Origin of the sequence: Streptomyces sp. NPDC048612 (genome assembly GCF_043199295.1) — a bacterium.
Taxonomy (GTDB): Bacteria; Actinomycetota; Actinomycetes; order Streptomycetales; family Streptomycetaceae; genus Streptomyces.
In genome coordinates, this window is record NZ_JBICVV010000026.1 from 60,100 (window position 1) to 113,064 (window position 52,965).

47 protein-coding genes and 1 pseudogene are annotated in these 52,965 nt (G+C 72.2%); 26 read left to right on the top strand and 22 right to left on the bottom strand.

Translation table 11 applies throughout. From position 1 onward, the window contains the following. Positions 1–211: 211 nt before the first annotated feature. From ACGFN2_RS30435 to ACGFN2_RS30445, 3 genes are all read left to right on the top strand, one after another. Complete coding sequence (locus ACGFN2_RS30435) at positions 212–3,499, top strand: sacsin N-terminal ATP-binding-like domain-containing protein (RefSeq protein WP_393365774.1); 3,288 nt, start codon at positions 212–214, stop codon at positions 3,497–3,499. A 192-nt stretch (positions 3,500–3,691) separates the two neighbouring features. Next, positions 3,692–4,039: a PadR family transcriptional regulator gene (locus ACGFN2_RS30440; protein ID WP_362609461.1), complete on the top strand. Its 348-nt coding sequence runs from the start codon at positions 3,692–3,694 to the stop codon at positions 4,037–4,039. After that, positions 4,036–4,740 carry a hypothetical protein gene (locus ACGFN2_RS30445; protein WP_393365777.1) on the top strand — a complete coding sequence of 235 codons (705 nt, stop codon included), beginning with the start codon at positions 4,036–4,038 and terminating at the stop codon, positions 4,738–4,740. The genes ACGFN2_RS30440 and ACGFN2_RS30445 overlap by 4 nt, the downstream gene beginning before the upstream one ends. Before the next feature lie 160 nt (positions 4,741–4,900). Here the strand turns inward: ACGFN2_RS30445 and ACGFN2_RS30450 are convergent, their stop codons facing one another. From ACGFN2_RS30450 to ACGFN2_RS30470, 5 genes are all read right to left on the bottom strand, one after another. Further along, positions 4,901–5,569 (bottom strand): YdcF family protein, encoded by a 669-nt coding sequence (locus ACGFN2_RS30450; protein ID WP_362609466.1) that lies wholly within the window; start codon positions 5,567–5,569, stop codon positions 4,901–4,903. A 15-nt stretch (positions 5,570–5,584) separates the two neighbouring features. Next, positions 5,585–6,685, bottom strand: coding sequence for a hypothetical protein (locus ACGFN2_RS30455; protein WP_362609469.1), 1,101 nt, complete (start codon positions 6,683–6,685; stop codon positions 5,585–5,587). Positions 6,686–7,210: 525 nt separating this feature from the next. Continuing rightward, entirely contained in the window at positions 7,211–7,396 is a 186-nt protein-coding gene (locus ACGFN2_RS30460) for a hypothetical protein (RefSeq protein ID WP_362609472.1), read from the bottom strand. Between the two features lie 89 nt (positions 7,397–7,485). After that, complete coding sequence (locus ACGFN2_RS30465; RefSeq protein WP_393365780.1) at positions 7,486–9,900, bottom strand: HAD-IC family P-type ATPase; 2,415 nt, start codon at positions 9,898–9,900, stop codon at positions 7,486–7,488. Between the two features lie 77 nt (positions 9,901–9,977). Beyond that, positions 9,978–10,235 carry a DUF2530 domain-containing protein gene (locus ACGFN2_RS30470; RefSeq protein WP_362609477.1) on the bottom strand — a complete coding sequence of 86 codons (258 nt, stop codon included), beginning with the start codon at positions 10,233–10,235 and terminating at the stop codon, positions 9,978–9,980. 305 nt (positions 10,236–10,540) lie between these two features. On the opposite strand from ACGFN2_RS30470, the gene ACGFN2_RS30475 reads away from it, so the two are divergent. Further along, positions 10,541–12,013, top strand: coding sequence for an NCS2 family permease (locus ACGFN2_RS30475; protein WP_393365782.1), 1,473 nt, complete (start codon positions 10,541–10,543; stop codon positions 12,011–12,013). Here the strand turns inward: ACGFN2_RS30475 and ACGFN2_RS30480 are convergent. Further along, positions 12,006–12,197 carry a hypothetical protein gene (locus ACGFN2_RS30480; RefSeq protein ID WP_362609481.1) on the bottom strand — a complete coding sequence of 64 codons (192 nt, stop codon included), beginning with the start codon at positions 12,195–12,197 and terminating at the stop codon, positions 12,006–12,008. The two genes, ACGFN2_RS30475 and ACGFN2_RS30480, sit on opposite strands and share 8 nt — an antisense overlap. A gap of 130 nt (positions 12,198–12,327) precedes the next feature. On the opposite strand from ACGFN2_RS30480, the gene ACGFN2_RS30485 reads away from it, so the two are divergent. The 3 genes from ACGFN2_RS30485 to thpR all read left to right on the top strand — a co-directional run bounded on the left by ACGFN2_RS30485 (position 12,328) and on the right by thpR (position 14,892). After that, on the top strand, positions 12,328–12,792 hold the full coding sequence (locus ACGFN2_RS30485; protein ID WP_393365785.1) for a MarR family winged helix-turn-helix transcriptional regulator: 465 nt from the start codon (positions 12,328–12,330) through the stop codon (positions 12,790–12,792). 28 nt (positions 12,793–12,820) lie between these two features. Then, positions 12,821–14,245: an MFS transporter gene (locus tag ACGFN2_RS30490; protein ID WP_393365787.1), complete on the top strand. Its 1,425-nt coding sequence runs from the start codon at positions 12,821–12,823 to the stop codon at positions 14,243–14,245. 77 nt (positions 14,246–14,322) lie between these two features. After that, complete coding sequence (gene thpR / locus ACGFN2_RS30495; protein ID WP_393365789.1) at positions 14,323–14,892, top strand: RNA 2',3'-cyclic phosphodiesterase; 570 nt, start codon at positions 14,323–14,325, stop codon at positions 14,890–14,892. A gap of 214 nt (positions 14,893–15,106) precedes the next feature. On the opposite strand, the gene ACGFN2_RS30500 is transcribed toward thpR, so the two are convergent. After that, on the bottom strand, positions 15,107–16,105 hold the full coding sequence (locus ACGFN2_RS30500) for an aldo/keto reductase (protein WP_393365791.1): 999 nt from the start codon (positions 16,103–16,105) through the stop codon (positions 15,107–15,109). 73 nt (positions 16,106–16,178) lie between these two features. Continuing rightward, on the bottom strand, positions 16,179–16,889 hold the full coding sequence (locus ACGFN2_RS30505; protein ID WP_393365793.1) for a GDSL-type esterase/lipase family protein: 711 nt from the start codon (positions 16,887–16,889) through the stop codon (positions 16,179–16,181). Positions 16,890–17,012: 123 nt separating this feature from the next. Between ACGFN2_RS30505 and ACGFN2_RS30510 the strand changes: the two genes are divergently transcribed. Further along, the gene (locus ACGFN2_RS30510) at positions 17,013–18,011 is read left to right on the top strand and encodes a hypothetical protein (RefSeq protein ID WP_362609498.1); all 999 of its coding nucleotides are present in this window, start codon (positions 17,013–17,015) and stop codon (positions 18,009–18,011) included. A gap of 40 nt (positions 18,012–18,051) precedes the next feature. Here the strand turns inward: ACGFN2_RS30510 and ACGFN2_RS30515 are convergent, their stop codons facing one another. From ACGFN2_RS30515 to ACGFN2_RS30525, 3 genes are all read right to left on the bottom strand, one after another. After that, complete coding sequence (locus tag ACGFN2_RS30515) at positions 18,052–18,456, bottom strand: PPOX class F420-dependent oxidoreductase (protein WP_362609501.1); 405 nt, start codon at positions 18,454–18,456, stop codon at positions 18,052–18,054. A gap of 235 nt (positions 18,457–18,691) precedes the next feature. After that, complete coding sequence (serC, locus tag ACGFN2_RS30520) at positions 18,692–19,810, bottom strand: phosphoserine transaminase (protein WP_393365796.1); 1,119 nt, start codon at positions 19,808–19,810, stop codon at positions 18,692–18,694. 93 nt (positions 19,811–19,903) lie between these two features. Beyond that, positions 19,904–20,929 carry a helix-turn-helix transcriptional regulator gene (locus ACGFN2_RS30525; protein WP_393365798.1) on the bottom strand — a complete coding sequence of 342 codons (1,026 nt, stop codon included), beginning with the start codon at positions 20,927–20,929 and terminating at the stop codon, positions 19,904–19,906. A gap of 54 nt (positions 20,930–20,983) precedes the next feature. Between ACGFN2_RS30525 and ACGFN2_RS30530 the strand changes: the two genes are divergently transcribed. Next, positions 20,984–22,465, top strand: coding sequence for an FAD-binding oxidoreductase (locus ACGFN2_RS30530; RefSeq protein ID WP_393365800.1), 1,482 nt, complete (start codon positions 20,984–20,986; stop codon positions 22,463–22,465). A 71-nt stretch (positions 22,466–22,536) separates the two neighbouring features. Next, on the top strand, positions 22,537–25,548 hold the full coding sequence (locus ACGFN2_RS30535) for an FAD-binding and (Fe-S)-binding domain-containing protein (RefSeq protein ID WP_393365802.1): 3,012 nt from the start codon (positions 22,537–22,539) through the stop codon (positions 25,546–25,548). 520 nt (positions 25,549–26,068) lie between these two features. Here ACGFN2_RS30535 and ACGFN2_RS30540 read toward each other — a convergent pair. From ACGFN2_RS30540 to ACGFN2_RS30555, 4 genes and pseudogenes are all read right to left on the bottom strand, one after another. Continuing rightward, positions 26,069–26,689 (bottom strand): annotated as a pseudogene (locus tag ACGFN2_RS30540) (DUF5753 domain-containing protein); the annotation flags it as partial. Positions 26,690–26,757: 68 nt separating this feature from the next. Beyond that, positions 26,758–27,297 carry a DUF6879 family protein gene (locus ACGFN2_RS30545; RefSeq protein WP_393365804.1) on the bottom strand — a complete coding sequence of 180 codons (540 nt, stop codon included), beginning with the start codon at positions 27,295–27,297 and terminating at the stop codon, positions 26,758–26,760. Positions 27,298–27,353: 56 nt separating this feature from the next. Further along, a complete protein-coding gene (locus ACGFN2_RS30550) occupies positions 27,354–28,205 on the bottom strand; it encodes a helix-turn-helix domain-containing protein (protein WP_393365806.1) in 852 nt (283 codons plus the stop codon). A gap of 10 nt (positions 28,206–28,215) precedes the next feature. After that, entirely contained in the window at positions 28,216–28,977 is a 762-nt protein-coding gene (locus tag ACGFN2_RS30555; protein WP_393365848.1) for a DUF6879 family protein, read from the bottom strand. Positions 28,978–29,144: 167 nt separating this feature from the next. Here ACGFN2_RS30555 and ACGFN2_RS30560 point away from each other — a divergent pair, with 167 nt between their 5' ends. Together ACGFN2_RS30560 and ACGFN2_RS30565 are read left to right on the top strand one after the other, a co-directional pair. Next, the gene (locus ACGFN2_RS30560; RefSeq protein ID WP_393365808.1) at positions 29,145–29,294 is read left to right on the top strand and encodes a hypothetical protein; all 150 of its coding nucleotides are present in this window, start codon (positions 29,145–29,147) and stop codon (positions 29,292–29,294) included. Positions 29,295–29,659: 365 nt separating this feature from the next. After that, complete coding sequence (locus tag ACGFN2_RS30565) at positions 29,660–30,067, top strand: hypothetical protein (protein WP_393365810.1); 408 nt, start codon at positions 29,660–29,662, stop codon at positions 30,065–30,067. A 208-nt stretch (positions 30,068–30,275) separates the two neighbouring features. Here ACGFN2_RS30565 and ACGFN2_RS30570 read toward each other — a convergent pair whose 3' ends face one another. Together ACGFN2_RS30570 and ACGFN2_RS30575 are read right to left on the bottom strand one after the other, a co-directional pair. Continuing rightward, positions 30,276–31,502: an FAD-dependent monooxygenase gene (locus ACGFN2_RS30570; RefSeq protein WP_393365812.1), complete on the bottom strand. Its 1,227-nt coding sequence runs from the start codon at positions 31,500–31,502 to the stop codon at positions 30,276–30,278. Then, positions 31,499–32,911 (bottom strand): MFS transporter, encoded by a 1,413-nt coding sequence (locus ACGFN2_RS30575; protein ID WP_393365814.1) that lies wholly within the window; start codon positions 32,909–32,911, stop codon positions 31,499–31,501. The genes ACGFN2_RS30570 and ACGFN2_RS30575 overlap by 4 nt, the downstream gene beginning before the upstream one ends. Before the next feature lie 315 nt (positions 32,912–33,226). Here ACGFN2_RS30575 and ACGFN2_RS30580 point away from each other — a divergent pair, with 315 nt between their 5' ends. Then, a complete protein-coding gene (locus ACGFN2_RS30580) occupies positions 33,227–33,859 on the top strand; it encodes a TetR/AcrR family transcriptional regulator (RefSeq protein ID WP_362609527.1) in 633 nt (210 codons plus the stop codon). Positions 33,860–33,880: 21 nt separating this feature from the next. Here ACGFN2_RS30580 and ACGFN2_RS30585 read toward each other — a convergent pair whose 3' ends face one another. Both ACGFN2_RS30585 and ACGFN2_RS30590 read right to left on the bottom strand, forming a co-directional pair. Then, positions 33,881–34,588, bottom strand: coding sequence for a hypothetical protein (locus ACGFN2_RS30585; RefSeq protein WP_393365817.1), 708 nt, complete (start codon positions 34,586–34,588; stop codon positions 33,881–33,883). A 172-nt stretch (positions 34,589–34,760) separates the two neighbouring features. After that, entirely contained in the window at positions 34,761–35,420 is a 660-nt protein-coding gene (locus tag ACGFN2_RS30590) for a helix-turn-helix domain-containing protein (protein ID WP_362609532.1), read from the bottom strand. 178 nt (positions 35,421–35,598) lie between these two features. Between ACGFN2_RS30590 and ACGFN2_RS30595 the strand changes: the two genes are divergently transcribed. From ACGFN2_RS30595 to ACGFN2_RS30605, 3 genes are read left to right on the top strand one after another with little or no spacing between them, the layout of a single operon-like run. Beyond that, complete coding sequence (locus ACGFN2_RS30595; protein ID WP_393365819.1) at positions 35,599–35,922, top strand: ferredoxin; 324 nt, start codon at positions 35,599–35,601, stop codon at positions 35,920–35,922. Beyond that, entirely contained in the window at positions 35,919–37,292 is a 1,374-nt protein-coding gene (locus tag ACGFN2_RS30600) for an NAD(P)/FAD-dependent oxidoreductase (protein ID WP_393365821.1), read from the top strand. The genes ACGFN2_RS30595 and ACGFN2_RS30600 overlap by 4 nt, the downstream gene beginning before the upstream one ends. A 13-nt stretch (positions 37,293–37,305) precedes the next feature. Beyond that, the gene (locus ACGFN2_RS30605; protein ID WP_393365823.1) at positions 37,306–38,535 is read left to right on the top strand and encodes a cytochrome P450; all 1,230 of its coding nucleotides are present in this window, start codon (positions 37,306–37,308) and stop codon (positions 38,533–38,535) included. On the opposite strand, the gene ACGFN2_RS30610 is transcribed toward ACGFN2_RS30605, so the two are convergent. Further along, a complete protein-coding gene (locus ACGFN2_RS30610; RefSeq protein WP_393365825.1) occupies positions 38,522–39,028 on the bottom strand; it encodes a nuclear transport factor 2 family protein in 507 nt (168 codons plus the stop codon). The two genes, ACGFN2_RS30605 and ACGFN2_RS30610, sit on opposite strands and share 14 nt — an antisense overlap. 168 nt (positions 39,029–39,196) lie before the next feature. Between ACGFN2_RS30610 and ACGFN2_RS30615 the strand changes: the two genes are divergently transcribed. Beyond that, positions 39,197–39,580: a VOC family protein gene (locus tag ACGFN2_RS30615; RefSeq protein WP_362609541.1), complete on the top strand. Its 384-nt coding sequence runs from the start codon at positions 39,197–39,199 to the stop codon at positions 39,578–39,580. 54 nt (positions 39,581–39,634) lie between these two features. Here ACGFN2_RS30615 and ACGFN2_RS30620 read toward each other — a convergent pair whose 3' ends face one another. Beyond that, complete coding sequence (locus ACGFN2_RS30620; RefSeq protein WP_362609543.1) at positions 39,635–40,489, bottom strand: LysR family transcriptional regulator; 855 nt, start codon at positions 40,487–40,489, stop codon at positions 39,635–39,637. A 180-nt stretch (positions 40,490–40,669) separates the two neighbouring features. Between ACGFN2_RS30620 and ACGFN2_RS30625 the strand changes: the two genes are divergently transcribed. Continuing rightward, positions 40,670–41,554: a DMT family transporter gene (locus ACGFN2_RS30625; protein WP_393365850.1), complete on the top strand. Its 885-nt coding sequence runs from the start codon at positions 40,670–40,672 to the stop codon at positions 41,552–41,554. A gap of 25 nt (positions 41,555–41,579) precedes the next feature. Here the strand turns inward: ACGFN2_RS30625 and ACGFN2_RS30630 are convergent, their stop codons facing one another. Further along, positions 41,580–41,948, bottom strand: coding sequence for an SH3 domain-containing protein (locus ACGFN2_RS30630; RefSeq protein ID WP_362609546.1), 369 nt, complete (start codon positions 41,946–41,948; stop codon positions 41,580–41,582). Positions 41,949–42,280: 332 nt separating this feature from the next. Between ACGFN2_RS30630 and ACGFN2_RS30635 the strand changes: the two genes are divergently transcribed. From ACGFN2_RS30635 to ACGFN2_RS30670, 8 genes are all read left to right on the top strand, one after another. Continuing rightward, entirely contained in the window at positions 42,281–43,084 is an 804-nt protein-coding gene (locus tag ACGFN2_RS30635) for a TIGR03084 family metal-binding protein (RefSeq protein WP_393365828.1), read from the top strand. Next, positions 43,081–44,832 carry an acyclic terpene utilization AtuA family protein gene (locus ACGFN2_RS30640; protein WP_393365830.1) on the top strand — a complete coding sequence of 584 codons (1,752 nt, stop codon included), beginning with the start codon at positions 43,081–43,083 and terminating at the stop codon, positions 44,830–44,832. The genes ACGFN2_RS30635 and ACGFN2_RS30640 overlap by 4 nt, the downstream gene beginning before the upstream one ends. Continuing rightward, complete coding sequence (locus ACGFN2_RS30645) at positions 44,829–46,427, top strand: acyl-CoA carboxylase subunit beta (RefSeq protein WP_393365832.1); 1,599 nt, start codon at positions 44,829–44,831, stop codon at positions 46,425–46,427. The genes ACGFN2_RS30640 and ACGFN2_RS30645 overlap by 4 nt, the downstream gene beginning before the upstream one ends. 7 nt (positions 46,428–46,434) lie before the next feature. After that, positions 46,435–48,351, top strand: coding sequence for an acetyl/propionyl/methylcrotonyl-CoA carboxylase subunit alpha (locus tag ACGFN2_RS30650; RefSeq protein ID WP_393365834.1), 1,917 nt, complete (start codon positions 46,435–46,437; stop codon positions 48,349–48,351). A gap of 170 nt (positions 48,352–48,521) precedes the next feature. Next, the gene (locus ACGFN2_RS30655) at positions 48,522–49,685 is read left to right on the top strand and encodes an acyl-CoA dehydrogenase family protein (protein ID WP_393365836.1); all 1,164 of its coding nucleotides are present in this window, start codon (positions 48,522–48,524) and stop codon (positions 49,683–49,685) included. A 103-nt stretch (positions 49,686–49,788) separates the two neighbouring features. Continuing rightward, positions 49,789–51,378, top strand: a complete 1,590-nt coding sequence (locus ACGFN2_RS30660) for a 4-coumarate--CoA ligase family protein (protein ID WP_393365838.1) — start codon at positions 49,789–49,791, stop codon at positions 51,376–51,378. After that, complete coding sequence (locus tag ACGFN2_RS30665) at positions 51,375–52,160, top strand: enoyl-CoA hydratase family protein (protein ID WP_393365840.1); 786 nt, start codon at positions 51,375–51,377, stop codon at positions 52,158–52,160. The genes ACGFN2_RS30660 and ACGFN2_RS30665 overlap by 4 nt, the downstream gene beginning before the upstream one ends. Continuing rightward, on the top strand, positions 52,148–52,780 hold the full coding sequence (locus tag ACGFN2_RS30670; RefSeq protein ID WP_393365842.1) for a TetR/AcrR family transcriptional regulator: 633 nt from the start codon (positions 52,148–52,150) through the stop codon (positions 52,778–52,780). The genes ACGFN2_RS30665 and ACGFN2_RS30670 overlap by 13 nt, the downstream gene beginning before the upstream one ends. Positions 52,781–52,965 lie beyond the last annotated feature (185 nt).

Consider the following 52,965-nt stretch of genomic DNA (forward strand, 5'->3'; position numbering starts at 1 on the left):
GTGGGTGTTCGGACGTAAAGCGAAGCAGTCCGAACACCCACCCCGGAGCCCCCGCCACCGGCACCCACCACAAACCGGGGGCCCCACCCCAAACACCCCACCCCCTCCCGCCGCCAGGCGGGAAAACAATCCACAGGCCGGGACACGGCGCCGCACCCCACAACGTGGGGCGATACCGTCGGCCCACCGACATACGTGAGGGAGACCGACAGTGACAGCAACGTCGTGGGTGCGAGGCGCAGCCGGAGACCCGTTCGGGACGGCGCGGCTGCGGCGTGGGGTGCTGGATGCCTGGGCCGCCTCGCCGGCCCGGTTCCGGGAGGACGCGAACGCCGAGGAGGACCTCGCGCTCGGCGGCTACCGTGACCGGCTCGCGGTGGAGCTGGCGCAGAACGCGGCGGACGCGGCGGCCCGCGCCGGTGTCCCCGGCCGCCTCCGGCTGACCCTGCATGCGGCCGACGGCGACGCGCCCGCCGTACTTGTCGCGTCCAACACCGGTGCCCCGCTGGACGCCACCGGCGTGGAGTCGCTGTCCACGCTGCGGGCCTCCGCGAAGCGGGAGCCGAGTGTGGCGGCCGGTGCGGTCGGCCGGTTCGGGGTGGGCTTCGCCGCGGTGCTGTCGGTGAGTGACGAGCCGGCGCTGGTGGGCCGTACCGGCGGCGTCCGCTGGTCGCTGGCCGAGGCGCGGGCGATGGCCGGGGAGGTGGCGGCGCACAGCCCCGGCCTGGGCGGTGAGTTGCGCCGCCGGGACGGGCATGTCCCGCTGCTGCGGCTGCCGCTGCCCGCTGAGGGCGGGGCGCCCGAGGGGTATGACACCGCCGTCGTGCTGCCGCTGCGGGACGTCGCGGCGCAGGATCTCGCCGAGCGGCTGCTGACCGGGATCGACGCGGCGCTGCTGCTGACGCTGCCGGGGCTGGCCGAGGTCGTGGTCGAGACCCCGGAGGGCGTACGGGAGTTGCGGCGCAGCCAGGACGGGCCGTACGTCCTGATCGAGGACAGCGAGCGGGGCGCCACCCGGTGGCGGGTGGCGAGCGACGGCGGCCCGCTGGACCCGGCGCTGCTGGCGGACCGGCCGGTCGAGGAGCGGCTGCGCCCGGCGTGGTCGGTGACCTGGGCGGTGCCCGTCGACGGTGCGGGCGCGCCGGTGCGGCCGGGGACCGCGGCGGTGGTGCACGCTCCGACGCCGACGGACGAGCCGCTGGGGCTGCCCGCGCTGCTGATCGCGTCGTTCCCGCTGGAGCCGACCCGGCGGCATGTCGCGCCGGGCGCGCTGACGGACTTCCTGGTGGGCCGGGTGGCCGCGACGTACACGGCGCTGATGGGCGAGTGGCAGCCGGTGTCCGTCGGCACCCTCGACCTGGTGCCGGGCCCGCTGGGCAAGGGCGGGCTGGACGGTGAGCTGCGCCGGCAGGTGCTGGAACTGCTGCCGCGGGTGCGGTTCCTGCCGAGTGCGGCCGCCGGGCGGCAGGCCGAGCCCGAGGCGCCCGAGGTGGCGGCGGCGGACGAGTGGGACGCGGGCGACGGCGGGGTGGACCGTCATGTCCTGCGCCCGGTGGACGCCGAGTTGGTGGAGGGCGCGGGCGCCGCGGCCGTGGGCGTGCTGGCCGAGCTGTTCCCCAGCCTGCTGCCGGCCGGGCTCGAACGCCGCCCGGAGCTGCGGGCGTTGGGCGTGGCCCGGGTGCCGCTCGGCGAGATGATCGACCGGCTGGCGGGCGTCGAACGGTCCCCCGGCTGGTGGTGGCGGCTCTACGACGCGCTGGCCGGCACCGACCCGGACCGCCTCAGCGGGCTGCCGGTACCGCTGGCGGGCGCGGCCGGCCAGGGGCCCGGCGGGGCGGACGGCGGTGTACGGACCACGATCGGACCGCGCCAGGTGCTGCTGCCGCTGCCCGGCGGCGGCCCCGGGGAGGACGCCGCGGCACGGCACCGTACGCTCGCCCGCCTCGGCTTGAAGGTGGCGCACCCCGACGCGGTGCATCCGCTGCTGGAGAAGCTGGGCGCCACCCCCGCCGCCCCGCGCGCCGTGCTGACCACGCCTCAGGTGCGGGCGGCCGTGGCGAACTCCCTGGAGGCCGACGAGGACGCGTACGACGTCTTCGCCGACGAGCTGGGCGGCGGGCCGGGGGCGCCGCTGGGCACCGAGGAGCTGGCGGAGACGGTGCTCGGCCTGGTCCGGGACGCCAACCTCGCGCCGGGCGACGAGCCCTGGCTCGGGGCGCTCGCGCTGCCCGACGAGGACGGCGAGCTGGCGCCGGCGGGCGAGCTGGTGTTCCCCGGCAGCGCCTTCGAGCGCGTCATCCGGGAGGGCGAGATCGCCGCCTGTGACGCGGAGTGGGCCGAGCGGTGGGGCGAGCAGCCGCTGACGGCGGTGGGCGTGCTGGCGGCCTTCGCGCTGGTGCGGGCCACCGACGTGGTGCTCGACCCGGACGAGATGGAGCCGCGGGAGGGCGACTTCGCCGAGCCCGACGACGTGGGCCTGCTGGACGCGGTGGACGTCTGGTGCGAGGACATCCTCGACACCCTGCCGGAGACCCCGGTCCCCCCGGTGGTGACCGAGCTGGTCGCCGTCCGCGATCTCGACCTGGTCGACGACGACGCCTGGCCGCAGGTGCTGGCGATGCTGTCCCAGCCGCCGCTGCGCGACGCGCTGACCGCGCCCGTACGCGTCCTGCTCCCGGACGGCACCACCGAATCCGTCCGCCCCTACACCGCCTGGTGGCTGCGCGGGCACCCGGTGCTGGACGGCCGCCGGCCCGCCGGTCTGCGGTCGGCCGGCGGCGACCCGCTGCTGGCCGGGCTGTACGAGTCCGCCGACGCGGGCGACGTCGACGCCCAGGTGCTGCGGGCCCTCGGTGTCCGCACCTCCGTCGCCGCCCTCCTCGACGAGCCGGGCGGCGCCGCGGAACTGCTGGCCCGGCTCGCCGACCCGGACCTGACCGTCGGCGCCGCCCAACTGCACGCGGTCTACGGCCTGCTGGCGGATCTGGACCCCGACCAGGTGACCCTGCCGGACGAGCTGCGGACCGTGCGCGACCAGGAGGTGCGGGTGGTCGACGCGGCCGACGCCGTGGTCGCCGACGCCCCGGACCTGGTGCCGCTGGCTGCCGGCCACGCCCTCCTCCCGGTGCGCCCGGCCCGCGCCGCCGCACTCGCGGAGCTGCTCCAGGTGCGCCGCCTGAGCGAGGCGGTCAGCGCCGAGGTCCGCTCCGAGGGCGTCCGGCACGAGGTCCCCGAGGCCGTCCGCACCCTGCTCGGCCCCGCCACCCCCGACACCTACCTGGAGCACGAGGAACTCCTCGTCGGCGACGGCCCCGACGACACCGCCGAACTGGACTGGCGCCACACCCCCGACGGCACCCTCCACGCCGCCACCCTGGAGGGCGTCGCAGCGGGCCTGGCCTGGGCGGCCGGCCAGTGGCCCCGCCGCTTCGAGGTCGCGGCCCTCCTGGAGGACCCGGACCGGGGGGACGAGCTGGCGCGGGCGCGCTGGTTCGACTGAGGAGGGATCGCCGGGCGGCCCGGTAACGACGGGGCCGCCCGCCGACGGCTCAGGGGTCGGGGCGCGAAGGCGCGGCTGAGGGCCGCTCCCATGCCCTGGGCGCGCGGCCTTCCACTTTGCTACCTTGCACTGCACTAGCTTGCACTGCACTAGCTTGTGGTGCATGACTCATGCTGTGTAAGGTACTGGCTCATGGAAGAGGCTTCTACCCCCCGCGCTCAGTGGCTGCGAGGGGTGCTGGACATGTGTCTGCTGGCACTGATGGCGGAGTCCCCGGTCTACGGCTACGAGCTGACCGTCCGGCTGGCCAAGGCCGGGCTGGAGGTCGCGGACGGGTCGATCTACCCGGCGCTGGCGCGCCTGCGCAAGCGTGAGCTGGTCGAGGTGGAGCGCCGCAGCGGGGACGGCGGACCCACCCGTACCTACTACCGCCCCAGCGAAGCGGGCATGCAGACGCTCCGGTCGTGGAGCCGCGACTGGAACGAACTCGCTGCGAGCATCGGCTGCATCATCAACCAGAGCGCAAGGAAAGAACCATGACGCTGACCATCGAGAACGCGATCCAGCAGGCCGAACAGACCTGGCACCGCCTCGGCGTCGACAAGGCCGCGGCCGCCGAGATGGCGGAGGAGCTGAGCGCGGACCTGGTCGCCGCCGCCGACGACGGACGGTCGGTCACCGACTACATCGGCGGGGACATAGCGGCGCTGGCGACCTCCTGGGCGGTGGAACGCGACCTGCTGCCCGCACAGCACCAGCGCCTGAGGGAGACCGCCATCGCGGCGGCCAGTGGCGCCGCCCTGCCCGCCCTGTTCGCCGTGCTCCTGTGCTGGGTGTCCTGGTCCCACCTCCTGGACCCCTGTACCGGCTGGGGGACGGGGCCCGACGGAGAGGTGCTCGGCTGCCGCACCACCGTCGACGCCTGGTGGATGTGGGCGGGCTGGGTGCTGTGCGCTGCCGCGGCCTACGGGCTGGTCCTCCGCAGCGTGTCATGCGCTCTTGCCGACCACCAGGCGGCCGGGCGCGAGGCCACCCGGCGGCAGCTCATCAAGACGCTGCCGCTCATCGTGCCGGCAGCCGCACTGGTCGGTGGCGGCATAGGGCTGCTCGGCTCGATCGTCTTCGGGTATTTCGCCATCCTCGCCTTCCCCGTGGCACTCGTGGCCATGCCCGCCGCAGTCGCGGCCGGCGCCACCTGGGTCCGGCACCGCAGCTGCCCCCCGGTGGACACGACCAGCTGACCCCAGACCGCGGACGCCGGGCCCCGGCCGGCCTTTGGTTGTGTACGGCGCCGCGCCTCAGTTGCCGAACGCGCCGTCCTTGACGGCGTCGACGAAGGAGGCCCGTAGCTGCTGAGAGCGGGGGCGGCACCGTCACACCGGGGGCCGCCGCGCCGGCGGATCAGGGGGCGAGCAGCCGGCTGGTGAAGCCGTCGCGGACGAGTGAGGCGTAGGCGGACCGTACGTCCTCCGGCACCTGCTGCTCGATGGCGAAGCCGAGCCCCGGGTACTCGATCACCCGCTGGAGATCGCCGACGAGCTGGTCCGTGACGTGCCGCTCGTCGCCGATGTGCTTGAGGTAGTCGTCGAACTCCAGTGGCTCCGACGCACAGATCACCTCGACCTCGGGCCACAGCTTGCGGGCGGTCGCGAAGGCCCGTCGCTCCATGTAGGGCATGCACACCAGCAGCACCGTGGCAGGGGTGATGCCGGCGGCGGCCAGCACCTCCCGGGAGAAGGCGATGTTCTGGCCGGTGTTGCGCGCCGCGGGCTCCAGCAGAACGGCCTCGTCCGGCACCCCGAGTTCCAGCGCGTGCTCCCGGAAGTGGACTGCCTCGCCCCGCGGAAAGCGTTCCGGGGCGGTGGGGTTGGGACCGCCGGTGAAGACCAGGGTGGGGAAGAGCCCCGCGCGGTACAGCCGGGCGCAGAAGGCGGGCACCCCGAGATCGTGACTGCCCAGCCCGATCGCCGCATCGGCCGGCCGGACGTCATGGTGCATCCGGTGGTAGCCCCAGATCACCTCGGCCCACCGCCGCTGATCGTCGGTAAGGCCCCGCTGGTTGTCCGTCACGCTGGTTCTCCCTGGTCACCGTCGCCGGGGGCAGGAATGTCCCTCGGTCGCCTTGCGGATGCTCTCGATGCTGTGGAGCTGGTGGCTGAGGCCGAACCTGGCGGCCAGCCTCGCGGCGCCGTCGAGCGCACGCAGCCCATCATCCCGGGTGGACGGATCGGACAGCAGGATGTGACCGTGAGCGGTGTCGGACCGCACACGCTGCATCGGCGAGTTGCCCACACCGGCATTGCGGGCGATCTCCATGAAGTGCAGGGCGGAGCCGAGGTCGTTGGCGCCGCGATGGGCGAGGGCGACCTTTTGGTGTGCGACCGACCAGTCCTCGGGTTCGGACAGGTCCTCGAACTCGCGAGTCGTGGCCAGTATGACGCGGGCGGCATAGTCGTGATGGCCGTCCTTGCTCAGCGAGGTTCCCACCCACAACCTCGCACGGGCTCGGTCACGGCGGGAAAGGCGGTCGTCCACGGCGAGGGCCTCGTAGCGGCGGGCGGCAGTCTGCAGCCTGCCGGCCATCTCCGCGACCACTGCCAGGGACAGATCGATCTGGGCGATCCGTCGGGGGATGTCGAGCTGGGTGAAGACCGAGTGGGCATCGGCGTAGCAGTGCTCTGCCGACAGGGGCCCGATCACGGCGCCCTGATCGCGTCGCAGGTCGCCGAGCAGGGCGGTGGCCCGGGCGAACAAGTAAAGGCCCCTGTCGTCCAGGTCCGCCACCTCGCAGCGAGCCAGCCATCGATTCAGCAGGTCGTCGGCGAACACGAAGTTCTGCTGGGACAGGGCGACGAAGGCCCGTTCCAGATCGTCGGTCCACGATTCGTACTCACACGCCCGCGGGCCGGTGACCGCTGTCCGGCGGCTCATGCCGGATGCTGCGGGACGCCCGCCCGAGAGGTTCGCCTCGAAGCGCAGATGCGCCGCGGCGTCCGCGCGGGCCAGCGCAGTATCCAGAATGGCCTGGGTGTCAGGGCGCGGTTCGGTGCTTGCGAGCAGCTTCTCCCACTTTGAGACGGTGCGGATGCCGACGCCCAGATGTTCGGCGAATGCCCGGACGCTCATCCGCAGGGCGTGGCGAAGGGCTCGGGCCTCCCGGCCGGTCCAGCGGTGCACGGACGCCACGCATTGCTCCCTTCCGTTCGCCATGGAAGCACGAAGCGTGCGGCTCGGGGGACGGAAGTGCCACGGAAGGGCAACAGCGGTTCATTTCCCTACTGCTGATGTGGTGTCAGTCTCGAACGGTCACTTCCGGACAGCCTGCATCAACCATCGTCGGCTGCTCACATTCCATACCGCGAACCCTGGGAGTTGAGGTCATGAACGAAGCCGCCCCTCGTCTGCTGCCGTGGTCGAGTCCCAACGGCAGTCCTTGCTACTTGCTGGGAGACGGGACTGGGCCGGTCGCCCGCGTCGCCGATGACATCGAACGCTTGCAGATCGGTATGGCTGACGAATTGCTCGACCATGCGGACTACCTGCTGACCGGAGACCAGGCCAGCAGCCGGGAGCTGCGGTTTCTCGCCCGGGGGCTGACGTGCGCCCTGCGGGACGTGCGTCGCGTGGCGGAGAGCAGGGGAGCACGTCTCACCGGGGCGGGGCAGGAGCCCTGCGTGGACCGTGGAGGAGAGGAGCTACCCCACCCGCCCCTCAGTCCGAGCTGAACTTCCTCACCAGTGACCAGATGACCGCGACCACGCCGACGGTCAGGAGCAGCCACTCCCACCAGGCCATGACGCCGTTGCCGCCGTAGGAGCTGCCGCCGGAGTGGTAGTGGTGGGAGTGATGAGTGCGGGCCAGTACCTCGTAGGTGAGGCCGGCGGTGTGGGAGGTCATGAGGCGGAGAGTAGGCGGCGGGGCGGGGGGTGGCCATGGTGGCGCGGGTTCTGTGACCGGGCCGATACGGGGTGGGTGGCGGTTGCGGGTCAGGCCGGGAAGCGGCGGGACACCAGGCGCCAGGCGAGTTCCAGCAGCACGGCGGCCACCAGGGCGATGGCCACCGCCACCCAGGGCATCGTCGTGCCGACCAGGCGGAGGGCGAAGAAGGTCTGGAGTGCGGGGGTGACCAGGACGATGAGGAAGGCCAGGCCCATGGCCAGGACCAGGGCGATCCGCCACCAGGTGTAAGGGCGGGCGATGATCACCAGGACCCAGATCGCGGTGAGGAAGAGGGTCAGCGTCGCCGCGCTGGTCTCGGCGGGCAGGGCGTCCGGACCGGTGTAGTAGCCGCGGGCGAGCAGGTAGGTGGCGAAGGCGGCGGTGCCCGCGATGAGGCCGGAGGGGATGGCGTAGCGCATCACCCGGCGGACGAAGTGCGGGCGGGCGCGTTCCTTGTTGGGGGCCAGGGCGAGGAAGAACGCGGGGACGCCGATGGTGAGGGTGGAGAGCAGGGTCAGGTGCCGGGGGAGGTAGGGGTAGGGGATCTGCCAGCAGGCGACCAGGATCGCGAGGAGGACGGAGTAGACCGTCTTGGTGAGGAAGAGGGTGGCGACGCGGGTGATGTTGCCGATGACCCGGCGGCCCTCGGCGACGACGGACGGCAGCGTCGCGAAGCTGTTGTTGAGCAGGACGATCTGGGCGACGGCGCGGGTCGCCTCGGAGCCGGAGCCCATCGCGACGCCGATGTCGGCGTCCTTGAGGGCCAGTACGTCGTTGACGCCGTCGCCGGTCATCGCGACGTTGTGGCCGCGGGACTGGAGCGCGGCGACCATGTCCCGCTTCTGCTGCGGGGTGACCCGGCCGAACACCGCGCCCGCCTCGATCCCGTCCGCCATCGCGTCCCGGTCGCCGGGCAGGGCGCGCGCGTCCACCGGGGCGTCCGCGCCGGGCAGTCCCAGCGCGCCGGCCACCGCGCCCACCGACACCGCGTTGTCGCCGGAGAGCACCTTGGCCCGGACGCCCTGCTCCTCGAAGTAGCGCAGGGTGTCGGGAGCGTCCGGGCGCAGCCGCTGTTCCAGGACGACCAGCGCGGTGGGCCGGACGCCCCGGGTGACCTCGGGGTCGTCGAGGGCGCGTACGGCACGGGCCAGCAGCAGGACGCGGAGCCCGCGGGCGTTGAGGGTGTCGGTCTCGGTGAGCCGGTGGTCGCCGGGCGGCAGCAGGACGTCCGGGGCGCCGAGCAGCCAGGTGGTGTTCTCGCCGTCCGGGCCGTTGAAGGACGCACCGCTGTATTTGCGGGCGGAGGAGAACGGCAGTGACTGGACGCAGCGCCAGCCCCCGTCCGCCGGATAGGCCGCGATGACCGCCTGGAGGGAGGCGTTGGGCCGCGGGTCGGACTCGCCGAGCGCGCCCAGCACCTGCCGGACGTACGCCTCGTCGCCGTCGAGTGTCCGCAGCCCGTGCACGTCCATGCCGCCCTCGGTGAGGGTGCCGGTCTTGTCCAGGCAGACCACATCGACCCGGGCCAGCCCCTCGATCGCGGGCAGCTCCTGTACCAGGCACTTCTTGCGGCCGAGCCGGATGACGCCGATGGCGAAGGCGACGGAGGTGAGCAGCACCAGGCCCTCCGGGATCATCGGCACGATGCCTGCCACCATGCGGCGGATGGCGGCGTCGCCGGGCAGTCCGAGGGTGAGCAGATGGCTGAGGATCAGGCCGATCGCCGTCGGGATCATCATCCAGGTCACGTACTTGAGAATCTGGCTGATGCCGGTCCGCAGTTCGGAGTGGACCAGGGTGAACCGGCTGGCCTCCTCGGCGAGCTGGGCCGCGTACGCCTGCCGGCCGACCTTGGTCGCGGTGAAGGCGCCGCCGCCCGCCACGACGAAGCTGCCGGACATCACCTGGTCGCCGGGCTTCTTGAGCACCGGGTCGGCCTCGCCGGTCAGCAGCGACTCGTCGATCTCCAGGCTGTCGCTCTCCCGCACCTCGCCGTCGACGACGACCTTGTCGCCGGGCCCGAGTTCGATGACGTCGTCGAGCACCACCGCGGAGGTGGGGATCTCCGCGGTGACCCCGTCCCGGCGGACGGCGGGTCTGGCCTCGCCGATGACCGCCAGGTTGTCCAGGGTCTTCTTGGCGCGCAGCTCCTGGACGATGCCGATCCCGGTGTTGGCGACGATCACGAACCCGAACAGGCCGTCCTGGATCGGCCCCACGATCAGGATGATCACGAAGAGCACGCCGATGATGGCGTTGAAGCGGGTGAAGACATTGGCCCGGACGATCTCGGCGGCCGAGCGGGAGGACCGTACGGGGACGTCGTTGACCTCTCCCCGGGCGACCCGTTCCGCGACCTCGGCGGCGGTCAGTCCGGGGGTGACCGGTTCCCTGGCGGCCCGGCGGGCGGGCTCGCCGCCCGGCCCGGAGTGCTCGGCGTCGGTCCTCGCCCGCTCCGTCATGCCCTCGACGTTACGGGCGGAATGCGCACTTCACCCGCCGACGGGCGGGCGCCGGGGGTGGCCCCCAGGGGTGCGGCTCAGGAGCGGTCGGCCGCCGCGGCGCGCTTGAGGGCGGCGTCCCGTCCGCGGACGTACCAGATGCCCACCAGTCCCAGACCGGCGCCGGCCAGGCAGGTCCAGACCCACCAGGCGTGGCCGTTGTCGGCGAACCAGCCGTAGAAGGGGAGCTGGCCGAGGAAGAGCACGAACCAGATGATGGTGCCGCCGGTGACCGTGCCGACGACGGGGCCTTCGAGAGGCGCCGGGGCCTCGCGCAGTTCGGACTTCTTCCACATGGTGCTCAGCTTACGGGGGGCCGGTGACGGCGCCACGAGCGGCGCTGGGCAGCGGGCCGGCGGGGGGCCGGTGGTGGGGAAACGGTGGTGGGGGAGGGGCGGGGCGTCGCCCGGGTCCCCTGTGCCGCCACGGGTCTACGCGCGGAGATAGCGATCACCGAATTGTTTATTCATACTGAACCTTTCTGGATGCGGCTGGTTTCGATCGTTGGTTCCTCCAACCTGATCCAGTTGATCCTCTCCTGTTCTGTTCCGGGCCCTCGGGCCCCCGCGCCTGCCCAGGCCCGTCCGACTGAGGTCCCCGCATGCCCTCCTCGGCCATCCCGCCGGTCGATGCCCTTCTGCACCAGGGCCCGAAGCCTCCCAAGAACGGCTTCGACCGCTTCTTCAAGATCTCCGAACGGGGGTCGACGGTCGGCCGCGAACTGCGCGGCGGTCTGGCGACGTTCTTCGCGATGGCCTACATCATCGTGCTGAACCCGATCATTCTCGGCGCCGGAGTCGACAAGTACGGCCAGCACCTCGACAACGCCCAGCTGGTCACCGCCACCGCGCTGATGGCCGGGCTGACCACCGTCCTGATGGGCGTCATCGGCAACGTCCCGATCGCCATCGCCGCCGGGCTCGGCATCAACGCCGTGGTGGCGCTGCAGCTCGCCCCCAAGATGAGCTGGCCGGACGCGATGGGCATGGTCGTGCTCGCGGGTCTGATGCTGATGATCCTGGTCGCCTCGGGTCTGCGGCAGCGGGTGATGGACGCGATCCCCAACGGGCTGCGGCGGGCCATCGCCATCGGCATCGGCCTGTTCATCTCGCTGATCGGCCTGGTCGACGCGGGCTTCGTGACCCGTAACCCGGACGCCGCGCACACCACCGTCCCGATGGGCCTGGGGCAGGGCGGACAGCTCAAGGGCTGGCCGGTGCTGGTCTTCGTCATCGGTCTCGGGCTGATGTTCGTCCTGATCGTGCGCAAGGTCAGGGGCGCGATCCTGATCGGCATGGTCTCGATGGCCGTGCTCGCGATCGTCATCAACGCGCTCCTCGATATCCCGGACGCGGCCTGGGGCCTGGCGGTCCCCAACGTCCCGGAAAAGATCATCGACACCCCGGACTTCGGCCTGATCGGTCAGATCAGCCTCTTCGGCGGCTTCCAGGAAGTCGGGCTGCTGACCGGCTGCCTGTTCGTCTTCACCGTGCTGCTCTCCGGCTTCTTCGACGCGATGGGCACCATCATCGGCGTCGGCGAGGAGGCCGGGCTGCTGGACAACGAGACCGGGCAGCTGCCGAACATGGGCCGCATCCTGATGGTCGACGGCATCGCGGTCGCGGGCGGCGGCTTCGGCTCCGCCTCCGCCAACACCTGCTTCGTGGAGTCCACCGCCGGTGTCGGCGAGGGTGCCCGCACCGGTCTCGCCAACCTGATGACCGGCGGTCTCTTCCTGCTCGCGCTGGTCTTCACGCCGCTGGCGACGGTCGTCCCCGCGCAGGCCGCGACGCCCGCGCTGGTGGTCGTCGGCTTCCTGATCATGGCCTCGAACGTGCAGGCCATCGACTGGGGCGACTTCACCGTCGGCATCCCGGCGTTCCTGACGGTCGTCTCGATGCCGTTCACCTACAGCATCACCAACGGCATCGGCATCGGCGTGCTGGCCTTCATCCTGCTGCGCGCGACGACCGGCCGGGTCAAGGAGATCCCCTGGCTGCTGAACGCCGTGGGCGTCTGCTTCCTGGTCTACTTCCTGCTCGACCCGATCGAGCAGGCCCTCGGGGTCAAGTAGCCGGCCAGCGGACTCCCAGCTTCTCCGTCTCGTCGACGGAGGACTGGAACCGCTCGTCGAAGTCCTCACGAATGAGCGTCCGGACCACATAGTCCTGGACGCTCATTCCGCGTTTTGCGGCGTGCTGCCGGATGCGCTCCAGCAGTTCCCCGTCCACCCGCAGGCTGAGTACGTGCGATCCCATCCGCACACGGTCCCGTCCGTACGCGGTCAGGCGCGTCACTTTCGGCTGCGTCCTCACTCATATGGGTGACTCGGGGCGGAAGGCCACCCCTGGCTTTCCTTAGAGAGGGTAATGAGTTATGCTAAAGACCATGCCGGAACTGTCCCCCCTCCAGCCCGACGGGCCGGAGGTGCCTCCTGACGACGCGGCCGCGGTGAACGCGCTGCGGTCCGCCGTGATGCGTCTGTCGCGCCGCCTCAAGCACCAGCGGGTCGACGAGTCGCTGAGCCCCACCGAGATGTCGGTGCTCGGCACCCTCTTCCGCTGCGGCAGTGCCACCCCCGGCGAGCTGGCCCGCAAGGAGCATGTGCAGCCGCCGTCGATGACCCGCATCGTGGCCATGCTGGAGGCCAAGGGACTGGTCCGGCTCGAAGCCCACCCCGACGACCGCCGCCAGAAGGTCGTCACGCAGACCGAGCAGGCCGAGGCGATGCTGGAGGAGAGCCGCCGCAAGCGCAACGCCTGGCTCGCCGAGCTGGCCTCCGGGCTGGACGCGGACGAGTGGGCGAAGGTGCGGGCCGCCGCGCCCGTGCTGGAGAAGCTCGCACAGTTGTAGACCCCGAGGCCGAGGAGGCGAACCCACTTTGAGTACGGGACCCGGAGCACACTCCGCCCCCGCACCGAACTCCCACGACGACACGGTTTCCGACGACGCGACCGCGACCACTCCGGGCACCGCCCCGGACGTCGCCGCAGGCCCCGCCGCCACACCGCGCAAGGGCACGTTCAGTTCACTCCGTATCCGTAACTACCGCCTCTTCGCCACCGGCCAGATGGTGTCCAACACGGGCACCTGGATGCAGCGCATCGCCCAGGACTGGTTGGTGCTCAGCCTCACCGGCTCGTCCACCGCGGTCGGCATCACCACCGCGCTGCAGTTCCTGCCGATGCTGCTCTTCGGCCTCTACGGCGGCGTGATCGCCGACCGCTTCGCCAAGCGCCGGCTGCTGCTCGTCACCCAGTCCGCCATGGGCCTCACCGGCCTCGCCCTCGCCGCGCTGACGCTCAGCGGCCAGGTGCAGGTCTGGCACGTCTACCTCATCGCCTTCGCCCTCGGCCTGGTCACCGTCCTCGACAACCCCGCCCGGCAGGCCTTCGTCTCCGAGATGGTCGGCCAGGACGAGCTGCGCAACGCCGTCAGCCTCAACTCCGCCAACTTCCAGTCCGCGCGGCTCATCGGGCCCGCCGTCGCCGGTGTCCTGATCACCGCCTTCGGCAGCGGCTGGGCCTTCCTGCTCAACGGCCTCTCGTTCCTCGCCCCGCTCGCCGGCCTGCTGATGATGCGGACCGCCGAACTCCACAAGGTCGACCGGGTCCCGCGCAGCAAGGGCCAGCTGCGGGAGGGCCTGCGGTATGTGTCCGGCCGCCCCGAGCTGATCTGGCCGATCGTCCTGGTCGGCTTCATCGGCACCTTCGGCTTCAACTTCCCGATCTGGCTGACCGCGTTCGTCCACCACGTCTACCACCAGGGCGCGGGGACGTACTCCCTGTTCAACGGGCTGATGGCGGCCGGATCGCTGATCGGCGCGCTGCTCGCGGCCCGGCGGGCCAGCTCCCGGCTGCGGCTGCTGGTGGGCGCGGCGATGCTCTTCGGTGTCCTGGAGATCGCGGCCGCGCTCGCCCCGTCGTTCTGGGTCTTCGCGGGGCTGCTGGTGCTGATCGGCACGGTCGGTCTGACGATCAACGTCACGGCCAATTCGAGCGTCCAGATGGCCACCGATCCGCTGATGCGCGGCCGGGTGATGAGCCTGTTCATGATGGTCTTCGTGGGCGGCACCCCGCTCGGCGCACCCCTCGTCGGCTGGGTCACCGACACCCTCGGCCCGCGGACCGGCTTCCTGACGGGCGGGGTGGTCTCCCTGGCGTCCGCCGTCGTCATCGGGCTGGTCCTCGCCCGGGTGGGCGGTCTGCGCCTCAGGATCGACCTGCGCCGCGGCCGTCAGCACCTCGCCTTCGTGCCCCGGGACCCCGCCGCGTCCACGGAGCGTGAGCTGGCACCGGCGGCGTAGTGCACCCCGGCCCGGCTCCCGCGGGGGCCGGGCCGGCGCACGAGCCGGCCCGCGGTGTGCTGCGCCACACTGACCGCATGAGACTCTTCGCCGCCGTCCTGCCCCCCGCTCGCGCGATCGAGGAACTGGCCGCCGAGGTGGCGCGGTTGAAGCAGCTCCCGGCCGCCGACCGGCTGCGCTGGACCGGCCGCAACGGCTGGCACTTCACCCTCGCCTTCTACGGCGAGGTGCCCGAGGAGACCGTCCCCGAGCTGTCCGAGCGGCTGGGGCGCGCGGCCCGCCGCCGCGACCCCTACGAGCTGCGGATCGCGGGCGGCGGCCGCTTCTCGGACCGGGTGGTGTGGGCCGGGGCCGACGGCGACCGCCCCGCCATGCGCACGCTGGCCGACGCGGCCACCGCGGCGGGCCGCCGGGCCGGCCTCGCCATGGACGAGGAGCACCGCCCGTACACCCCGCACCTCACCCTCGCCCGGAACCGCGTCCCCGGCCTGGACCTGCGCCCGTACGCGACCGCCCTCAAGGACTTCGCCGGCACCGCCTGGACGGTCGGCGCCCTCGCCCTGGAGCGCAGCCATCCGCCCGCCCCCGGCGAGGCGGGCGCCCGGCCCCGGTACGAAACGCTGGACTCCTGGCCGCTGGGCCGCTGAAGCCCGCAGGGCCGCCCACCACCCGGCCCGCTGAAACGTTCGGGTCCGCCCCGGTTACGCTCAGAGGGTGGACCCCAAAACCCGTAACCGGATCATGTCCGGTCTGCTCGCCGTGCTGCTCGTCGTCGTGATCGTGGCGGCGGCGCTGCGCTGACGGCTGCCGCGGCCCCCGACGACCGCCCGGCGGCCGGCCCGGCCGCCGGGTGCCGGGCGCTCACCAGGCGAAGGCCTCCGGGCTCGGCCCGGGGCCGGGGAAGATCTCGTCGAGCGAGGCGAGCAGCTCGTCCGGGAGGGTCAGTTCGACGGCCCGCAGTGCGGAGGCGAGCTGGTCCGCGGTGCGCGGGCCCACGATCGGGCCGGTGACCCCGGGCCGGGTGAGCAGCCACGCCAGCGCCACCTCACCGGGCTCCAGACCGTGCTTGTCGAGCAGGTCCTCGTACGCCTGGATCTGGGCGCGGATTGCGGAGTTGGCGAGCGAGTCGGCGGAGCGTCCGGCGCCCGAGCGGGCCGCGCCGCCCTCGCGCTCCTTGCGCAGGGCGCCGCCCAGCAGCCCGCCGTGCAGCGGGGACCACGGGATGACGCCCAGGCCGTAGCCCTCGGCGGCCGGGATGACCTCCATCTCGGCGCGCCGCTCGGCGAGGTTGTAGAGGCACTGCTCGCTGACCAGGCCGTACGAGCCGCGGCGGGCGGCGGTCTCGTTGGCGCGGGCGAGGTGCCAGCCGGCGTGGTTGGACGAGCCGACGTAGAGGATCTTGCCCTGCTGGACGAGGACGTCCATGGCCTGCCAGATCTCGTCCCAGGGTGTGTCCCGGTCGACGTGGTGGAACTGGTAGAGGTCGATGTAGTCGGTTCCCAGCCGCTTCAGGCTGGCGTCCACCGCCCGCCGGATGTTGAGCGCGGAGAGCTTGTCGTGGTTGGGCCAGACCGCGCCGCCGTCCGGCGCCATGTTGGCGTAGACCTTGGTCGCCAGCACGGTCTTGTCCCGCCGCCCGCCGCCCTTGGCGAACCACGAGCCGACGATCTCCTCCGTACGGCCCTTGTTGGCGCCCCAGCCGTAGACGTTGGCGGTGTCGAAGAAGTTGATGCCCGCGGCGTGCGCGGCGTCCATGATGGTGTGGCTGTCGGCCTCGTCCGTCTGAGGCCCGAAGTTCATCGTGCCGAGGACGAGTCGGCTGACCTTGAGTCCGGTGCGTCCGAGCTGCGTGTACTCCATGAGACCCCAGCCAACGCCTTGAAGTGCGCTCGAAGCAAGGACCGTTCGGGGCGTTCGGGGGCCGCCCCCGCCCTCATCCCGCCGTGACCGCCCCGGCAGGCGTCCCCGCGGAGTACGCGCCCCCGACGCCCCACGCCTGGTGCATCGCGTCGGCGAACGCCCCGGCCAGCAGGTGCTCGCCCCACTCCGACGGATGGGTCCCGTCGTAGGTGGCGCGACCGGTCTCCCACCCGGCCGGTTCGGAGGCCAGCAACAACGGGGAGGCGGGGGTGGAGAGATCGGCGACCACCTTGGCCAGCAGTTCGTTGAAGCGGGCGCACTGGACGCCGAACGCGGCGTCCGCCGTCGCGCGCACATTGGGGATGACCGGCATCAGTACCGCCCGCACGTGCGGCGCCGCCTCCCGTGCCTCCGCCACGAACCGCCGTACGTTCTCCGCGGTCTGCTCGGCGTTCGTGTAGAAGCCGAGGTCTATCAGGCCGAGCGAGACCAGCAGGGTGTCGGCCTCGTGCCGGCGGACCGCGTCGCCGATCAGCGGGGCCATGTGCAGCCAGCCCTCGCCCCAGCCGGCGAGGTGGCGGCGGGCCCCGTCCGGGAAGCCGGGGTCGGCGTAGGCGGCGGAGGAGGCGTCGTCCGTGGCGGGGTCGTGGAGGGTGTGCCGCGGGCCGACGATGCGGTACGGCCCGCCGAAGGTCGCGTTCAGGTGCTGCCACAGGCGATAACGCCAGGTGAAATCGCCGGCGCTGCCGATCGTCATGGAGTCACCGACGAACATGATCCTCATCCGGACATGATGGCCGAGAATCCTTACCGGCCGGTACGTGACGCTGGCCACGCCGGGCCGCCCGCCACGGAGCGCCGCGCCACAGCGGCCACGCGCCGGGGCCCGGGATGGCAGTCTGTGCCCATGCGTTCGCTTCTCTGCGCGGCCGGTGCCGCGGGAATCCTGTGGGCGGCGGCCGCCGTTCCCGCCGCCGCCGACGAGCCCGACGGCTTCACCCTCGGCGACCCCCGGATCACCGAGTCCAGCGGGCTGGCCGCCAGCCGTACGCACCCCGGCATCTACTGGACCCACAACGACAGCGACGACGGCCCGTACGTCTACGCCGTCGACGGGAAGTCCGGCCGGGTGGTCGCCCGTCTCACCCTGCGCGGCATCGGGGCGCCGCGCGATGTCGAGGCGATCTCGGTGGGCCCGGACGGCAACCTCTACGTCGGCGACATCGGCGACAACCTCGGCGGCAGCTGGAACCACGTCTGGATCTACCGCTTCCCGGAACCGAAGCGGCTGCGCGATGCCACCGTCACCGCCACCCAGTTCGATGTGAAGTACGCCGACGGGCCGCGGGACGCCGAGGCGCTGATGGTGCATCCGAAGACGGGCCGGGTCTATATCGCCAGCAAGAAGCAGGGCGGCGGGGGCGCGCTCTACGAGGGGCCGCGGCGGCTGACCTCCTCCGGCACCAACACCTTCCGCAAGGTCGCCCCGGTCGATCTGTGGGTGACCGACGGCGCGTTCTCCCCCGACGGCACCCGTCTGGTGCTGCGCAGCTACTTCGGCTCCCGGATCTACCGCTGGCAGGACGGCCGTCCCAAGGATCTCGGCAGTGTGGGCGTCCCGGTGCAGCAGCAGGGCGAGTCGGTCACCTTCACCGCGGACGGCCGCACCCTGATGTACGGCTCCGAGGGCGCTGACAGCCCGGTCGAGCCGGTCGGCCTGAGCGACGAGCAGCTGCCGGACACGGCCAAGGACGACCCGGCGAACGGCGACGGCGCCAACGGCGGTCAGGGCAAGGGGAGTTCGGGCGAGGAGCTGGACCCGGGCTTCGTGAAGGGCGCCATGGTCCTCGCCCTGGCCACGGGCCTGGTCGTCGCGATCCGGAGGCTGCTGCGACGGCGCTCGTGACGACGGCCGGCGCGGGTGCCTCGCTCCTGGGCGGCGCGCGTCAGCCCTCCTCCGTCAGTCGCAGCTCGTAGTGGAGTGTCCGGTGCTTCCCCAGCCGGTGGGCCAGCGGCACCAGCAGCCCGTGGATCAGCGGATACTTCCGGGTCAGTGAGCGCTCGGCGCGCCGGTACTCCCGGGACTGCGGATCGAGCAGCCGCACCCGCGCCCTGACGGGAGGTCCGGTGGGCCGTCCGCGCCAGGTGGAGGGGCAGATCTCCACCTCCGGGACGTTCCGCATCCGCTTGGCCTTCCAGGCGCCGCTGTAGGTACGGACGTAGGCGTGGTCGCCGTCGACGGCGATGTTGACCGGTGTGCCGACACCGGTGCCGTCCCGCTTGTACGAGGTCAGCAGGATCGCCCCTTGCCGTTCGAAGACGGCGAGGCCGGGAATCGGGGGCTTCGTCATGGCTTCCATACAGGCACATACAGGCCGTTCCGTCACCTCATGGCGCGTCCGTTCGGGGGGTGCGGGCGACGCCGGCGAGGAAGCCGCCGAAGGAGACCAGGAGGTGGATCTTGCCGCTGGCGGTACGGCGCTTCCGGTGGCTCAGCCGCTGAGGCACCGGCCGGTCCGCGACAGCACGCAGGCCCCGGCGGGTCGCCCGCCGGGGCCTGTGGTGCGCGTGCTGCCGGGCAGGCTGTTACAGCTTGCCGATGACGTGGTCGATGCAGGCCGTCAGGGCCTCCACGTCCGCCGGGTCGATCGCCGGGAACATCGCGATCCGCAGCTGGTTGCGGCCGAGCTTGCGGTAGGGCTCGGTGTCGACGATGCCGTTGGCGCGCAGGGCCTTGGCGACGGCCGCGGCGTCGATGTCCTCGTCGAAGTCGATGGTGCCGATGACCTGCGAGCGCTTCGCCGGGTCGGTGACGAACGGGGTGGCGTACTTGGCGTCCTCGGCCCAGCCGTAGAGGGTGCGCGAAGAGGTGGCCGTGCGGCGGACCGCCCAGTCCAGGCCGCCCTGGCCGTTGATCCACTCCAGCTGCTCGTTGAGCAGGAAGAGGGTGGACAGCGCCGGGGTGTTGTACGTCTGGTTCTTCAGGGAGTTGTCGATCGCCGTGGGCAGCGAGAAGAACTCCGGGATGTGGCGGCCGGACGCGTGGATCGCGCGGGCGCGCTCCAGGGCGGCGGGGGAGAAGGCCGCCAGCCACAGCCCGCCGTCGGAGGCGAACGACTTCTGCGGGGCGAAGTAGTAGACATCGGTCTCGGCGATGTCCACGGGCAGGCCGCCGGCGCCGGAGGTGGCGTCGACCAGGACCAGCGCGCCCTCATCGGCGCCCGCGACCCGCTTGAGGGGCGCGGCGACACCGGTCGAGGTCTCGTTGTGGGTGAAGCCGTAGACGTCCACGCCCGCCTCCGCGGCCGGCTCCGGGTGGTCGCCCGGCTCGGCGGAGAGGACGGTGGGCTCCTCCAGCCACGGCGCCAGCTTGGCGGCCTTGGCGAACTTCGAGGAGAACTCACCGAAGCTGAGGTGCTGCGACTTGCGCTCGATCAGGCCGTGCGTCGCGATGTCCCAGAACGCGGTGGAGCCGCCGTTGCCGAGCACGACCTCGTAGCCCTCGGGCAGTTGGAAGAGGTCGCGTACGCCGTCGCGCACCTTGCCGACCAGGTTCTTGACCGGGGGCTGGCGGTGGGACGTGCCGAGAAGGGAGCTACCGGTGGCGGCGAGGGCGCCGAGCGCCTCCGTACGCACCTTGGAGGGGCCCGCGCCGAAGCGTCCGTCGGCGGGCTTGATGTCAGCGGGGATCTGGATATCAGCCACGGACGAAGCCTAATCCGTCGCGCCGCGGGCTTCGGCGGCACGTCCAGCGGGTGAGATGTCGGCTGCCCATACGGTGGACGGCCGGGCGGGCCACTAGGGGGACGGGGTGTCCGCCGCGTACACGGCGGTGAGGGCGGCCGCGGACTCGGCCATCACCCGGCGGGCCTCGGGGGGCGTGAGCACTTCGAGGGAGTCGCCGAACTGGAGCAGCTGACGGATCGCGGGGAGGACGGGGAAGGCCAGGTCGAGGACGGCCCAGTCGCCGTCACCGTCGCCCGCCCCGTCCCCCGTACGGGGTGGCCCGGTCAGCGCCCCGCCCAGGATGCGGACCGCCAGGTCAAGCCGCTCGCGGCGGATGCGGGCGGTCACCCGTACGTCAGCGGGCCGGTCCTCCACCTGGCGCCGCAGCCGCTGCCACACCTCGGCGAGCTCCACGCCCGCGCGGCGCCGAACCGGCACGTCGGTGACGGTCGCGGACTCCACCCGGTCGGCCCGGAAGAGCCGTGGCCCGCCGCGGCGGTCCGCGACGAGGTACCAGGTGCCGGCCTTCGCCACCAGCCCGTACGGGTCGACCGTGTAGGTCCGCGGCCGGGTCTCGCCGCTGTGCCGGTAGCGCAGGCGCAGCCGCCGGTCGGCGAAGACGGCGGAGTGCAGCACCTCCAGCTCCACCGCGGGCCGGGCGGCGGGCCCGTCGCCCGGGGCGGCGGCGGACGACGGGCGGGGCGTCCACTTGTCCGGGTCGACCAGGATGCGCCGGCCGGTCAGCTCCGCGGCCGGCCGGTGCGGCGCGGGCAGCGCCGCCATCACCTTGCGCAGCGCCGAGCGGAGCGCGTCGTCCAGCCCGAGCGCACTGTGCGCGCCCTGCGCGGCCAGGATGAAGAGCGCCCGCGCCTCGTCACCGGTCATCCCCGTGACGTCCGTACGGAAGCCGGGCAGCAGCGCGATACCGCCGTGCCGGCCGCGCTCCGCGTAGACCGGCACCCCGGCCGCCGAGAGCGACTCGATGTCGCGGTAGACGGTCCGGGTGGAGACCTCCAGCCGCTCGGCCAGCTCCGCGGCCGGCACCCGGCCGCGGGTCTGGAGCAGCAGCACGATCGAGACCAGGCGCGACGACTTCACAGCCGCTTTTATATATGACGGCGGGTGTCAAGTTATCGCGGCAGAGTGCGGGGCATGGAGATCAACGACCTCGCTCTGCCGTCCGCGCCCGCACCGCTCGACCCCGCCTCCCTCGCCGCCCTCGTGGTCCAGGTCCGGGGCCCGGTCCTGGTCCCCGGTGACGACGGCTACGACGCCGAGCGGTCCGGCTTCCAGCTGGCCCACCGGCACCGCCCCGCCGTGATCGTCGGCGCGGAGTGCGCCGATGACGTCGTCGCGGCGGTGCGCTTCGCCCGCGCCCAGGGGCTGCCGGTCGCGGTCCAGGCCACCGGGCACGGGCTGTCCACGGCCACCGACGGCGGGCTGCTGCTCAGCACGCGGCGGATGGCCGGGGTGCGGGTGGACGCGGCGGCCGGCACCGCGCGGGCCGAGGCGGGCGCCGTCTGGGGACAGGTGATCGAGGCGGCGGCGCCGCACGGACTCGCCCCGCTCAACGGCTCGTCCCCGGGCGTCGGCGTCATCGGGTACACCCTCGGCGGCGGTGTCGGCGTGCTGGCCCGGACGTACGGCTTCGCCGCCGACCAGGTGCGGTCCGCCGACCTGGTCACCGCCGACGGCCGGCTGCGGCACCTGACCGCGGACACCGACCCCGAGCTGTTCCGGGCGCTGCTCGGCGGCGGCCACGGCCTGGGGGTGGTGACCGGGATGGAGTTCGGCCTGGCGCCGGTGGCCCGGCTGTACGGCGGGCAGCTGGTGTTCGGCGGCGAGCAGCTCGACGCGGCGCTGACGGCCTATCTGGACTGGACCGCGACCGTCCCGGACGAGCTGACCTCGTCGCTCGCCCTGATCGCCTACCCGGACCTCCCGCAACTGCCCGAGTCACTGCGCGGCCGCTACCTGGCGCACCTCCGCATCGCCTATACGGGGAGCGCCGCGGAGGGCGAACGGCTGGTGGCGCCGCTGCGCGCGGTGGGCCCGCGGGTGAGCGACGACCTGCACGAGATGCCGTACGCCGAGTCCCACACCATCCACCGCGACCCGAGCGACCCGCACGCCTACGACGCTGACAACGCGCTGCTCAGCGGGCTGGACGCGGCCGCGCTGCGCCGGGTGGCGGCGCTGACCGGACCGGCCGCCCCGGCCATGTGCGTGGTCCAGCTCAACCATCTCGGCGGCGCCATGGCCGGGCCGGGCCCGTCGGCCGGCGCGGTCGGCCACCGCGACGCCCGCTACGCGCTGCGGCTGCTGTCGCCGCTGCCGGTTCCGGGCGCCGCACCCGGCGGCGACGCGGCGGACGCTGCCCTCGCGACCGTACGGGCGCTGCACGCCGAGGCACTGGCGGCCGTCGCGCCCTGGCGGCTCGGCCGGAGCGTGAACTTCCTCTTGGGCGCGCACGGGGACCGCCCGGACGCCGACGAGGTGGTGCGCAGCGTGCACGACGCCGGCACACACCGGCGGCTGGCCGCGCTCAGGACCGGCCACGACCCGGAGAACCTCTTCCGCTTCCACCCGGCCGCCGCGTCCGCTGCCCCGTCCACCGCCCCCGTTCCGGTCTGACGGCCGCGACGCGCCCCGGCGATCGGCCCGGCGACCGCCCATGAACCCGTCCCAGTGGGCAGGCTGGAGACATGGCTGATCGTACGGAGACGGAGAAGCGGGATCTGGCGGAGGAGTTGGCGGCCGCGGTACGGGGGGAGGTCTCGTTCGCCGCGGCCGACCGGGCACTGGTCACGATGGACGCGTCCAACTACCGGCGGGTGCCCAGAGCGGTGGTCGCGCCCCGGGACGCCGAGGACGTCGCGGCGGCGCTGCGGGTGTGCCGGGAGCACGGGGTGCCGGTGGTGCCGCGCGGCGGCGGGACCAGCATCGCGGGGCAGGCGACCGGCGTCGGGGTGGTGCTGGACTTCACCCGGCACATGCGGCGGATCGTGTCGCTGGACCCCGCCACCCGCACCGCCGTCGTCCAGCCCGGCGTCATCCTGGACGACCTGCGGGCGGCGGCCGGCGCCCACGGTCTGACCTTCGGCCCCGACCCCTCCACCCACAGCCGCTGCACCCTCGGCGGCATGATCGGCAACAACTCCTGCGGCTCGCACTCGGTGGCCTGGGGGACCACCGCCGACAGCGTCCGCGAGCTGGAGCTGCTGACGTACGGCGGCGAGCGGGTACGGGCCGGCCGCGGCACGGACCCCGCCGGCGCCCCCACCGGACTGCCCCCGCGCCTGCGGGACGGCGTGAAAGCCCTGGTCGACGCGGAGTTGGCACTCCTTCGCACCGGCTACCCCGACCTCCCCCGCCGGATCTCCGGCTACGCCCTGGACGCGCTGCTCCCGGAGAACGGCACCGACCTGGCCCGCGCCCTCACCGGCAGCGAGGGCACCCTCGGGGTGCTGACCGAGGCGACCGTACGCCTGGTGGAGACCCCCGCGGCCCGGGTGCTGGCCGTCCTCGCCTACCCCGACGAGAGCGCCGCCGCCGAGGCCGCGCACACCTTCCTGCCGCACCGCCCGATGACCGTCGAGGGGATGGCCGCCGATCTGGTCGGCGATGCCGCCGGGCTGCCCAAGGGCGGCGCCTGGCTGTTCGTGGAGATGGGCGGCGCGAGCCCGGAGGAGGCGGCCGCCCGTGCCACGGCGCTGTGCCGCGCGGCAGCCGCCGACGGCAGCACCGACCACACCGTCGTCACCGACCCGGCCGGCCAGCGCGCCCTGTGGCGCATCCGCGAGGACGCCTCCGGCACCGCCACCCGGCTGCCGGACGGCTCCGAGGCCTGGCCCGGCTGGGAGGACTGCGCCGTCCCGCCCGCCCAACTCGGCCCCTACCTCCGCGACTTCCGCGCCCTGCTCACCCAGCACGGCCTGCGCGGCACCCCCTACGGCCACTTCGGCGACGGCTGCATCCACATCCGCATCGACTTCGACCTGCTGACCCCGCCCGGCATCCGCCGCTTCCGGGACTTCTCCTACGACCTCGGCGAGCTGGTCGTCGCGCACGGCGGCTCGCTCTCCGGCGAACACGGCGACGGCCAGGCCCGCGCCGAACTGCTCCCGAAGATGTACGGCCCCGAGCTCGTCGGCGTCTTCGAGCGGTTCAAGTCGCTCTGGGACCCGGCCGACGGCCTCAACCCCGGCATGCTGGTCCGCCCCGCCCGCCTCGACGAGAACCTCCGCTTCGCGGTACTGCCCAAGCGCCCGGTCCCGGTGGAATTCGGCTACCCGCACGACCACGGCGACTTCTCCGCGGCCGTACGACGCTGCGTCGGCGTCGCCAAATGCCGCAACACCACCACCGCCCCGGGCTCCACCGACGTCATGTGCCCGTCCTTCCGCGCCACCGGCGAGGAGCAGCACTCCACCCGCGGCCGCGCCCGCCTGCTGCACGAGATGCTGGCCGGCGAGGTGATCACCGACGGCTGGCAGTCACCCGAGGTGCACGACGCCCTCGACCTCTGCCTCTCCTGCAAGGGCTGCCGCAGCGACTGCCCCGTGGGCGTCGACATGGCCACCTACAAGGCCGAATTCCTGCACCACCACTACGAGGGCCGGGTGCGCCCCGCCGCCCACTACTCCATGGGCCGCCTCCCCCAGTGGCTGCACGCCGCCGCCCCCCTGGCCCCCGCGCTCAACGCCCTCGCCCGCACACCCCTGGCCGCCGTCGCCAAACGCCTCGGCGGCATCGCCCCCGAGCGGCCGATCCCCGAACTGGCCACCGAGACCTTCACCCGCTGGTGGTGGCGCCGGCGGAAGTCGGCGGGCGGGGCCGGGGCGCTGTCCGGTGGACGTACGGCGGCCGGGACCGGGGCGCCGTCCGGCGGACCTTCGAGGACCGGGACCGCGGCGCCGTCCGACAGCCGCACCGTCATCCTCTGGCCCGACACCTTCACCAACCACCTCTCCCCGGAGGTCGGCCGCGCCGCCGTACGCGTCCTGGAAGCGGCCGGACTGCGCCCGCTGCTGCCCCCGACCGCGCCCCTGCGCCAGCCCGGCGGCGCCCTCCCACAGCCCGCCGCCCTGCCCCGCCTGCACCGCCCTCCCCTGTGCTGCGGCCTCACCTACGTCTCCACTGGGCAGCTTGATCAGGCCCGCCGCGTCATGCGCCGTACGGTCGAGGTCCTGAGCCCCCTCCTCCAGAACGGCCGCCCTCTGATCGTCCTCGAACCGAGCTGCGCCGCCGCCCTCCGCACGGACCTGCCCGAACTCCTCGCCGACGACCCCCGTGCCGCCCAACTGGCCCGCTCGGTCCGGACCTTCGCCCAAGCCCTGGAGGAACTGGCCCCCGACTGGCAGCCCCCGCGCATCAACCGCCCCGTCGCCGGCCAGACCCACTGCCACCAGCACGCCGTCCTCGGCGACACGGCCGACCGCCACCTCCGCGACCGCGCCGGCCTCACCGGCAACCTGACCGGCGGCTGCTGCGGCCTGGCCGGCAACTTCGGCTTCGAACGCGGCCACTATGACGTGTCGGTGGCCTGCGCCGAGGACCAACTCCTGCCCGCGGTGCGGCAATCGCCCCAGGATGCGGAAATCCTGGCCGACGGCTTCTCCTGCCGCACCCAACTCGCCCAACTCGGCGACCGGCCTGGGCGGCACCTGGCGGAGGTGCTGGCGGAGGCGCTGGGGGAGGACGGGGAGGGGGAGTAGCGGAAGCGCCCGGCGCGCGCCGGGAGGTGCACCCCGGTGCGTACCGAACCACCGCGCCGCCGTTTCCTGCATCCACCGGCACCTTCCGCAGCAGTGCCATCCGGGTGGGGCGCATCCCTCAGGGAACACCGACAGAGAAGGCGAGAAGTCAGCCGACGGCCCCGAGCACCCGGCGCGGAAGGACACCCACCCTTCCGCGCCGGAGCCCGGGACACCGTGAGGTTCCGAGGCACAAGGGGCGATGGTGCGCAGTTTTGACCTCAAGGCGGAAGCCGAAATGCGACTGGACTCCGACCGCCGCGCGGAGGAACTGGCCCGCAAACGGGGAGAGAAGGCGACGGCGGCCCCGGACGACGCCCAGGGGCCTCTTCCTGCTGATGGGGCACACCCGTCCGGGGCGGGGGAGACCGGCGAGGCCGAGGGATAGCGGCGGCTCGGCCCCGACCGGACGAGGACTCGCGCCACGCGACGGCCGCCGCGCGAGATCCCCGTTCGGCTTTGCCGATGCCGCCCGTGGGGTTCAGTGCAGCCCTTCAAGCGCCTTCAAAATGAGCGCCCGTGCCTCCGCGCCGTACACGGCCATGCTGCTTAGCTGTTCGAACGCCTTCAGGTACTGGGCGATTTCGGAGGGCTGGGTGATGTTCAACTTCGCGGACACCAGCTCGATCGACGCGAGGTTTTCGTCGTATACGTGGAACGTCTCACGTGCCCACTGCACCCGCTTGCGCGTCGCCATCGGGATGATCCCGAGCGACACGGAGGGCAGGGCGTCGGTGGTCAGCAGGTAGTCCAGTTGAGCAGCCATCACCTCCGTGTCTCCGAGCCGGTGGTGCAGCACTGCCTCTTCGATGAGCAGAACGAATCGGCGCTCTGGGTCATGGATGACGCGGGAGCGCTCGACCCGGGCTCGCGCAGCCTCCGCACTGTCGTCGAAGGGGAGTTCCTGAAAGTCGGCGACAGTACGCAGTACTGCGGCTGCATAGCCCTCAGTCTGCAGTAGGCCGGGCATGAGGGTGGAGGAGTAGACACGAAACAGCTGGGTCTCTTGGAACAGCTGGACCAAAGTGTTCTGGAGCGGCTTCAGCCCGTCGCGTACCTTGTGGTGCCACTCGGTGTATGTCGACTCGGAATTCGGCGACTGCGGCATCGTGTGCGTCCTTGTGCAACCAGTAGGGGCGTCATAGGGAACCGAGCTATCGGGTGCGATTTTCACTCCTCGGTTGCGGCTACCAGTGCCGCGAACTCTTCATAGGGGGAGGAGTGATGAACCGCGGCGTCGCGTACCTGGGCGTACCGCATCACCTCTGACGGTGCTGTGATCAGTTCGACGCGGAGGAGCGTGTCTGCCTCGTCGAAATGTAAGAGGGCAATGAACCGTGAGTCGAAGATCCAGAAGTCTTCGGTGGGTAGTTGAAGTCGCTCAGCGTCGGCGCGCCAGAGGTTACGCATGTCCTCTCCGGTAGCTGCATTACGCTTCGCGTTGTCGAATAGATACAGCTGGCCGGTAGTCGGAGGACTATCAACGATGCGCACCCGGCCGACGCGCTTACCGGCCGCTGTCTGCGCGCGCATGTTCCTGCACCATTCGTCATCGAGATCCCATGACACTGTGCCCGTATCGACGAACTCGCGGTAGGTGTCGTCCGCACGGTCGGAGGCGTAGCCGTGGCGCGTCTCCAGGCGCCATGCGGAGTGTTCAAAGGTGCGGAAGAGCTTCCCGAACTCGTTCAGGTCGATGAGGGTGGACACGTAAGGCCTCCTTGGACTTCCTTCGGCTCTGAGTGAGTTCGCTGAACTACCTGGAATCAGTGTGCGTTGAGAGCTCGGCGGGCCGCGTGTATGACGTTCTGCGCCTTGGCGCCGTAGACCGCCGAGCTCTGAAGCGTGTTCCAGACCTTCATGTATGTAGTGATGCTCGGCGTATCGTCCAGCCACAGTTCCGCGTGCCAGTCTTCGACGATCGCGACCCGCTCATCCAGTACCCAAAAGGCGTTGGCCGGCGGGATCTTCAGCGGTGCACTGAACGGCACAATCCCCAATTCGACCGTGTCGAGGCCGATGACACCCGCGAGACGGTCGAGCTGAGCGGCGAGCACCGAGGGTGGGCAGACCAGGGTGTGTAGCGCCGCTTCCCACATGATGATTCGGTATTTCTTCCCCGCCTGGTAAAGGCCTTCCTGTCTTTGCAAGCGTGCTCGAACCGCGTCCTCGGTGTCGCGGGGCGACTCGTGCAGGTTGGCATAGCGCGTGAAGATGTGTCGTGCGTAGTCGGCTGTCTGAAGCTGCCCCACGATCATGGCGCCTTCCCAGGCATGAAATACGGAAGTACGCGAAAATTCCGCATTGATTCCTACCTGTACCGCCTTGTGGCCCGAGGAAAGCTGGCGACGCCATGAGCGCACGTGCGATTCCAGGCCGACCAGCCGAGAGGTCAGTTCTTCTGTTGCTTTCGGCTGGCCGGTGGCTTCTGCCCAGGCTCGCAGATCGTTGGAGGTAGCGGTTTGTCGACCGTTCTCCAGTTTGCTGACTTTGGAGTGTGGCCACCTGAGTTTCTCGGCGAGTTGAGCACCGGTGAGTGGGCCTCCAGGGCACGAGTGGCGGAGCTCCTTGAGGCGAACACCCAGGGACTCTCGTGCCTGCTGGAAGTCGGTACTCACGGGTACAGGCTCACTCCTTGGTTGCTGCCGTCACGTTCGCTGCGAATTCCTTGTAGGGGACGGCGTGGTGTGACGCGGCATCGCGCACTTGGGCGTAGCGATTGACGGCCGCCGGCTCTGTGATCAGCTCGACATCGATCAGGTTGTCCGAATCGTCGAAATTGAGCAGGGCGACGAGTCGGGAGTCGAAGAGCCAGAAGTCTTCTGCTGGCAAATGGAGTTGCTCGGCCTCGGCGCGCGAGAGGTTGCGAATGTCTTCGCCCACGGCGCTGTTCCGCTTCGCGTTGTCGAGCAGGTAGAGCTGGCCCGTAGTCGGAGGGGTGTCGACGATGCGGACACGCTCGAAGCGCTTGCCGAGGGCAGACTGTTCCCTGCGCTGAGCGCACCACTCGGCGTCGACTCCGTCCCACACCACCGGCTGTCCTCCGGTGAACTGAGCGTAGGTGTCGGTAACTTCGTCGCTCGCATAGCGTCGGCGAGTTTCAAGCCGCCAGGCTGTGTGCTCGAATGTGGTGAAGAGCTGATCGAACTCACTCAGGTCGATGATGTTCGGCACTCGGGCAGCTTCCTTGGGGCCGAAGTCGATCAGTAATTCCCGTGGTACGACGATGGCGGTCTCGCCGGGGGACAGGTGCCGGAGCTGGCTGGTGTCCTCCGGGTCGGTGAGCGGCGGGCCGTGCACGACGATCTCTCCAGTGTCGAGATCTTCATGGATGGACGAGCATCCGTTCACGCCGCTGCCGGTGCCGTTGAAGCGCAGTCGCCTCATGATCGTGTCCCTTCGTTCGGACTGACTCGTCCAGGATTCAGGGGCTCGAAGCCCGGCGGTACAGGGTGCGCTCAGCTGCGTAAGAAGGATAGGGAAAGCGCAGTCGTGGCGCGCGAAACTTCGAGAAAGTTTCCTGGCGGCTCCCACCTGTTGGTTCCTAGCGTCCTGCCATGACCACACCGGACACGCAGCGCTGTACCACCTGTCAGGACCTGGAGCGCGCCCGTAAGCAGGCCGCAGCGGCGCGGGATCTCAGCAAGGTGAGCGACTTCCGCGTCCTCATCGCGCGCCATCGGGCGAGGCATCAGCCGAAGCTGTGAAGGGCTTTCCGTCAGGCCTGCGGCTCCCCACCAAGACTCCCGCTCCAGCCGTCATTCCCCGGCAGGACACGGCCGGAGCGGGTGGGCCCACGAGGGGCCCTCGCATGTGCACGGCGGCGTGCGGATCGACCGCGCGGCGGCTCAGCACCTGAGGAGATGACCATGCGATACCGCTTCGGCCCGGTCAAGTACGGCGGCGATGAGGACGACAACCAGGGCGGCAACCCCAACGGAGGGTGCGGTGACGGTCAGGGCTGTGGCCGTCAGTAGTCCGTGAAGCGTGGGCGGTCCCGGCCCGGACCTCGGGTGGGGGCCGCCCGTTCGGACCAGTTCACGGAGTGGAACGTGCGACATCAGGGAGCGAGATGACCGGACCCCACCACCACGCCTACGTCTGGCTCGGCAGCGGCGATGTCCTCGTGAAGCCGGGGGATGCGCACCGGCGCCCGGATCACCCGGAGTTTCGGTCCGCGCAGGTGATGCCGTTGCAGTGCGCGGACTGGCTGCTGAAGCCGGCGGACCGGATCGAGGCGACCTTCGAGGAGCCGAAGGGGGCGGCTGAGTGGTACGCCGCCCAACTCGCCCACTACTCCGGCCTCTTCGTCGGCTCGTACGCGCCGAAACCGTCGTACGAGGAGACCGTACGTGTCCTGTCCGTCGGTGAGGACCGGGTCGGGGGCTGGTGGGTGAGCGGTGGGCGGTTTCTTTCGTTGAATCTGATCGCCTGTAGTCCGCATCGGGTGCGGAGTGATCTTGCGTGCCCGTTGCGGTAGCCCGTCTGTCGCAGGCCGCACCGGCCCGCCCCGGCCCGCCCCGGCCCGTCTCGGAGTGGAGCCTCCTTGCCCTGGGGTGGGCCGTACTGCCCTGGCGGAAGCTTGCCGGGCCGGCCGGGCGCCGGGTTTCCGACCGCCGACCCGGCAGCCGGATTTCTGACCGCCGGCCCCGCCCCCCGGTGACGCCCCCATCGGCACGCACCCTGGCTCACCTCATCGGTCCGCATGCGAATTCCGGCAGAGCGAGGGCCGAATGCGCCGGACGTCCCTCCGTGGAGGGCATCGCGCTGAGGTTGCGCAGCATGTCGTTGCGCTGCTCCAGGGCGCGGGCGGTGGTCGGGAAGAGTGTGGCGTCGCCCTCGCCGACCTGGTCCTGGTTCGCGGTCACGAACTCACGGGTGTGGTGTTCGTAGGCGGCGAAGCCCGCAGTGTGGTTCCGGTTGGCCAGGGAGCCGGCGAGCATGTACGCGCCGACGAGCGCGAGGCTGGTGCCTTGTCCGGTGAGGAACGAGGGTGCGTACGCGGCGTCGCCCACCAGCGCGACCCTGCCGCTGGACCAGCGGGGCATGCGGATCTGGCTGACCGCGTCGAAGAACAGGTCATCCGCGTCGCGCAGGGCGGCAAGCATGCCCGGGACCTCCCATCGCGCGTCTGCGAACACCGCGGCGACCAGGTCCCGTTGGGCTTCCGGGTTCCGGAACGCGTCGAGCGGCGGTTCCGGGTGGGCGAAGTTCAGGAGGGCGTGCACATCGTCGTGGTCTCCCACCGCGTAGAGTGCCGCGGCCCTCCCCGGGGTGTTCCACAGCACGGTCTCGTGGGAGAGCCCGAAGGTGTTGCGCAGGGTGAACCCGGCGAAGCAGTAGCCGAGGTAGCGGTGGAACTGCTCTTCGGGGCCGAACGCCAACGTGCGGGTCCGGGAGTGCAGACCATCCGCACCGATCACCATGTCGAACGTACGCCTGCCGCCCCCGCGGAAGGTGACGTCGACGCCGTGGCCGGACTGGTCGAGGGCGTTGATGGAGTCGTGGAACACAAACTCCACGTCGTCACGGACCGCCGTGTACAGCGCGTCGCTCAGGTCGCCGCGCCGGACCTCCAGGTCCTGTCCCGCGACGCCCCCGGTGAGGGTGTGCGGGTCGACCGAGGCCACCTTGCCGCCGTCCGCGTCGAGGAAGGTCAGCCGGCTCAAGTCGATATGTGCGTCCAGTAGTTGCGGGAGGATTCTCATCCTCCGGACGACTTCGAGGGCGGTGCCGCGCACGTCGACGGGGTAACCACCGGCACGGAGTGCGCCTGCCTTCTCGACGACCGTGACCGCGAATCCGTAGCGGTTCAGCCAGAACGCGAGGGCGGACCCCGCGACGCCGGCCCCGGACACCAGGACTGTGCGCCGCGACGTGGTACGGACATTCCTCAACAGGTCAGTGGGGATCATTTCTTGGCTCCTTTGCTCATGGTGCGGACAACAAGCAGGGACAGCGCCGTGAGGGCGGCGGCTATGAGGAAGCCGGTGACGAAGGCCGATTCGGCCGGAACATCCGATCCGGAAGGGGGGCCGGCGGTGAGGATCGCGCCGCTGACCTGCACACCCACGGCGTAGCCGAGCACCCGAGTCACCAGGACCAGGCTGGTGGCGATGCCGGTGTCGCTCCGCTCGACGGATGTGGCGGTGCTCGTCACCATCGCCGTGACGCACAGGCCGTTGGCCAGCGCGATCAGCATCTTGCCGAGGACGAGGTGCCAGACCTCGGTGTGCACGGCTGCCAGGGCGATCAGGGCGGCGGTCATCATGACGATCCCGGCGGTGACCACCGCGCGCGAGCCGAAACGCCGCGCCCCGATCCCCCCGACCGGCCCGGCCAGCGACGCGGCCACGGCGCCGGGCAGCAGGAAGAAGCCGATCTCGGTGGCGCTGGCCCCGAATCCGTACCCGTCGGCGGACACCGCGAACAGCTGCGGGACGAGATAGACCGCCACCGAGGTGCCGACGCAGATCACGAACGTGAGCACACACGCCTTCCACACCGCGGGCCGCGCCAGCATGCGCAGATCGATCATCGGCGAGGCCGCACGGCGCTGGGCGGCTATCCATCCGGTCACGAAGGCGGCCAGCACCACGAGGAGGGCGCCGAGCACGAGTGGCCGCGAGCTCATGTCGGGCGCCAGCGCGAGCAGGAGCATGAGCGTGGCGAGCGTCCCGCTCAGGAGGACCAGGCCGGGCCAGTCGACCCCGGCGGCGGCGTCCGAACGGCCCGACGGGCCTGGTGGATCGTGCGGCATCAGCCCGTTCACCAGCAGGGTGGACCCGATGACCGCGATCGTCGGCAACGCGAACATCCAGTGTCGGGACAGCCCTTCCGCCACCGGCCCGGCCGACAGCGTGCCCGCCATCCCGCCGCCCACGAATAACCCGCTGACCACCCCGATGGCCACCTTCGACTCTCCCGCGGGGAGGTGCGTGCGAACCAGGATGAACGACAGGGGCAGTGCGCCCACCATCGCGCCCTGCAGTACCTGACCGAGCAGCAGCACCGGCAGGTTCGGCGCCAGGGAGGACACCAGACCACCGGCACAGACCACCGCCATCAGCCGGATCAGGACGCGTTTCCCGCCGTAGCGGTCGCCCAACTTGCCTGCGACCGGTGTGACGAGCGCGCCGGTGATGAGCAGCATGATGCTGAGTAACGCCCCTTCGGCGGGGCTCATATCCAGCTCGCGTTGCAGGAGCGGGAGCGTCGGCGTCACCACCGACTCCAAGGCACCGGTGGCGACGGCCAGCGTGCCGAGGGCCCCGACGGCGGCCTTCCCGATGCGGAGCGGGGGAGCGGCCAGAGTTGCGGTCATGGACATCCTTCCGTCATTGCCCGGCGGGTAAGGGGTCGGCCGTACGCATCGCGTAGCGCTGCCGTCTTGCCGGGTCCGCTGCCGTCTTGCCGGGCCCGGCGCGGACACGGCGGCCGTTCACGTGCGGTGCGGTGCGGTGTGCAGGGTGCGTTGCGGACGGGTCAGCGGTCGTCCGGCGGGGTGAACTCGTGGCAGCCGTACCCGAGTTGGCGCATGCACGGCTTCGCCGGGCGCGGCGGGTGTACGAGTGCGGCACCCGCCCGCCAAGGCAGTATTACACTACACCGTGCAGTGTAGAAAGGGTACGATGTGCCCATGCCGACCACGAAGACACTGCGCGAGGGATCAGCGCGGAAGCGGGCCGCCATCCTCACGGCAGCCCGGGAGTTGTTCCTCGCAGACGGCTTCGACCGGTCCAGCGTCGACGCGGTCGCCGCCCGTGCCGAGGTGTCCAAGCGGACGGTCTACGACTACTTCGGCGACAAGCAGACGCTGCTGAAAGCAGTCGTCGACGCCGTCGGCCAGTCACTGATCACCACGGTCCGGCGCACCCTCGACGACACCCTCACCGGCCTCACCGAGGTCGCCGACCTTGAGGACGCGCTGGTCACGTTCTCGATGCGCATCTCGACCGACATGCTCGGCTCGGCGGAGTACGTCACGCTGCAACGACTGGTCCGGGTGGAATCCGGCCACCTGCCGCACCGGGGCTACAACTCCATGGCCGACGCCCCGGACGAGGCACTTGCCGAGCGCTTCGCCGCCTTCGCCGCGGCCGGGCTGCTCGACGTGCCCGATCCCCGCCTCGCGGCCGACCAGTTCATCGCGCTGACCTTCGGCGTCGCGCTGGACAGGCTCGGTTCCGCGAACGCCGCGGAGGACACCCGCGTCCGGCCACTCGTCGTCGAGGGAGTGCGGACCTTTCTCCGGGCGTACCGCAGGGTGTAGGGCCGGGAGCGTGGAGCTCCCTCAGGCCGCCACCCGCTCCGGCTCCTCGGGCTGGGTCGCGGGGTGGGTGATCAGGAAGCCGCGGTGGATCGTGGGGCCCAGGGTGGCGGTGGTGAGGAAGAGGGCTGCTGCCACGACGAAGGTGGCGTTGTCCAGGTACGGGGTCAGGAGGAGTTGGACGACCAGGGCGGCGGTGACCTTGATGAGTTTGACGGCCATCAGGCGTGGTGCGGAGAAGGTGGGCTGGGCCGCGGGGTGGGTGGTGCGGGCCCGGGTGCGGTGGGCGTGGCGGATCTGGGCGGGGATGCTGAGAAGGAGGAGCGCGAAGCCGATGGCCGGGAGGACCGGGGGGTGGGCGGCACCCGGGTCCAGTAGGCGGCCGAGCAGGATGCTGGTGCCGAAGGCGACCGTGATGATGACGATCCTGGCCGTGATCAGCTGGGCGATGACCCGTCCGGGGTGCGTGCTCTCGTAGAGCTTGTGGGTGAGTTGGCGGTTGGCCCGCAGGAGGAGGGGCGGCAGCATCAGCAGGATGACGAGGGTGCGCAGGGCGTGTTCCCAGGCCGGCGCGTTGCCTTCGCCGATCCAGGTGAACGCTATCCAGAGGCCGGCGGCCAGATAGCGCAGGCGCAGTTTGCGGGCGGCGGAAGCCGCTGTGTCGTCGGAGGCTGCCGTGTCGTCGGCAGCTGCCGTGTCGTCGTCGGCGGTGGTCGTGCGGTGCGCGTTCATGAAGGTGGGTCCTTCGGGGAAGCGGGGAGGCGTTCACGGGGCGCTGTGGGGCGTCGGGGTGTGTGCCGACGCCCCACAGCAGGCTCAGTGACGTGCCGTCATCGCTGCCGGGGCCGGTGCGCTCCTGCGGGTCGCGGGCCGCTCGCGGATGCGGGGCACGCGGGGGTGTGGATCACTCGGTGTCGGAAGGGGCCGTCCCGCCGGCCTTGATGCCGGTGAAGAGCCACTTCAGGGCCTCCCCGAAGAGTTCCTCCGGCACGCTGGCGGCGTCGATGCGCCGCTGACGCACCAGGCCGGTGAAGAGGGCCGCCACCACCGTGGCCACGGCCTCGGCGGAGACGCCGGCGGGGGCGTCCTGCTGGGCCAGGGACGTGCTGATCACCTGCTCCAGTGCGCGGCGGGGTGCGCGCAGGTTGGCCGCCATGGTGTCCAGGACGGCGGGGTTGCGGACCGCGTAGAGCCAGAACTCGGCCTGGAGCGGCGCGAAGTCGGTGTCCTTGTCGGCGACGTCGATCAGCAGCCGTCCGAGTTCGGCGGCGGCTTCGCCGGTACCTGCCGGGTGTCGCTCCACCGCCTGCGCGGCTTCGGCGATGCGGTCGGTCTGGCGGTCGGCGAGCAGTTCGAGGAACAGCGCCTCCTTGTTGCCGAAGTTCGAGTACAGCGCGCCGATCGAGAATCCCGCCGCTTCGGCGATCTCCTCCACGGAGGCGCCGGTGAAGCCCTTGCGGGCGAAGACCCGGGCCGCCGCGTCCAGCAGCAGCGCCCGGGTGCGGGCCTTGGCCTCCGCCCGGCTCAGGCGCCGGCGGGCGGGTTCAGCACTCTCAGCGTTCATGTTGCCGAGGCTATTCGGATAGGGATCACTATGTCAACGCTCGGATAGCGTGTACAGTCCGAATAGCGGTCACTATTTGAATTCTGTTCGCTATCGCAGTCCGGGGCCGCCGCCGGCTGACCGCACCTCCCGCAGGCGCCGCCGTGATACGCCCCTGACCAGCGAGGAGAGGGAAGAGATGAGCACCCAGTCCCCGCCGCAGCCGCTGCGGCTCGTGGTGGATCTGAACCGTTGCCAGAGCTACGGACAGTGCGTCTACGCCGCCCCGACGGTCTTCCGGTTCCACGGTGAGGAATCGCTGGAGTACGACTACGCGCCCGACGCCGGCGCCCGCCGCGAGGTGGAGCGGGCCGCCGCGGCCTGCCCGGTCCAGGCGATCACGCTGAGCGGCGCCACCGAGCCCGCGCCCGTCGCATGCGGCGCCACCGAATCCGCGCCCGTCGCGTACGCCGCCACCGAATCCGCGCCCGTCGCGCCCGCTGTGTGCGGAGACGGCCGGTGACCGCCGCGGGCGCAGCGGGGCTGCGTACCGGACGGGTCGTGGTGGTCGGCGCCTCGCTGGCCGGGTTGCGCGCCGCCGAAGCCCTCCGGGACGAGGGGTTCACCGGGGAGCTCACCTTGATCGGGGACGAGCCGCACGAGCCGTACGACCGGCCGCCGCTGTCGAAGGCGGTGCTGTCCGGACGGCTGAGCGCCGACCACATCGTGCTGCCCCGGGTGCGTGACGTCGACGCCCGCTGGCTGTTGGGCACCCCTGCCACCGGGCTGGATGTGCCGGCCCGCCGAGTGGAGCTGGCCGACGGCCGGCGGCTGGAGTACGACCGGCTGCTGATCGCCACCGGCACCCGGGCGCGCCGCTGGCCCGTCGAGGCGGGCGGCGGTCTGGAGGGTGTGCACGTGCTGCGTACCCGCGAGGACGCCGAGCGGCTGCGCGGCGTCCTCGCCGCCGGTCCGTCCCGGGTGCTGATCGTCGGCGCCGGATTCACGGGCGGTGAAGTGGCCTCCTCCTGCCGGGAGTTGGGCATCCCGGTGACGGTGACGCAGCGCAGTGCGGCCCCGCTGGCCGGTGCGCTGGGCGGGGTGGTCGGGCGGGCTGCCGCCGACTGGTACCACGAGGCCGGGGCGGATCTGCGGCTGAACACCACGGTGCAGGGCCTGGAAGGCGATGCCCGCGGCCGGCTGCGGCGGGCGGTGCTGTCCGACGGCACGGTGATGGGCGTCGAGGTGGCCGTGATCGCCACCGGCGCCGTGGCCAACACCGAGTGGCTGGCCGGCTCCGGGCTCGCCGCCGACCACCGCGGCGTGGTGAGCGACGGGCACTGCCGGGCCGTGACCGCCGACGGCAACCCGGCCGACGAGGTCTTCGTCGCCGGGGACGTCGCCCGCTGGCCGCACCCCCTCTACCCCGGGCAGCTGCTGCGCCTGGACCACTGGGACAACGCCCTCGCCCAGGCCCGCACCGCCGCGTACAACCTCACCCATGACCCGGCCGAACGGCGCGACCACCAGCCGCTGCCCGCCTTCTGGTCCCAGCAGTTCGGCCGCTACCTCAAGTCCGTCGGGGTGCCCGCCGTCGCCGATCAGGTCGTCGTCACCCAGGGCTCCCTCGACCAGCGGCGGTTCGTCGCCGCCTACGGGCTCAAGGGCAGGCTGGTCGGCGTCGTGGCCGTCGACTCCCCGCGCGTGCTGGACGGCTACGCGGCCCTGATCGAAGCCCGCGCGCCGTTCCCGCCCGAGATCGGCGCGACCGACGGACCGGACCGGCTCGACCCCGTCGACGCCGCATTCCCCGGCCGCGACGCCGGCGGCTCCCCGGAACACGCCATCAGCAGGCCGTCGGCGCTCACGCCGGCCCCGACCGCACACCGGTGAACGGAGACCTCTCATGACGACTTCCACCGCCCCTTCGGCCACGGACCTCTTCGCCCAGGTCCTGCGGTACGAGCACCGCGCCGACCCCTACCCGTACTACGCGCAGCTCGGCCGGGAACCGGTCACGCGCATGGACGACGGCTCCTGGCTGGTCAGCGGCCACCGGGAGATCAGGCAGCTGCTGCACGACCCGCGCAGCAGCGCCGACCGGCTCGACCCGCGGAACAAGGTCCCGAAGCCCGCCAGGAGCCTGCTCATGCAGGACCCGCCGCTCCATGACCAGCTCCGCCGGGTCGTCACCGACGAGTTCATCCCCCGGATCATGGGCATGCGCGACCACCTCGGCGAACTGGTCGACGGGCTTCTCGACGCCCACACCGGCGACCACCCCGGGCAGCTCGACGTCGTCGCCGATCTCGCCTACCCGCTGCCGGTCACGGTGATCTGCGAACTGCTCGGCGTGCCCCGCGAGGACGAGGCCCTCTTCGGCAGCCTCGCCCGCCGCCTCACCCGGGGCCTGGACCCCATCGACACCCAGACGGAAGAGGAGATCCGCGAACTCGACCAGGCGCGCGGCGAGTTGGTCCAGTACCTGGAAGGGCTGATCACCGGGCGCCGCGCCGACCCCGGCAGCGATCTGCTGTCCGGTCTGATGTTCCACCAGGACCCCGACGACGTCATGGGACCGATCCAGCTGCGTGTCACCCTCGGCCTGCTGCTGATCGCCGGTCACGAGACCACCGTCAACCTCATCGCCAACGGCACCCTCGCCCTGCTGCGCAACCCCGACGTCCTCGCCCGGCTGCGCACCGATCCCGACCTGGCCACCCCACTGGTGGAGGAGGTGCTGCGCCACGACCCGCCGGTGCAGATGTCCGGCCGCAGCGCGCTGGCCGACATCGACCTCGGCGGCACCACCATCCCCAAGGGGTCCCGCATCCGCCTCCTGCTCGCCGCGGGCAACCGCGACGCCACCCGCTTCGACGACCCCGAACGGTTCGTCCCCGACCGCCGCGACAACGCCCACCTCGGCTTCGGCGGCGGCCTCCACTACTGCATCGGCGCCACCCTCGCCCGCGCCGAAGCACAGATAGCGCTCACCGCCCTCGCCCGCAGGCTCGGTTCGCCGCGCCTGGTCGCCGACCCGCCGCCGTACCGGGAGAACGCCATCCTGCGCGGCCCGGAACAACTGCTGGTCGCCTTCGACCGGCTCACCCCGGACACCACGCCTAAGGAGAGGTGAAGGAGCCGAGCGTGTCCTGGCCGGTGGTCCACCAAACGCCGAGCCGCTGGCGGGTCAGGCGCCAGCCGCCGGCGGTCCGGGCGAAGTCCCAGTCGTAGGGGCCGCCCATGGCGTACGGCGAGGCGGTCCTGCCGGGATCGGCGACGGCCACGAACCACATGTAGCCGATGCCGGTGGCCCGGTCACCCTGCGTCTCGAAGGCCATGTTGAGGATGTGGTGCTGCATGCTGGCGTACGACTCCTCGGCCTCGACGACCCTGGCCAGGATCGCCTCCCGGCCGTGGACCCGCTCCCAGGGGCCGAACTCCAGGACCGCGTCCTCGGTCCAGCACCCGATCCAGGTGCGCCAGTCCTTGCGGTCCAGCGCCCGCCAGCCGTGGATCAGCAGCGCACGCAGGGAGTCCTTGTCCTCCAGGCGCTGCAGGCGCTGCAGGCGCTGGGCGAAGTTGTCGGCGTCATCGGGGGAGTTGGGCACGGGGACGGACAGGGACATGGGTGCTCCTCCGGGGCAGGGTTCACGGGTGTGCCGACTCTGTGCTGTCGGCGGCCGCTCAGCCAGGACGGGACGAGACCGGGTGCCGCGCACCCAGGCACCCGACCGGACCGTCGCAGGCGGTCCGAGCCGGCCCCGGCCGTCGCGTCCTCTCGTACAGTGACGGCCATGGCATGCCGTATCAGTGAACTGGTCATCGACGCCGCGGAACCGGAGCGGCTGGCCGCGTTCTGGAGTGACGTCCTCGGCTACGCCGAGCTGGGCCGGGAGGACGACGGAAGTATCGAGATCGGCCCGCCCGATGCCGGGTTCGGCGGTCCGCAGCCCACCCTCGTGTTCGGTCCGAGCAGTGACCCCCGGCCCGCGAAGCTCCGGCTGCACATCGATGTCAACGCCACCGACCGCGACCAGGACGCCGAGCTGGAACGACTGCTCGCGCTCGGCGCGCGGCCCGTCGACGTCGGCCAGACCGGCAACGAAGGCTGGCACGTTCTGGCCGACCCCGAGGGCAACGAGTTCTGCCTCCTGCGCGCCCGGCTCAAGCCGCTGTGACGGGGAAGGGGCGGGGGCGCCGCTGAGGCCCGCGCCAAAGTGCCGCCCGCCCGATCACCGCCCCATCACCTCATGGGCCAGCCTGATCAGGTCCGGGATGCGGGGGTGGCCCGGACCGTCGCGCCAGGCGAGGACGACGGGGACCGGCGGGGCGTCGGTGAGGGGGACGTAGGCCATGGCCGGGTGGGGGTGCATCTCGGCGGTGGCGGAGGTGGTGACGCCCACGGCGCGGCCGCCGGTGATGGCGGCGAGCCAGTCGTCGGTGTTGCCGATGGTGATCGTGGAGGCGGGGCGGGCGGCGGCCGGCCACAGGTCGAGGGTGGTGGTGCCCGAGACGGTGTTGACGGCGATGGTGCGGTCGGCGAGGTCCGTGAGGGCGAGCGCGGCGCGGTGGGCGAGCGGGTCGTCGGCGGGCAGACCGGCCACTCTCGGCTCGGTGGTCAGCAGCTCGGTGATCAGGCCCGGGGCGCGGACCTCGCCGCGCAGCAGGGCCGCGTCCACCTCGCCGCGGGTCAGCCCGGCCGTGCGGTCGTCGATACGGAGGAGTTCGAGCGGGGTCCCGGGGTGCTCCTCGTGCCAGCGGCGGAGCAGCGCGGTGGTGTCCGTACCGGCGGCCGACCAGGCGTGGCCCAGCCGCAGGGGCCAGCCGGTGTGATGGGCGTAGCCGAGCGCCCGGTCGAAGGCGGTGACCGCGACCGCGGCCCGGTCGCGGAAGGCCAGGCCGTCGGGGGTGAGGGCGAGGTGATGGGTGGAGCGGTCGACGAGCCGGACGCCGAGGGCGTGTTCCAGCTGGCGCAGGGTGCGGGAGACGGCGGGCTGGGTCAGATGCAGCCGCTCGGCGGCGCGGGTGATGCTCAGGGTGTCGGCGATGGCGAGAAAGCAGCGGAAATGTCGGAGCTCGATGCTCATGCGCGCGGAGCATAACAACAGGGGAAACGGCATTTCACGGACCGGAAGGGCGGGCCGTAGCGTGGTGGCGTGAATGCTTCGCCCGAGAGCCCCGATGGCGGTACGCCCGCCACCCCTGTCCACACCGTGCGCGCCGACGACGGGGGGTTCGTGCACCCCATACCGCCCTCGCCCGAGGTGCTGACGGCGGAGGCGCAGGCGGGCGGCGCCGGTGTGGCGGGTGCCCGTGGGCGGATCACGTCGGTGGCGCTGGTCATCGGCGGAATCGTGTCGCTGCAGTTCGGCTCGTCGGTGGCGGTGCTGCTCTTCCCGCGGGCCGGTGCGCTGGGCGTGGTCACCCTGCGGCTGGTGGTGGCCTCACTGGTGCTGCTGGTGTTCTGCCGGCCGAAACTGCGCGGGCACTCCCGCGGCGACTGGGCCACGGTGCTGGCCTTCGGTGTCGCGCTGGCCGGCATGAACTCGCTCTTCTACCAGGCCATCGACCGCATTCCGCTGGGCGCCGCGGTCACCCTGGAGTTCCTCGGGCCGCTGATCCTGTCGGTGGCGACCTCGCGCAGGGTGCTGAGCCTGCTGTGGGCGGCGCTCGCGCTGGGCGGCGTGGTGCTGCTGGGGCGTGAGGGGTTCGACGGGCTCAACCTCGCCGGTGCCGGGTTCGCGCTGGCGGCCGGCGGGCTGTGGGCCGCCTACATCCTGCTCTCCGCCCGTACGGGACAGCGCTTCCCGCAGGCGGACGGACTGGCGCTGGCGATGACCGTCGCGGCACTGCTCAGCCTGCCGTTCGGCATCCTCAGCGCGGGCTCCGCACTGCTGAACCCGGTCACGCTCGGCCTGGGCGCCGCGGTCGCCCTGATGTCGTCCGTCCTGCCCTACACCCTGGAACTGCTCGCCCTGCGCAAGCTCCCGGCCTCCGGCTTCGCGGTGATGATGAGCCTGGAGCCGGCCGCCGCGGCCACCGCCGGATTCCTCGTCCTGCACCAGGCGCTGGGCTGGGCCGAGGTGCTGGCGATCGGCCTCGTCGTGATCGCGAGCGTGGGGGCGGTACGGAGCGCGGCGGCCCACAGCTGAGCCATGGGCCGCCCGCGGCCGCCCGTTACGGGTAGCACTCCTTGGGCGGGTGCACGGGGGAGGCGAAGTGGCTGGAGTGGACCCATGACGTCGGTATGTGGTTGTACAGCCGGTACCAGAGGCGCCCGGACGGCGTCTTGGTGGTCTGGCACTGGATCTTCAGGGCCGTACCGAGCGGGTACTTCCTGAACTTGCGGGCGTCCGAGGACGGCCCGGCGTAGACGCTGGCGCCGTGGACGCTGGCCACCGCCATGGTCTTGTACCGGGCGGCCACCGGGGCTGCCGTCGGCTCGGCCGATAACGGAGTGGCCGTTGCCGCACCGCCGCAGGTGAGGAGGAGGGCGACAGCGGCCGCTCCGACCCCTGCCGCGCGCCGCTTAGGGGTGATGCGCATCTTCAGGACCTTCCGTAGATGACATGCCGTCACCCGCGGTGTGTCCCAGGACAGTTCGCCGGGACGACTCCCGCGGACGGCACTGATCAAGCCTCTGTCGCCGAGTGCGGCAGACGCCTCCTCCGCGAGTAGCAGGTACCTCCGCCAGACGGGGGAGCGCTGACGGGAAAAAAATCATGCACGCATGCTTGATTGTTCCCGGCGGCGCTGCCAGTCTCGGAGCGCACCCGCACCACACCGCACCCGTACGGCGTCAGCGCTCCGCCGCGGCCGTCACCGTTTTCCAACGCACCCCGCTGTCCTGGCAGTTGGGTGGACGAGGGGAGTGCCGCGTGTCCGATCCCGGCGCCGTACTGGCGGATCTCAGGGCGGAGAGCGAGGAGTTGGATGCGCTGGTCGCCGGGCTGCCGGCCGGGCGCTGGGCGGTCCCGACGCCCGCCGAGGGCTGGACGGTCGCCCATCAGATCGCTCACCTGGCCTGGACCGACCGGCAGGCGCTGCTCTCCGCCACCGACCCGGACGGGTTCGCGCGGGCCGCGCGGGAGGCCCTCGCCGCGCCGCTGACCTTCGTCGACGAGGCCGCCGAGACCGGTGCCCGTACGCCGCCCGCCGAGCTGCTCGCGCAGTGGCGGGCGGGGCGGGAGGCGTTGCAGCGGGCGCTGGCGGAGCGGCCCGCCGGCGGGAAGCTGCCCTGGTACGGCCCGCCGATGAGCGTGGCCTCGATGGCCACCGCGCGGCTGATGGAGACCTGGGCGCACGGGCAGGACGTCGCCGAGGCGCTGGGGGCCGTCCGGCCGCCCACCGCCCGGCTGCGGCACATCGCCCGGATCGGCGTCCGAACCCGCGACTTCGCCTACGCGACCCATCAACTCACCCCGCCGGAAGAGGAGTTCCGGGTCGAGCTGCGGGCGCCCGACGGCACGGTCTGGGAGTACGGGCCGGCGCAGGCCCGGCAGCGGGTGACGGGCGACGCGCTGGAGTTCTGTCTGCTGGTGACCCAGCGGGCGCACCGGTCCGACCTGCCGTCCGTACGGGCCGAAGGGGCGGACGCGCAGCGGTGGCTGGAGATCGCGCAGGCCTTCGCGGGGCCGCCGGGGAAGGGGCGGGCGCCGTCCGGGAAGGCCGCCACCTCATGAGCGGCGGCAGCGCCCGCGCAGGTGACACCGGCCCCATACGCCCCATAGGCGCCGACCCCGCGGTCCTCCGCGTCGGCAATGCCTCCGGCTTCTACGGCGACCGTTTCGACGCGCTGCGCGAGATGCTCACCGGCGGGCCGCTGGACGTGCTGACCGGCGACTATCTCGCCGAGCTGACCATGCTGATCCTCGGCCGGGACCGGCTGAAGGACCCCACGCGCGGATACGCCAGGACCTTTCTGCGGCAGCTGGAGGACGGACTCGGGACAGCCGTCGAGCGCGGGGTGCGGATCGTCGCCAACGCCGGCGGACTGAACCCGGCCGGTCTCGCCGACGCGGTACGGGAGTTGGCGGCCAAGGTGGGGGTGCCCGTCCGGGTGGCGCACGTGGAAGGCGATGACCTCCTGGCGCGCGGGGGCTGGGGCGAGGGGGTGCTGACCGCCAACGCCTACCTGGGCGGCGCCGGGATCGCCGCCTGTCTGCGGGCCGGTGCCGATGTGGTGGTGACCGGGCGGGTCACCGATGCCGCGCTGGTCAGCGGCGCGGCCCAGGCGCACTTCGGCTGGCGGCCGGACGATCTGGACCAGCTGGCCGGTGCGGTGGCCGCCGGGCACGTCCTCGAATGCGGCACCCAGGCCACCGGCGGCAACTACTCCTTCTTCACGGCACATGACCTGCGGCGGCCCGGCTTCCCGCTCGCCGAGATCGCCGCCGACGGCAGCTCGGTGATCACCAAACACCCGGGCACCGGCGGCGCGGTCACCCCCGGCACGGTCACCGCCCAGCTGCTCTACGAGACGGCCGGCGCCCGCTACGCCGGGCCCGATGTGACCGCGCGGCTGGACACCGTACGGCTGACCGAGGAGGGGCCGGACCGGGTACGGATCGACGGGGTGCGGGGCGAGGCGCCGCCGCCGACCCTCAAGACCGGGCTGACCCGTCTCGGCGGCTGGCGCAACGAGGTCACCTTCGTCCTGACCGGACTGGACGTGCCGGCCAAGGCCGCGCTGGTCCGCCGCCAGATGGAGGCGGCCCTCGACGCGGCGGAGCGCCGCCCGGCCGAGGTGCGCTGGGCGCTGGCCCGCACCGACCGGGACGACGCGGCGGTCCAGGAGGAGGCGAGCGCGCTGCTGCGCCTGGTGGTGCGGGACGCCGACCAGGACGCGGTGGGGCGGGCGGTCAGTGGCGCCGCCGTCGAACTGGCGCTGGCCAGTTACCCCGGCTTCCACGTCACCGCGCCGCCCGGCAAGGGCACCCCGTACGGGGTCTTCGAGGCGGTGACGGTGGACGCGGACGGGGTGCCGCACACCGCCGTACTGCCCGACGGCACCCGCGTCAGCTGCCAACCCCCGCCCCTGTCACGGGAGTTGGCGCGACCGGCCGACCCGCCGCTGCCCGAGCCGCTGCCCGCCGGGCCCACCCGGCGCGGGCCCCTCGGTCTGGTCGCCGGAGCCCGCAGCGGCGACAAGGGCGGCTCGGCGAACGTCGGGGTGTGGGCCCCCGGCGAGCGGGCCTGGCGCTGGCTGGCGCACGAGCTGACCGTCGACCGCTTCCGGCAGCTGCTGCCGGAGACCGCCGGTCTGCCCGTCGACCGGCACGTACTCCCGAACCTACGGGCGCTCAACTTCGTCGTCGACGGGCTGCTCGGCGAGGGCGTCGCCGCGCAGGCCCGGTTCGATCCCCAGGCCAAGGCCGTGGGGGAGTGGCTGCGTTCGCGGCACATGGACATACCGGAGGTGTTGTGGTGACCGTGCTCGGAACCGGGCTCGACCCGTCGGGCGCCGAGTACGCGGAGCGTCGTACGGCGATGCTCGCGAAGCTGGCGGAGATCGAGGCCGAACACACCAAGGCGACCGAGGGCGGCGGCGAGAAGTACGTCGCCCGGCACCGCAAGCGCGGCAAGCTGCTGGCCCGGGAGCGGATCGAGCTGCTCGTCGACCCCGACACCCCCTTCCTGGAACTGTCGCCGCTGGCGGCCTGGGGCAGCGATTACCAGGTCGGCGCCTCGCTGGTCACCGGCATCGGGATCGTCGCGGGCGTGGAGTGCCTGATCACCGCCAACGACCCGACGGTGCGCGGCGGCGCCAGCAACCCCTGGACGCTGAAGAAGTCCCTGCGCGCCCACGAGATCGCCTTCGCCAACCGCCTCCCGGTGATCTCCCTCGTCGAGTCCGGCGGCGCCGACCTGCCCAGCCAGAAGGAGATCTTCATCCCGGGCGGGGCGCTCTTCAAGGACCTCACCCGGCTGTCCGCGGCCGGCATCCCGACCGTCGCCGTGGTGTTCGGCAACTCGACCGCGGGCGGCGCGTACGTCCCGGGGATGTCCGACCACGTGATCATGGTCAAGGAGCGCGCGAAGGTGTTCCTGGGCGGCCCGCCGCTGGTGAAGATGGCCACCGGCGAGGAGAGCGACGACGAGTCGCTGGGCGGCGCCGAGATGCACGCCCGCACCTCCGGGCTCGCCGACCACTTCGCGGTGGACGAGCCGGACGCGCTGCGCCAGGCCCGCCGGGTGGTCGCCCGCCTCAACCGGCGCAAGCCGCACCCCGATCCGGGACCGGCGGCGCCGCCCAAGTACGACGGGGAAGAGCTGCTCGGCATCGTGCCCGGCGACCTCAAGGCACCCTTCGACCCCCGCGAGGTCATCGCGAGGATCGTGGACGGCTCCGACTTCGACGAGTTCAAACCGCTCTACGGGCCGAGCCTGACCACCGGCTGGGCCGAGCTGCACGGCTACCCGGTCGGCATCCTCGCCAACGCCCAGGGCGTGCTGTTCAGCGCGGAGTCCCAGAAGGCCGCCCAGTTCATCCAGCTGGCCAACCAGCGCGACATCCCCCTCCTGTTCCTCCACAACACCACCGGCTACATGGTCGGCAAGGAGTACGAGCAGGGCGGCATCATCAAACACGGCGCGATGATGATCAACGCGGTGTCGAACTCCAAGGTGCCGCACCTCTCCGTCCTCATGGGCGCCTCCTACGGCGCCGGCCACTACGGCATGTGCGGCCGCGCCTACGACCCCCGCTTCCTGTTCGCCTGGCCGAGCGCCAAGTCCGCCGTCATGGGCCCGCAGCAGCTGGCCGGCGTGCTCTCGATCGTCGCCCGCGCCTCGGCCGCCGCCAAGGGACAGCCGTACGACGACGAGGCCGACGCCGGGCTGCGCGCGATGGTCGAGCAGCAGATCGAGTCCGAGTCGCTGCCGATGTTCCTGTCCGGGCGGCTCTACGACGACGGCGTCATCGACCCGCGCGACACCCGCACCGTCCTCGGCCTGTGCCTGTCCGCCCTCCACAACGCCCCGGTCGAGGGCGCGCGGGGCGGCTTCGGCGTCTTCCGGATGTGAGGCAGAAGTGATCCGTTCCGTACTCGTCGCCAACCGTGGCGAAATAGCCCGGCGGGTCTTCCGCACCTGCCGCGAACTGGGCATCTCCACCGTCGCCGTGCACTCCGACGCGGACGCCGGCGCCCCGCACGTCCGCGAGGCCGACACCGCCGTACGGCTCCCCGGCGACGCCCCGGCCGACACCTATCTGCGCGGCGACCTGCTGGTGCGGGCCGCGCGGGCCGCGGGCGCCGACGCGATCCACCCCGGCTACGGCTTCCTCTCCGAGAACGCCGGATTCGCCACCGCGGTGGCCGACGCGGGCCTGGTCTGGATCGGCCCGCCGCCCGCCGCCATCGAGGCCATGGCCTCCAAGACGCGGGCCAAGGAACTGATGGCGGAGGCCGGCGTGCCGCTGCCGGCCCCCGTCGACCCCGGGAAGGCCACCGAGGCCGACCTGCCGCTCCTGGTGAAGGCGGCGGCGGGCGGCGGCGGCCGCGGGATGCGGATGGTCACCGAACTGGACTCGCTGGAAGAGGAGTTGAAGGCAGCCGCAGCCGAGGCGGCGTCGGCCTTCGGCGACGGCGAGGTGTTCGTCGAGCCCTACCTCCTCGGCGCCCGCCACGTCGAGGTGCAGATCCTCGCCGACGGACACGGCACGGTCTGGACCCTCGGCACCCGCGACTGCTCCCTCCAGCGCCGCCACCAGAAGGTCATCGAGGAGGCCCCGGCCCCCGGACTGTCCGAGGAGCTGCGGGCCACCCTGCACGAGGCCGCGGACCGGGCCGCCCGCGCCATCGGCTACCGCGGCGCGGGCACCGTGGAGTTCCTGGTCGACCGCACCGGACGGGCGTACTTCCTGGAGATGAACACCCGCCTCCAGGTCGAACACCCGGTCACCGAGGCCGTGCACCGCCTCGACCTGGTCGCCCTCCAGCTGAGCGTCGCCGAGGGCCGCCCCCTGGACCCCACACCGCCACCGCCCCACGGGCACGCCGTGGAGGCCCGGCTCTACGCGGAGGACCCGGCCGCCGGCTGGCAGCCGCAGACCGGCACCCTGCACCGGCTGGCGCTGCCCGACGGCGTCCGGCTGGACTCCGGCGTGACCGACGGCGACACCATCGGCATCCACTACGACCCGATGCTCGCCAAGGTCATCGCCTGGGCCCCGAGCCGCGACGAGGCCGTACGGAAACTGGCCGGCGCCCTGGAACGCGCCACCCTCCACGGCCCCGCCACCAACCGCGAGCTGCTCGTCCGCTCCCTGCGCCACCCGGAGTTCACCGACCCCGGCGCCCTGGACACCGGCTTCTACGACCGCAACCTCACCGAGCTGACCCGCAGCGACACCGACGCGGCACCGCTCTTCGCCCTCGCCGCCGCCCTCGCCGACGCCCACGGCCGCTCCCGCTTCGGCGGCTTCCGCAACGTCCCCTCAGGACCCCAGGTCAAGACCTACGCCTCCGGGGGCACCGAGCACACCATCCGCTACCGGCTCGGCCGGGACGGCCTGCACGCCGAGGACTTCCCCGGCGTCCGGCTGCTGGCCCTCGGCCCGGACGCGGTGGTGCTCGAAGCCGGCGGACTGCGGCGGCCGTTCACGGTCACCCGCTACGGCGACCGGGTCCATGTCGACGCACCCCCGGCCCCCGGCACCACCACCCCCGCCTCCCACGCCTTCACCGCCCTGCCCCGCTTCCCCGACCCCACCGCCCGCACGGAACCCGGCTCCCTGCTGGCCCCGATGCCCGGCACGGTCGTCCGCATCGCGACCGGCCTCACCGAGGGCGACCAGGTCACGGCCGGCCAGCCGCTCCTGTGGCTGGAGGCCATGAAGATGGAACACAAGATCACCGCCCCGGCAGCCGGCACCCTCACCTCCCTCCCCGTCCACACCGGCACCCAGGTCGAGGTAGGCACCCTCCTGGCCGTCGTCACGGACTGACTGACGGCACCACCCCGGGTTGTGACAGCTCCCCCACCGGGGTGGGGCCCGCCACCGCCCACCCACACACACCCGGGCCCCACCCCAACCACCCCCTCCCACCGCCGAAGGCGGGCCCGGCGCCGCACTCGGCAACGCAACCGGAACCGACGACCCCCCGAGGAGACCCCATGGGAACCCCGACGATCGAGTCCGAAGAACACCGCGCCCTGCGGGCGGCGGTAGCCGCCCTGGGTACCCGCTACGGCCGCGAGTACTTCACCCGCGTCGTGGCGGACGGCACCCACACCGACGAACTCTGGGCGGAGGCCGCCAAACTCGGCTACCTCGGCGTCAACCTCCCCGAGGAGTACGGCGGCGGAGGCGGCGGCATCGCCGAACTCTCCCTCGTACTGGAGGAGCTGGGCGCGGCCGGCTGCCCGCTCCTGATGCTGGTCGTCTCGCCCGCCATCTGCGGCACGGTCATCGCCCGCTTCGGCACCGAGGAGCAGAAGCGGACCTGGCTCCCGGGCCTCGCCGACGGCTCCCGCAAGATGGCCTTCGGCATCACCGAACCCGACGCCGGCTCCAACTCGCACCGCATCACCACCACCGCCCGCAAGGACGGCACGGACTGGGTGCTCAACGGCCGCAAGGTCTTCATCTCCGGCGTCGACATCGCCGACGCCACCCTGATCGTCGGCCGCACCGAGGACGCCAGGACCGGCCGCCTCAAGCCCTGCCTCTTCATCGTGCCCCGTGACACCCCCGGCTTCGGCCGCAGCCCGATCGCGATGGAACTCTCCGCCCCGGAGAAGCAGTTCGAGCTGACCCTGGACGAGGTGCGGCTGCCCGCCGAGGCCCTGGTCGGCGACGAGGACGCCGGGCTGCTGCAGCTGTTCGCCGGGCTCAACCCGGAGCGCATCATGACCGCCGCCTTCGCCCTCGGCATGGGCCGCTACGCCCTCGGCCGGGCCGTCGACTACGCCCGCACCCGCCAGGTGTGGAAGGAACCCATCGGCAGCCACCAGGCCCTCGCCCACCCCCTGGCCCAGGCCCACATCGAACTGGAACTGGCCCGGCTGATGATGCAGAAGGCCGCCCATCTCTACGACGCGGGCGACGACATGGGCGCGGGCGAGGCCGCCAACATGGCCAAGTACGCGGCGGCCGAGGCCGCGGTCCACGCCGTCGACCAGGCCGTCCACACCCTCGGCGGCAACGGCCTCACCCAGGAGTACGGCCTCGGCTCGATGATCACCGCCGCCCGGGTGGCGAGGATCGCGCCGGTCAGCCGCGAAATGATCCTCAACTTCGTCTCGCACCAGACCTTGGGGCTGCCCAAGTCGTACTGAGAAACGGGATGCTGACCGGGCCGGCCGGGCGAGCCCGTCCCGGCCGCCGGGGCGGGCGCCGCACCCGCCGCCCGCCGTACCCCGCCGAAGGAAAGGCCCAGGCATGGTGTTCCACGTGTTCCACAGCGAGTACGCCGACGTCGCGCCCGTAGAGCTGCCGATCCATGAGGCCGTCCTCGGGCGGGCGGCGGAGTACGGCGACCGGCCCGCACTGATCGACGGCCTCGACGGCACCACCCTCAGCTATGCCGAGCTGGACCGCCTCAGCCGCCGGATCGCCGCCGCCCTCGCCGCGACCGGCGTCCGCAAGGGCGACGTACTGGCCCTGCACAGCCCGAACACCGTGCTCTTCCCGGCGGTGTTCCACGCCGCCTCGCGCTGCGGGGCGGCCGTCACCACCGTCCATCCGCTCGCCACCGAGGGCGAGTTCACCAAGCAGCTGCAGGACTCCGGGGCCCGCTGGATCGTGACCGTGTCGGCGCTGCTGGACACCGCCCGCGCCGCCGCGCGGCACACCGGCGGCGTCGCCGAGATCCTCGTCTGCGACCGGGCCGCCGGCCACCGCTCCGTCCTCGACCTGGCGGCCTGCACCGACCCGGAGCCCTCCGTCACCCTCGACCCGGCCCACGACGTGGCCGTACTGCCCTACTCCTCCGGCACCACCGGCACCCCCAAGGGCGTGATGCTCACCCACCGCAGCATCGCCACCAACCTCGCCCAGCTCACCCCGCTGATCTCCAACGGCCCCGGCGACCGGGTCCTGGCCGTGCTGCCGTTCTTCCACATCTACGGGCTGACCGCCCTGATGAACGCCCCGCTGCGCAACGGCGCCACCGTCGTCGTCCTGCCCCGCTTCGACCTGAAACAGTTCCTCGCCGCCATCGAGCGGCACCGCATCACGGCCGTCTACGTGGCACCCCCGATCGTCCTCGCCCTCGCCAAACACCCCCTGGTCGCCGACTACGACCTGTCCTCCCTGCGGTACCTGGTCTCCGCCGCGGCGCCCCTGGACGCCGAACTGGCCGCGGCCTGCTCCCGGCGGCTCGGCCTGCCACCGGTCCTCCAGGCGTACGGCATGACCGAGCTGAGTCCCGGAACCCACTGCGTCCCCCTCGACGCCCCGAACCCGCCGCCCGGCGCCGTCGGCAAGCTGATCCCCAACACCGAGATGCGCCTGGTGTCCCTGGAGACCGGCGAGGACGTGGGGCCGGGGGAGACCGGGGAGATCCTCATCCGCGGCCCCCAGGTCATGAAGGGCTATCTGGGACGGCCCGCCGAGACCGACGCGATGATCGACCCCGAGGGCTGGCTGCACACCGGCGACGTCGGCCGGGCGGACGGCGACGGCTGGCTCCATGTCGTCGACCGCGTCAAGGAGTTGATCAAATACAAGGGGTACCAGGTCGCCCCCGCCGACCTCGAAGCGCTGCTGCTCGGCCACGCGGCGATCGCCGACGCCGCGGTCATCGGCGTCCCGGACGAGGACGGCAACGAGGTGCCCAAGGCGTTCGTCGTCAGGCAGCGGGGGGCCAGCCTGAGCGAGGACGAGGTCATCGCGTACGTTGCCGATCAGGTCGCCCCGTACAAGAAAGTGCGCCGCGTGGAATTCCTGGAGAGCGTGCCGCGCGCCACCACCGGAAAGATCCTGCGACGCGAACTGCGCGCCAGGGAAAGGAGCCAGACGCCCCGATGACCGACGCCCCGAAGGCCGACGCGTCCACGGAGACCCTCGTCCCGCGCTCCCACGAGCGCGGCATCACCACCCTCACCCTGGACTCCCCGCACAACCGCAACGCCCTCTCCACCCGCCTGGTCGCCGAACTACACCAGGCGCTGGAGGACGCCGCGGCCGACGACGCCACCCGCGCCGTCGTGCTCACCCACACCGGCGGCACGTTCTGCGCCGGCGCGGACCTCTCCGAGGCGACCTCGGGCAGCGCGAAGGACGGCCCGCTGGGCCTGGCCCGGCTGCTGCGCGCCCTCGTCGCGCTGCCCAAACCGGTCGTCGCCCGCGTCACCGGACACGTCCGGGCCGGCGGCCTGGGCCTGCTCGGCGCCTGCGACCTCTCCGTGGCCGGACCGGAGGCCACCTTCGCCTTCACCGAGGCCCGCCTCGGCCTCGCCCCCGCCGTCATCTCGCTGCCGCTGCTGCCCCGGCTCGACCCACGCGCCGTCGGCCGCTACTACCTCACCGGCGAGAAGTTCGGCGCGGCGGAAGCGGCCAGGATCGGCCTGGTCACCCTCGCCGCGGACGAGGTCGACAGCGGCCTCGCGCCCCTGCTGGACGGGCTGCGCAAGGGCTCTCCGCAGGGCCTGGCCGAGTCCAAGAAGCTGGTCACCGCCCCGGTGCTGGCCGCCTTCGACCGCGACACCGAGGCGCTCGCCGAACAGTCCGCACGGCTCTTCGGCTCCGCCGAGGCCCGCGAGGGCATGACCGCCTTCCTGGAGCGGCGGGCCCCGTCATGGGCGCGCTGACCCCCGCCCGCGGCACCAAGGAGCCCCAGCAGGAACGCAGCCGGGCCACCCGGCTCAAACTGCTGGAGGCCGCGGTCTCCTGCCTGGCGGAACGCGGCTGGAGCGGCAGCACGGTCTCCGTGGTCGCCGAACGCGCGGGCGTCTCCCGCGGCGCCGCCCAGCACCACTTCCGCACCCGCGAGGACCTCTTCACAGCGGCCGTCGAACACGTCGCGGAGAAACGCCAGGGCGCGGTCAAGGCCGTCGCCGACAACCTCCCCCCGGCCGGCTCCGCCGCCCGCACCCGGATCGTCGTCGAGGAACTCGTCGGCCTCTACACGGGCCCGCTGTTCCGCGCCGCGCTCCACCTGTGGGTGGCCGCCTCCGACGAGGACCAGCTCCGCGAACGGGTCACCGCCCTGGAGGCCCGCGTCGGCCGGGACGCCCACCGGACGGCGCTGACGCTGCTCGACGCGGACGAGGCGGTGCCCGGCGTCCGGGAGACGGTCCAGGGACTGCTCGACATGGCCCGTGGCCTCGGCCTCGCCAACCTCCTCACCGACGACTCCGCCCGCCGCGAGCGGGTTGTCGAACAGTGGTCGGCCCTCCTGGACGCCGAGCTTCGGGGCCGGGCCCGTTAGTCCCACGTTGTTGTCTTTCCCGCCGTGGTGGTTTCTCGCCGTTGCGCCTGCGGCGGGCGGGTGGTTGTCGGGTGCGGTGACGGACCTCCGGGGCCTGGTGTGTGGACTGCTTCGCTTTACGTCCACACACCAGGCCCCTCCGGCCCGTCCCCTCCCGTGGGAGGAGTGACTACAGGTGAGTGGGG

Coding starts and splice junctions, on each gene's coding strand:
- ACGFN2_RS30440 (WP_362609461.1), top strand. CDS start 3,692: ATGGAAGAGGCTTCTACCCCCCGCGCTCAGTGGCTGCGAGGGGTGCTG.
- ACGFN2_RS30445 (WP_393365777.1), top strand. CDS start 4,036: ATGACGCTGACCATCGAGAACGCGATCCAGCAGGCCGAACAGACCTGG.
- ACGFN2_RS30460 (WP_362609472.1), bottom strand. CDS start 7,396: ATGACCTCCCACACCGCCGGCCTCACCTACGAGGTACTGGCCCGCACT.
- ACGFN2_RS30465 (WP_393365780.1), bottom strand. CDS start 9,900: ATGACGGAGCGGGCGAGGACCGACGCCGAGCACTCCGGGCCGGGCGGC.
- ACGFN2_RS30470 (WP_362609477.1), bottom strand. CDS start 10,235: ATGTGGAAGAAGTCCGAACTGCGCGAGGCCCCGGCGCCTCTCGAAGGC.
- ACGFN2_RS30475 (WP_393365782.1), top strand. CDS start 10,541: ATGCCCTCCTCGGCCATCCCGCCGGTCGATGCCCTTCTGCACCAGGGC.
- ACGFN2_RS30480 (WP_362609481.1), bottom strand. CDS start 12,197: ATGGGATCGCACGTACTCAGCCTGCGGGTGGACGGGGAACTGCTGGAG.
- ACGFN2_RS30485 (WP_393365785.1), top strand. CDS start 12,328: ATGCCGGAACTGTCCCCCCTCCAGCCCGACGGGCCGGAGGTGCCTCCT.
- thpR (WP_393365789.1), top strand. CDS start 14,323: ATGAGACTCTTCGCCGCCGTCCTGCCCCCCGCTCGCGCGATCGAGGAA.
- ACGFN2_RS30500 (WP_393365791.1), bottom strand. CDS start 16,105: ATGGAGTACACGCAGCTCGGACGCACCGGACTCAAGGTCAGCCGACTC.
- ACGFN2_RS30505 (WP_393365793.1), bottom strand. CDS start 16,889: ATGAGGATCATGTTCGTCGGTGACTCCATGACGATCGGCAGCGCCGGC.
- ACGFN2_RS30510 (WP_362609498.1), top strand. CDS start 17,013: ATGCGTTCGCTTCTCTGCGCGGCCGGTGCCGCGGGAATCCTGTGGGCG.
- ACGFN2_RS30515 (WP_362609501.1), bottom strand. CDS start 18,456: ATGACGAAGCCCCCGATTCCCGGCCTCGCCGTCTTCGAACGGCAAGGG.
- ACGFN2_RS30530 (WP_393365800.1), top strand. CDS start 20,984: ATGGAGATCAACGACCTCGCTCTGCCGTCCGCGCCCGCACCGCTCGAC.
- ACGFN2_RS30535 (WP_393365802.1), top strand. CDS start 22,537: ATGGCTGATCGTACGGAGACGGAGAAGCGGGATCTGGCGGAGGAGTTG.
- ACGFN2_RS30560 (WP_393365808.1), top strand. CDS start 29,145: ATGACCACACCGGACACGCAGCGCTGTACCACCTGTCAGGACCTGGAG.
- ACGFN2_RS30565 (WP_393365810.1), top strand. CDS start 29,660: ATGACCGGACCCCACCACCACGCCTACGTCTGGCTCGGCAGCGGCGAT.
- ACGFN2_RS30570 (WP_393365812.1), bottom strand. CDS start 31,502: ATGATCCCCACTGACCTGTTGAGGAATGTCCGTACCACGTCGCGGCGC.
- ACGFN2_RS30575 (WP_393365814.1), bottom strand. CDS start 32,911: ATGACCGCAACTCTGGCCGCTCCCCCGCTCCGCATCGGGAAGGCCGCC.
- ACGFN2_RS30580 (WP_362609527.1), top strand. CDS start 33,227: ATGCCGACCACGAAGACACTGCGCGAGGGATCAGCGCGGAAGCGGGCC.
- ACGFN2_RS30585 (WP_393365817.1), bottom strand. CDS start 34,588: ATGAACGCGCACCGCACGACCACCGCCGACGACGACACGGCAGCTGCC.
- ACGFN2_RS30590 (WP_362609532.1), bottom strand. CDS start 35,420: ATGAACGCTGAGAGTGCTGAACCCGCCCGCCGGCGCCTGAGCCGGGCG.
- ACGFN2_RS30595 (WP_393365819.1), top strand. CDS start 35,599: ATGAGCACCCAGTCCCCGCCGCAGCCGCTGCGGCTCGTGGTGGATCTG.
- ACGFN2_RS30605 (WP_393365823.1), top strand. CDS start 37,306: ATGACGACTTCCACCGCCCCTTCGGCCACGGACCTCTTCGCCCAGGTC.
- ACGFN2_RS30610 (WP_393365825.1), bottom strand. CDS start 39,028: ATGTCCCTGTCCGTCCCCGTGCCCAACTCCCCCGATGACGCCGACAAC.
- ACGFN2_RS30615 (WP_362609541.1), top strand. CDS start 39,197: ATGGCATGCCGTATCAGTGAACTGGTCATCGACGCCGCGGAACCGGAG.
- ACGFN2_RS30620 (WP_362609543.1), bottom strand. CDS start 40,489: ATGAGCATCGAGCTCCGACATTTCCGCTGCTTTCTCGCCATCGCCGAC.
- ACGFN2_RS30630 (WP_362609546.1), bottom strand. CDS start 41,948: ATGCGCATCACCCCTAAGCGGCGCGCGGCAGGGGTCGGAGCGGCCGCT.
- ACGFN2_RS30640 (WP_393365830.1), top strand. CDS start 43,081: ATGAGCGGCGGCAGCGCCCGCGCAGGTGACACCGGCCCCATACGCCCC.
- ACGFN2_RS30655 (WP_393365836.1), top strand. CDS start 48,522: ATGGGAACCCCGACGATCGAGTCCGAAGAACACCGCGCCCTGCGGGCG.
- ACGFN2_RS30660 (WP_393365838.1), top strand. CDS start 49,789: ATGGTGTTCCACGTGTTCCACAGCGAGTACGCCGACGTCGCGCCCGTA.
- ACGFN2_RS30665 (WP_393365840.1), top strand. CDS start 51,375: ATGACCGACGCCCCGAAGGCCGACGCGTCCACGGAGACCCTCGTCCCG.
- ACGFN2_RS30670 (WP_393365842.1), top strand. CDS start 52,148: ATGGGCGCGCTGACCCCCGCCCGCGGCACCAAGGAGCCCCAGCAGGAA.